Origin of the sequence: Kordiimonas sp. SCSIO 12603, from assembly GCF_024398035.1 — a bacterium.
Classification (GTDB): Bacteria; Pseudomonadota; Alphaproteobacteria; order Sphingomonadales; family Kordiimonadaceae; genus Kordiimonas.
In genome coordinates, this window is record NZ_CP073748.1 from 292,844 (window position 1) to 350,514 (window position 57,671).

Sequence of the window (57,671 nt, forward strand, 5' to 3'; positions counted from 1 at the left end):
TCATTGATAAATTGCGGGTCAACAACGGTACCAAAACCGCCAACCCAAATGATACCGTAAGCAACCAGCCCATATACAATTGGAATTAAGTAAGCTGTCCATGCCCAACGTGTAGGACCAAATCCCCATCCGAGAGAACGAATGTCAATGCCGCGAATTTTACATGTAGCAAAAGCCGCTAGCGCAGGAGACCACATAAAAGTAGCCATAAAGTGCCGTTTAATACCAAGCTCAATCAACATGTAATAACCGATTGAAGCAAACAACCCAGTTAACACCACAAACGTAAGCGCAGTTGAAATTACTTTATCATCAGATACTAATTCTTCATGCCTGATCAAAGACATACCAAATCCTTATCCCCCACAAAACCCAGCCCTGATTTTGCAAACATTAAGCGGCAAATCAATACAAACTAAAGACCGCCTTGAACCTTGGGGCCAAAATGCCCAAATATTTTATAAGACACCATAAAAATGCGACAACCCGCAGGACATTTGAGATGAGTACCGCCAGAACTGGCTTATTAATGGCCGTAATGACCGGCCTGTTTGTTACAATCGGCACTTTGCTTGGAGGCCAAACCGGGATGGTTATAGCCTTCATGATAGCAGTTGCCATGAATCTGTTCGCTTACTGGAATAGTGACAAGATGGTCCTCCGAATGCACGGCGCACAACAGGTTGACCGCAATAGTGCACCTGAACTTGTTAGCATGGTGGAAGAATTATCTATACGTGCAAACCTGCCAATGCCCGCTGTTTATATCATTGATAGCGCACAGCCGAATGCGTTTGCAACAGGACGAAATCCTGAAAATGCTGCTGTAGCCGCCACTACTGGGCTGCTTCGCATGCTTAACCGCCAGGAAATTGAAGGGGTAATGGCGCATGAACTGGCACATGTGAAAAACCGTGATACGCTTACAATGACCATTACGGCGACACTCGCTGGTGCTATTTCAATGTTAGCTCAATTCTCTATGTTCTTTGGGGACAACCGTAATAACCCACTTGGGTTCCTCGGCACCATTCTTATCATGTTTCTTGCACCACTTGCAGCCGGGATGGTCCAAATGGCAATTTCCCGAACCCGTGAATATGAAGCAGACAGAATAGGCAGCGAAATCAGTGGTAACCCTATCGCACTTGCCGACGCATTAAGGAAACTCCACCGCGGCGCACAAACAACAGCAAATCACCGAGCGGAAGAAAACCCTACAACAGCTCATATGTTCATTGTAAACCCACTGAAAGGGTCTTCAATCGATAGCCTGTTTTCCACCCACCCAAATATGGAAAACCGGATCACAAAGCTTGAAGCGCAAGCAAGGAACATGGGACACCGACCTGCCACTCAAGCTCGTTCTATGTCAAAGCCAAAACCTCAGAACACTTGGGCAGACACCATCAAAAAGAATGCCCCTCGCTCTAAAGCAAGAGGCAGTGTTCCTAATTCAGGAAACAGTTCTGGCCGCCCCAAAAACCCTTGGGGTTAAAGACCCAGCTTTTCTTGTGCGAGTTCCTTAAGTTCTACTTCAGGGCGCGCTCCCAAGTGAGAAATTACTTCCGCGGCTGCCAGACCTCCAAGGCGTGCACTTTCGGTTAGCGTTTTACCGCTTGTGTAACCATGAAGGAAGCCTGAAGCATACAAATCACCTGCACCTGTTGTATCTTCAACGGTTGTTGGCTCGGCAGGCACTTCAATAATTTCATCAGGGGTCACAACAACCGATCCCAAAGCACCGCGCGTAAGAGCAGCGACTTTCACATGAGGACGCACTTTGGCTACAGCTTCATCAAAATTGTCAACTTCATAAAGCGACATAATCTCTGCTTCATTAGCGAACAGGATATCTACTCTATTTTCTACAAGTTCAACAAATTCAGAGCGGAAACGGTCTACACAGAAGCTGTCTGAAAGAGAGAGCGAAATCTCAGTACCGTGCTTAGAGGCATATTCATATCCCTTTAGTACAGATGCTTTCATAGAAGGTGTATCCCAAAGATACCCTTCAACATAAATAACATCAGAAGAAGCTACATCTTCTTCTACCACATCTTCAGGGGTAAGCTGAGTACATGCCCCAAGATATGTGCTCATAGTACGCTGCGCATCTGGGGAAACAAGGATCATGCTGGTCGCGGTTGGTGCACCTTCTGTTGCAGGCTTGGTAGCGAAATCAACACCAATTGCTTTAATGTCATGAGCGAACACCTTGCCTAATTGGTCATCATGCACCTTGCCGACATAGGCCGCAGTACTGCCGAAGGACGCAATCCCCGCAGCTGTATTCCCCGCTGAACCACCAGAACGCTCCACCGCAGGCGGCATATCATCATAAATGCGTGCAGATGTTTCAGCATCAACAAGCATCATGGACCCTTTGATACGCTCATGCTTTTCCAGAAAAGTGTCTTCAACGCGCGCGATGATATCTACAATCGCATTACCCATGCAGATAACCTGATATTTAGAAGCCACAACATTCCCTTTCGGCTTTAATCACTATTTCCTGCACCATAGAAAACACAAGCGGGATTGCAAGAACTCTCTGTTCTTCCTATGTATAGGAAAACCGCGTCATAAGCGGACAAAAACCATATGCGAGGATATCAACCATGATCGGCACAGCGATAAACAGAACATGGCAACAGTTGCTGCACCCCAAATTCAGGAGTGTATTTTTAACCTCCGTAGCATCTGCCCTAATCACCCTTATTGGCCTGACCTTTGTACTTTCATACTATTGGCCTGAAACATTTGTTTTTGGCTGGGACTGGATCGATGAACTGGGCGAATCTATCGCAGCGGCAGGCTTTTGGGCTGTTGTATCAGTAGGATCATATCTCCTGTTCCCGGGGATTGTAACAATGGTGATGGGTGTATTGATTGATAAAATCGCCACTGCCGTCGAGGAAGAATACTACCCCAACAGAATAGGCACCCGAGAGGTACCAATAACAGATGTGGTGATCAGCGCAGGCAAACTTACATTGATTATGCTTGTAGTGAATTTACTTGCTCTTGTGCCTTACATTATCCTCTTTTTCATGACAGCTAGTGCTGGCGCATTTGCGCTTTTCATTGCCATCAACGGCTTCCTTCTGGGCAGAGAATATTATGAAATGGTTGCTATGCGTCATATGGACCGAAAAATGATGAACCGTTTCCGTATGGAATACGGCAGCAAAATCTTTATGGTTGGTGCGATGATGGCTGCTATGTTCGCGGTACCATTTTTGAATATTCTAGCACCTATCATTGGCGCTGCGGTAATGACCCACGTTTTCCATCATCTTATTGCACAGCGTCGTGCTGCATAAGGAATTAAGTATGCGTTCAGTTCTTTCTCTGTCTCTCCTTATACTACTGTCAGCGTGTATGGGCGGCACCGAAGAACCACCACAGGTACAAACACCTGTAGTGGCAGAACCTGAACCAACACCCGTAGAAAACATCGAAGTTGTTCTGCCCGATGCACAGCTAATTCAAGGACACACTCCAAGAGATGTTCAAGCAGCTCTTGGAGAACCAAGCCTCGTGCGCCGCGACGGCAATGTGCAAGTTATGCTGTTTGAACAACCTTCCTGCGTTCTTGAAGTTATCTTCTTTGAAAAAAACGCTGATGATCATTTCAGGGCAACAGATATTAATGCCCGTTCCCTACGTGGGGAAACACTGGAAGCAGACGCATGCCTTGCTAGTCTGCTCGGAGATGGTGTTTCACTTGATCTGCCAAGCCCATAAGGGTACATCTTCTGAAGTAAGGAGAGCATGATGGCCAATTTAAAACTGGATCTACCTACCATTATCAAACTAGCGGTATGGAGCCTTATTGTTGGTGGTATCCTCTATTGGCTTGAATGGAGCCCTGGCCAGATTTACGGCTTTATCATTGATAAGTTTGCAGGCATCTGGGACTGGATGGTTGATTCAGGCCTTCAGTATATGCTCTTGGGTGCAACAATTGTTGTTCCTGTTTTTATCATCAGCCGACTTCGCGCAGGCCGAAAGAATTAGAAAGTGGCATCGCTTTTTAATCCTGCAGAAGAAAACGATGTTCGGCTGCATGCGCCTGCAACTGCACGCAACCGCGATGTTATTTTAGATGTTCTTAAAGAACACCTTCCGGCAGAAGGTACCTTTTATGAAATCGCCGCGGGTTCTGGAGAGCACGCTCTTTATTTCTCAGACGCTTTTCCTGATGTGATCTGGCATCCAACAGATATTGATGAAAGCCACCTTAACAGCATTAACGCATGGCGGGCTCATTCAGGAACCCAGAACCTTCAAGAAGCCCTATATTTTAATGTGCTGGAAAACCAATTCCCTGACAAAACAGATGCTATTTTAGCCATCAATCTAATCCACATTGCACCGTGGCGCGTGGCTGAGATACTCATTGAAAAAGCGGGCAATGCTCTAAAGACTGGCGGTACGTTATTTCTCTATGGCCCTTACCAGCAAAATGGTGCCCATACTTCCGACAGTAACGCAGATTTTGATATCTCGCTTAAAAGCCGTAACCCTGAGTGGGGTATCAGGCATATGGAAGAGGTCACATCACTTGCTATAAAGAATGGCTTTGATGCTCCAGCCGTTATTCCAATGCCTGCCAATAATTTCTCACTGGTTTTCAAGCGCAAATAAAAAGCGCCACCAAAGGCAGCGCCTAAACTTAGATGAATGTATAAAGCTTACTCTTACTGAACGGCTGCTGTTGCTTTATCCGTATCGTTCGCTTCTTCCTTAAGGTCATAGTGCTTAGAGTAACGCTTGGCGATTTTTTCAACTGGTAACAGGATGAAAACATCTGTCGTACCAAACTGCTCGTCAACCACTGCGCCATCACCAATAAAGCAACCAATACGCAGGTAACCCTTCACAAGCGGCGGCAATGCACGGCGCGCACGGCGAACATCAAGTTCATCAGCAGAGATGTTGTTCATTTCAACATGCATGCTATCAAGCGCCTTCACCTTGAAATCTTCCGGCACAACATGGTTGTGGTAAAGATAAGAGAAAGCCTCTTTAAATTCAGCCGGATCAATACCTTCAAAGCTTGCACAGCCGAACATATATGCAATGTTATGGTCTTTAAGGTATTCGGCAATACCTTTCCAAAGCATGTTGATGGTGCTTGTGGCACGGTAATCTTTGTGAACACAGCTGCGGCCAAGCTCAAGAAGTTGGCGGCCTGCACCCATCTGCTCTTTGAAACTGTCCGTCATCAGTGGTGACAGATCGAATTCACCTGAAGAATAGAAACCACGGTGTGCTTCAGCTACTTCCTGACGTAGAAGACGGTATGTACCTACAATCTGTTTTGATTTTGGTTTGTCATGGTCAATCACCAGAAGGTGGTCACACACAACATCATAATCATCAATATCACGCTTGGTTACCCGCATCTTCCAATCAGGCTTGGCATGCATTTCTTCATAGAAGATTTTGTAACGCAGCTTCTGTGCAGCTTTAATTTCCTTGAAAGAACGAGCAAGGCGCACTTCAAGGCTCCCCTGACGAACATAAGAGGGAGCACCTGCCATAGCCTGGGCAGCAGCAACACTTGGGCGTATACGAGCGTATTTCTTCATAAGGCAATCCTATTAGCCGCGCTTCAAGTCAAACCTATTACATAGATTTGACCGGAATATTACATCACATGTCTTACTAAATGTTCACTTTTTCAAGATCATGTGTGTTTTTAATCCCCGCGATATCCTTTTTCATCAGGATATACAAGAGAATTAATCCCGGGATAGCAAGTACCGTTGCATAAACAAAAAACTCAACCCATCCTACAGATTCAGCCACAAAACCGCTAGGAGCCCCAAGAACTGTACGAGCTTGATTCGCAAGTGAGGACAAGAGCGCATATTGGGTTGCAGTGAAATTGGCATTACAGAGGCTCGCCATATAAGCAATGATTACAGTGGTACCGAGGCCTGTTGCAAAATTCTCCATACCAATCACCACAGCCAAGCGCCACTGCTCTGTTTCGCCAACAGAAAGCCAAGCAAAACCCAGGTTCGTAAGCATCATTAAAATACCTGATAGGAATAGCGCTTTATACATACCAATCTGTTTGTAAAGCGCAGCACCAAGGCCAACACCAACCATCAAAGTGATAAAGCCTACTGTTTTGTTGGCGTACGCAACAGCGGTAAGCGAAAACTCCATATCCCTGATCAGGGGCGCTGTCATAATACTCGCCACCGCATCACCCGCTTTAAAGAACAGAATAAACAACAGGACTAAAAGCCAGTTGTCTCGCTTTGAGAATTCCTTGAACGGAAGAATAACAGCTTCCCGGAAACGTGCGGCAAACAGAGACTTTGGAGCCCGCTGAGCTTCTTCTTCCATAAACTCATCATCTTCACGGCTATGGGTTGGCTCACCAAGCCAGAGGACTGCTAGTGTACCCGGCAGTAATAAGAGTGGCAGCAAGCTAATCGCCAGCCCCCAACCAATTTGATCTGCAATCAGCAGCACACCAACACCAGCTATGAAATTGGCTGTGCGGTACCCAAAAACATAAGAAGCTGCGCTATGCCCTTGGTCTTCATCACCCAAAATTTCAATCCGGTAAGCATCGATAACGATATCCTGACTGGCGGAAAGAAACGCAATTGCACAGGTAAACACCGCAACTTCAAAAAGCTGATCAGCAGGATTTAAAACTGAAATCGCAAGCAAACAGGCCGCCATAAGCCCTTGGATAAACAGCAGCCACCCCCGGCGCTGGCCAAATATCTTGGTAATTGGTCCCAGAGGCAACCGGTCAATAGCCGGAGACCAAAGGAATTTCCATGTGTAAAAACTAGTCGCAAGCGCGAACAAACCCACGTCAGCTTTGCTGACATCATTATAAGAAAGCCAGAAGCCCATAAGGGAAATTACAAATGTGAGCGGGAAACCACTGGCCATACCAAGCCCGAATGTGCCAACAACCCGTTTGTCACCGTAAGGCTTAAGGCCTCTTAATATACCGCCCACTTTTCCCATTAAACGCTCGCTTCCACTGCCTGAATATATTCCGCTGTTACTGTAATCCAAAGCCCTGCAGCTTTGGCAACAAGAGTTCCATCGACACTATAAACCGCAGTACCGCACATACGCTTCCTGCCTTTTGGTTTAGTTGGATCACCCATATCCCAACCAATGATCTTGGCCTGGCCTTCAGCTTTAAGCGGCGCAAGAATCTCAGCGTGCAAACGCCCTAAAAGCGCAGGTTCACCTGGTGCACAGCTATAGTATCCTGGGCAATCAAGCGCTGACCAAAGGTATTCTGGCTTTATAAAACCACTTTCGTCTGCAAGTTCATCACCCAAATCCCAACAAGCCCCAACCAGACCCGGTGTTTCATTAAGACGTTTGCTGTGAATACACATACCATCACCCTTGGTACGGTCTTCACCACACACAAAACACCGTCCAAATGGTTTGAACTCGCCCGGTGCGTCAGGTGCTTCATAAGGGTTGATACCCAGTTCAAATTTAGGTGGAAGCGCAGGCACATCAAGCTCAAGTGGTTTTTCTATCGCCGTGCCCAAAAGCTTGTCACCAAGTTTAAGCTCAGCTTTGCCTTCCACAGCGATCAGCTCAAGTTCTTTATCGAGAGGCGGCGGCGCATGGAGAGATGCTTCCACAGCACCCGTAAGCGCATTTGCCAGCATGCCACTTGCGTACCCGCCATTCGCGGATGATGGAGGGCCATTGAATCGAGACTTAATATAAATTGACTGCTGCACGTTATATTCTCCCCCGCGCATAATATTTCCCTTGTTTAAAGGGGATTTAGGCTATGATGCAAGTAACTGCTTTCAATCCACATCAGTTTATGGTCAAAGACCCGCATGACAAGCTCTGAGAATAAAAAACACAATAGAACCTTAAGCGCACGGGAAACTGCTGTGCGCACCTTTATGGCGGTTACGCTGAAAAAGCGGCCATTTGATGTTGCCCTTGATGATATGGCATCGAAGGCGAACCTTGATGCGCGTGATCGGGCTTTTGTGCTGAATCTGTTGATGTTGAGCTTAAGACGGTACGGCAGCCTAAAAGCGCTTCTTGGTTCACTCCTTTCGAGCAGTCTTCCAAAGAACGCCACATGGACAGAAGCCGCACTTATAACCGGCCTTACACAAATCCTTCTCATGCGTACTGCAGACCATGCGGCAGTGAATGAAACAGTTACATTGATCAAAAACCTGCCTGGTAAGGAAAAAGGCTTCTCAGGCCTTGTGAACGCAATCTTGAGGCGCGCCGTACGAGAGCAGGAAAAACTTCTGACAAAGTTGAACCGCACGCCTGAAAAAGACTTGCCTAAATGGCTTTTTGATAGCTGGAGCAAAGCTTACGGTAAAAAAACTGCTGTAGGTATCGCCGAAGCATTACGGGATACACCGCCACTGGATATTTCTCTGAAACCTGAGGAAGACAAACAAGCCTGGGCTGAAACGCTTGAGGCAGAAATTCTACCAACGGGCAGCTTACGGCGTACCATCAGCGATGTAACCGCCCTAGAGGGTTACGGTGCAGGCGTTTGGTGGGTGCAGGATATGGCAGCAGCCATCCCCGCAAAACTGCTTGGTGATATCAGCGGCAAGCACGTTCTTGATCTCTGTGCTGCACCGGGCGGCAAAACCATGCAGGTAGCGGCAGCTGGCGCACGAGTAACCAGTGTGGACCGTTCAAAGAATCGCCTTAAAAGACTCGATGCTAATTTGAGTCGTACCGGCCTTAAAGCTGAAGTACATGCCGCAGATGCCTCCACTTTCACGCCGGGCACACCTGTAGATCATATCCTTCTTGATGCCCCGTGCAGCGCCACCGGTACCCTGCGCCGTAATCCAGATGTGATCTGGACCAAAGCACCCGAAGATGTTGCCAAGCTGGCAGCACTCCAGAGCCGTATCCTTGATCATGCCTTCGAGATGCTACCTGTGGGCGGCACTATGGTTTACTGCGTATGTTCTATTGAAGACAGTGAAGGCAAAGGGCAGATTGCTCAATTCCTTGAACGAACCAAACAAGCTGAGCGTACGGCAATTACAAAAGATGAGCTTGGCGGTTTGGACGAGTTAATTACCCCTGATGGCGACCTTTTATGCTTCCCCTCAATTATGGCAGATAAAGGCGGTATGGATGGTTTTTATGCAGCACGTATAAGAAAGCTGAAATAACCGCTAAAATATTGATCTCTTGGCCGCTCAGTCCCTTGCGGGATGCGGCATGAACTGATATGGAAACCCCATGCAGAAACCAATCAGAATCGCACCGTCCATCCTGTCCGCTGATTTTGCGAAACTGGGTGAAGAAGTTAGAGCAATTGACGCCGCTGGCGCCGATTACATCCATATTGATGTTATGGATGGCCACTTTGTGCCGAACATTACTATCGGACCCGATGTTGTAAAAGCACTTCGCCCACATAGTGACAAAGTGTTTGATGTGCATCTGATGATCGAACCTGTTGACCCATATATTGAAGCTTTTGCAAAAGCTGGTGCTGATATTATCACCGCTCATGTAGAAGCGGGTGCTCATACCCACAGAACACTTCAGGCAATCAAAGCGCAAGGGGTGAAAGCGGGTATTTCGCTAAACCCTTCTACCCCAGAGACCACTATTGATTATCTCTATGAAGAGCTTGATCTGATCCTTGTTATGTCTGTGAACCCTGGCTTCGGCGGTCAGTCTTTCATTACAAGCCAACTACGTAAACTTGAAGCGATCCGCAAACGTATTGATCAGCTTGGTCTGGATATTGACCTACAGGTTGATGGCGGCGTAAACCGAGAAACAGCTCGTCAGGTTATAAGCGCTGGGGCCGATGTATTAGTTGCAGGGAGCGCTACCTTTAAAGGCGGGCCTGATATGTATGCAGAAAATATCCGCACTATCCGAGGCGAATAAGATTTAGGGGGAAGAGGTACCAATGAACGCGGCCGACAAAATCGCTGGTTTTGCCGCAAGCGCACCTCTTTCGCGCAGCACCTTAAGGCGTGCGCCATCCTCAGGGTTTTTATCAAAATCCTTCAAGAAAATGGGGCGCTCTATTCGTGAATGGGGTTACGGCAATAGCCTGTACGAACAGCGCCTTAAAGGTCGTCATCCCGTTCAACTCCTTGGCAGTCCTGATGATCCGGCACCGGGCAATGCTATGCTCGCATCCGCTATTTATGGTGGTGATCTTCTGCATGACGGTGAAAAGCACAAACTGCACGAAGCCTTCTGGCTACATATTGGAGACAAAGCCAGCAAAGCTTATCATAATTATGCCCACAGCTTTCACTGGCTACAGGATTTAGCGCAATCCGGCGATCAAGCCAAAGCCAGAGATGCCGCTGAAACCATTCTCGGATGGTGGATTCCGGTGGGCGAGCAGTGGCACAAAGATATCTGGGCCGCAGAAATTCTTGCACGCCGTCTTATCAACTGGCTGGCACACGCTCCCCTCATCATGTCATCTCTTGATCTGATTTACCGATCGAAGGTACTTCATTCCATGGCAAGGCAAACCCGCCATTTGATGCGTACATGCGGAGACGTAGAACCGGGCCTTCCAGAAATTTATACAGCCACCGCCTTAACACTTGCAGGGCTTCTCCTTCCAGGTGGAGAGAGCTGGCGTGCAAAAGGTGTGCGTACACTTGAAACCAAGATCAAAGCATTTGTACTACCTGATGGTGGCACAATAAGCCATAACCCGGCTGATGCGATCCGCTGCATGCAACTGCTTATCCTTGTTCGTGGCGCTTATATTGATACCGATAATGATCTGCCATCATGGGTTCAGATCACGCTCGACAGGCTAGCGCCTTATGTACGTGCCATGCGCCATGCAGATGGTAGTTTTGCTCAGATTGGTGGTGTTTCGGCGGAAGGAAGTTTTGGGGTAGATTCCATCCTCCTCGCCAGCGAAGCCAAAGGTAAGGCCATTGAAAACTCCACGCATTCAGGCATCCAACGTATCAGCATAGGGCAAAGCACACTTGTAATGGACTGCAGCCCACCACCCTCTCAACAGCTTTCAAAAAAGGCACACGCAAGCACTGGATCTTTTGAATTCTCTGTCGGGCAAGACCGTTTGGTTGTGAACATGGGTCCCGCTAAATTAGATGGGCCACTCTCGGAACTCGGCGCTATGGCGCGTTCAACCGCTGCTCATTCAGCACTTGTTATTTCAGATACAAACAGCAGCCGCATTCTGGATGACGGCACCATCGGCAAAGGTGTAAGTGAAACTCTTACGCTAAGAGAAAGCACAGAAGACAGTACCACCGCTAAACTAACCCATGATGGTTATTTAAAGCGCTTTGGGGTAAAGCACGAACGTTCAGTCACACTTTCAAACAGTGGTAAACAACTAAGCGGTACAGACAGACTTTTTGGCCCAAAACTTAAAAAATTAGGTGGCGCCTCAATAGCTATCAGGTTCCATTTGCACCCATCTGTTGAAGCGCTTAAGGCACCAGATGGCCGCATCACGCTTGAAAGCAAAAACGGCCGCGTCTGGATTTTTGATGTGGATGAAGGCACAGCTGAGATTGAGGAAAGCCTCTATCTCAAAAAGCCGGACAGCCCAGCAAATTCCCGGCAAATCGTTGTACGGGTTCCTGTTAAGGAAAAAACAACGCCCATCTGTAGATGGGTATTTAGTGAAATGGATACATAACTCGCAGCTTGGGAGCGGGTTCAGTGTCCAAACAATGTGAAGTAAGGCACAGTAAAAATGACTAAAGTCACTATCAAACGCGCTCTCCTCTCTGTTTCAGATAAAACGGGGCTTCTGGAACTTGGGCAGGCGCTAGCTGATATCGGCGCAGAAATCCTCTCCACCGGCGGCTCTGCCAAAGTTCTGCGTGATGCTGGTATTCCAGTTAAAGAAGTTGCAGACCATACGGGCTTTCCTGAAATGATGGATGGTCGTGTAAAAACACTACATCCTAAAATTCATGGTGGCCTTTTGGCGCTTAGAGATAATGATGATCATGTAGCCGCTATGGATACGCACGAAATTGGTGCGATTGATCTGGTTGCCATCAACCTTTATCCGTTTGAAGCCACAGTAGCTTCGGGCGCTGATTTCGCCACCTGCATTGAAAATATCGATATTGGTGGGCCTGCGATGGTACGTTCCGCGGCTAAGAACCACGGCTTTGTAACCATCATCACAGACCCTGTTGATTACACAGCGGTTATTGATGAAATCAAAGCTGAAGGCGGCACCACACTAGACACCCGCCGCAAATTGGCTGCTAAAGCCTACAGCCGTACGGGCTCTTATGACGCTGCGATTGCACAGTGGTTTGCTGAGCAGAACGGTGAAACATTCCCAGACCGTATGCCGTTTGCAGGCAGCAAGGTTCAGGAATGCCGCTACGGTGAAAACCCACACCAATCAGCGGCTTTCTATAAAAACGCTGAAGACCGGCCTGGCATTGCAACAGCAACCCAGCATCAAGGGAAAGAACTTTCCTATAATAACCTCAATGATACAGATGCGGCCTTTGAGCTGGTAAGCGAGTTTGATCCATCTGTTCCAACGGTTGCTATTATCAAACATGCGAACCCGTGCGGTGTTGCGATGGGTAATACGCTTAAGAGCGCCTACGAGAAAGCACTGAAGTGTGATCCGGTTTCTGCCTTTGGCGGTATTGTGGCCCTGAACGGCACGCTAGACGCTGAAACCGCAACAGAGATTGTGAAAGTATTCACTGAAGTGATTATCGCGCCTGACGTAACAGACGATGCCAAAGCCATTATTGCAGCGAAAAAGAACCTGCGCCTCCTTACAACGGGCGGTCTTGCAGACCCTGAGCAATCAGCCAAGATGGTTAAATCTGTCTCCGGTGGGTATCTGGTTCAGAACCGCGACACTGGCCGCATCTCTAAAGATGATCTGAAAGTGGTAACAAAACGCCAACCAACAGATGCTGAATTAACAGATATGCTGTTTGCTTTCCAGGTTGGCAAACACGTGAAATCAAATGCTATCGTTTATGTGCGTGACGGCATGACAGTAGGCATTGGTGCAGGGCAGATGAACCGCCGTGACAGCAGCCGTATTGCTGCGATCCGTGCGGGTGAAGCAGCTGAGATGGCCAGGGATGCTGAGAGCCTTGCCAAAGGTTCAGTGGTAGCATCTGATGCATTCTTCCCATTCGCTGACGGCCTTCTAGCCGCAGCTGAGGCTGGTGCAACAGCCGTAATCCAGCCGGGCGGTAGTATGCGCGACCAGGAAGTTATTGATGCTGCAGATGAAGCAGGCCTCGCTATGGTCTTCACCAGTATGCGCCATTTCCGCCACTAATATGGCGGTGCTCAATATCAGAAATGCGGATGAAGGTGATCTCGCCTTCATCCTGAAACTTGAAGCTTCGCCAAATGGTAACTTTGTACATGGCGATAACCTTGAAACACACCAACGGCAAATAGTTGATAAGGATTTCATCTATCTGATTGGTGAAGTTGGTGGCGATCGTGCCGGCTATGCCATTCTGGTAAAACACGCCGATAATATAGTTGAATGGCGCCGTATTATGGTTGCTAAAACCGGAGGCGGTATTGGCTCTCGCTTTATGCAGGAAACAATCACACATATATTCAGCACAGATACCAAAACCATCAAACTTGATGTTTATTCAGACAACGAGCGCGCACGTCATCTATATAGCAGACTTGGTTTTCAAGAAACCCATACATCACCCTGCCACCGGGATAAAAACCGAACACTGGTATTTATGGAATTATCTGCTTAAAGTGCCTCTAAAACAGGGCTATAAAAACGCTTTCGGAGTTACCTGCCAACATGAAACAATCGCTGATCATAATTGATGATTTTTTGCCAGATCCCTTCGTTCTGAGAAACGCAGCACTACAGCAAGAATACCCAACATATGATACTCCAACCATGTTTGCGGGGAGAAACTCTCAGTACCGCCAGAAGATTAATGGTTTTGACGAAAAAATAGCAGAAATTGTGGGCGAGCCTCTTGCCCTTGTACCCGGCAGTTCCTATCATAAATTCAGAATTGCCCTAGATGGGGAAAATGGTACCCACAGTGTACATATTGACCCCGCCCACTGGACCGTTATTCTCTATCTTACTCTACCCGAACACTGTGAAGACGGCACACACCTTTACCAACATAGACCTACAGGACTAGACCATACACCTTGGTCTAAAAAAGAGTGGCAAGAAAGCAAATGGGATACACAGGACCAGGTTTGGTCAGATATTATTGAGCCTGATACCAATGATATGGATAAATGGGAAAAAACCATGACGGTCCCCATGCGCTTTAACCGCTTGATGATTTTCCGTCCTCAGCAATTTCATGATGCCGGTCGTAGCTTCGGAACATCACTGGAAAATGGTCGCTTAATCTATCTTAGCAGCTATACCAGCGTAAATGGCTTCCCCGACAAGTAAGGGCCTCTAAACTGCAGCTTTACTTGAAATTTTCTTAATAAATCCCCACTTGTTATCCTTGCAGCATCATTCGGGAAGGGGAAATATAATGGAAAGAAAAAGTCTGCCGTTTAAAATAACCGGCGCTTATGAAGGCTTCGCAGAAACCGAAGGTTTGCTACGGTTAGATAATACAAACATTACCCTCCAATTTCAAACAGTAGACGCTGTTTTTGGAATGATGAAATCAGCCATCAAGAATATCTCGATCTCTATTGATGAATTAGAAACAATTGAATTTCGCAAACGTTTCTGGGGTAATCACATCTTCATGCATATCAGCAGGCTTGATTTGGCGCAGGCGCTACCCAGCCAATCCTCAAATCAGATCAAACTGAAAATCGCACGAGGCGACCGAACATTAGCTGAAGATATGGTTCGCGCTATCAGGCTTCAACAATCAGAATATGAATATGATCAGGCTTTGAAAGCTTCTTGAAGCTCTTCAACAAGTGTTTTCAATGTGTCTTCTTCATAAGGTTTTCGAGGGTTAGCACCCCATATCGGCGCGGGCCATGCGGCATCTCCTTCAAACCGAGCAACGATATGGATATGCATCTGCGGCACCATATTGCCAATATTGGCAATATTCAGCTTATGGGCGCTTGTCAGCTTTTCAAATCGCTCGGAAACAAAGGATATTTCCTTCAACAACTGCTGCTGTTGCTCCGCCGAAAGAGTATGTATTTCCCGAGCATTCTCCACCCGAGGCACAAGGTTAAGCCACGGATAATTAGCATCCTTCTGCAAGAGCAAATCACAAAGCTCAAGCTTCATAATAAAAATGGTATCTGCCGCAAGCTGCGGATGAAGCTCAAAATCTGTCATCGACATTCCTTCTGCAATATGGTGAGGGTTATGCCTCGCCATATTATCGCTTTCAAGAATTTACTGGGCCGACCTACGGATCAGATCTTCAAAATACACAACCTGTGAAACCATAGCTTCCGTGCTGATTGCTTCGTTGGTACCGTGAATTTGCTTTAAGCCGTCCGGTTCAAACACAAATGGCATAAAACGGTACACATTATCAGCCACACTATAGTAATGCCGCGCATCTGTACCTTGCACGGTTAAGGTAGGCGCAACCGGGATAGGACCAAACACTTCCCGAATAGAGGCAGAAAGATCGGCATACCCTTCGGAGGATACAGACGACATGCTCGTGGCTTCACGCCCACCAAGCTTAGTGATTTCAACACGGTCATCATTGATGATATCGCGCGCACGGTCTACCACACCATCAACGGTATCTCGCGGATGGATACGGTAATTCACATGCGCTTCACCATACTGAGGTAGTATATTGGTTTTGGTACCCGCCTGCATCATGGTGAAAGCCGTTGTTGTATGCATGAAGGCCGCAATTGTCGGGTTTTTCGAAAGTTCATTTTTCATAAGCGGCTTAGTTAGCCAAAGGTTCCCTATCACCAACCTATTCTGAAAATTCATCTGGGACGCCATAGCTGTAAACATACGCTCGAGCGTATCATCAAGCACCAACGGATATTGGTTTTCAGTAACCGCAACACCCGCAGCAGCAGCAATACTGGCAGCAGTATAATCCTTAGGTGCGCTTGAATGCCCGCCTTCTTCGGTGGCAGAGAACTTAAGAGTGACAGAACCTTTTTCACCAAGTGAGATAAGAGCGATTGGAGAGTTCACACCGGGGATAATACCGTCCACCATCGCAGACCCTTCATCCACCGCCCAATCAAGCTGAACACCACGTTCCTTAAGGCGCGCTGCCATCATGGCGGCACCTTTATCACCGCCCAGCTCTTCATCATGACCAAACATGAAATAGATATCTCGATCTGGCTCAAACCCCGCCTTCACAAGCCGCTCTGCCGCTTCAAGAAGCGCCATCAGCATACCTTTATCATCCACAGCCCCTCGGCCCCAAATAACACCTCTTTCATCAATTGTGCCAGCATATGGCGGGTGTACCCAATCCTTCAGGCCAAACTCCGGCACAGGCACAACATCCATATGACCAAGAAAGGCAATTGGTTTTTTAGAACCACCTGCTTTGCCAGGCCAACGGTACATAAGCGAATAATCGCTCACCAACTCCCGTTCCATCACACCGTGCGCCGCAGGGAAAGTTTCTTCAAGGAAAGCATGGAAGCCCGTAAAGGCTTCATGATCAGGTGCAACACTGAGACTTTGGCTAATGGTCTTAAACGTAATTGCTTTGGAAAGGTTTTCTGCGATCTGCGTGGTCTCCGCCTCACTAAGGGTCGGCAAAGTGATTTTTACGGGCTGTGCTGCAGGGAAAAATAGAAAGGTCCGGGAAACGGTAAAAATCATCAACCCGAGAATAATATAAAGTAGATATTTAAGCGCTTTCATCATGTCCTCCCCATAAGCGATGCCTATGGGGATATGAAATCGCTCAATTCAGTGAAATTGCAAGCTTTAGATGCGTGAAGCGCTATTTAACTGCCGCAATGCACTCAACTTCAACTCTCGCACCCGCTGGCACACCGCCAATACCAACCGCACTACGCGCTGGCCGGAAACCCGGTTCAAAATACTGAGTATAGACCTTATTAAAATCACCCCACTCGGCGACATCCTTTAGAAAAGCTGTACATTTCACCACATGTTTCATTGAAGAACCGTGGTTATCCACCAGCGTTTTTATACTCTTCATAATATTGTGGGTTTGGGCAGTAATACCTTCAGGCAGTTTGCGATTTTCATCATAACCCAGCTGGCCCGATAGATAGAGCGTATTACCGTGCTGCACCACTGGCGTGTAGGGTGCGTTGGGGTTCGCTGAAGAATGATGGATAACTTTATCACCTGCGTATGCTGTAGATGCTACACCTAAGCTAAGCGCCAGAATAAGTGCTTTATACATAATATTTGCCCCTCGATATCTATTATTGAGGGGACAATATCACACTCACTTCCGCATGCCTTTCACATTTAAGAGAATTAGATAGTTTTCTCTTTAAACAGGCAGATATCAGTGAGCTTACATTTTGCGCAGTCTGGTTTGCGCGCTTTACAGATGTAGCGGCCCTGAAGGATCAGCCAGTGGTGCGCGTGCAGCTTAAATGGCTCAGGGATCACCTTCATCAGCGCATCTTCCACACGGTCCACATTCTTGCCCGGCGCGAGACCTGTACGGTTTGAAACCCGGAAAATATGTGTATCCACCGCGCACGTTGGCTGCCCAAACGCAATATTCAGCACCACATTGGCTGTTTTCCGGCCCACACCTGCAAGCGCCTGCAGTTCCTCAAGTGTTTCAGGAACCTGACTACCGTGCTTATCAATCAAATCCCGGCAGAGCTTGATTACATTCTCCGCTTTCGAGTTATAAAGCCCAATAGTTTTGATATATTTCTTCAGACCATCCACCCCAAGCGCATACATTTTCTCCGGCGTGTCTGCCACAGGCCAAAGATCTTTGGTGGCTTTGTTCACACCCACATCTGTTGCTTGCGCAGAAAGCACCACAGCAACAAGAAGCGTGAATTCATTCACATAATCCAGTTCACCTTCAGGGTTAGGATTATCTTCAGCGAGACGATCAAAAAACTCAAAAATCTGCTTACGGTTCAGCTTTGAATATTTACCAGCCATCAGATTTCTGCCGCCAAACCATCAACAATACGGATAAGGCGCTTCAGATCCTGATCAGTGGAAAGCCTGTGGTCACCACCCGGCACCAAGATAATCTCCACATCATCTGATGTAAGTTTATCAGCAATCATCTGCGCTGTTTGCCACGGTACATCAGCGTCCTCTGTTCCTTGGATAAGCCGCACTGGCATATCCATTTTCAGAGGTCCGGCTATAACACGGTTATCCCAGCCGTCTTCAATCAAAGCTTTAGTAATGGTGTAAGGTTCATCCCCGTAATCGCACGGCCGCATAAATGCACCTTTCGCAAGGATTTCCTCGCGCTCCGCATCGCCAAAATCTTCATTCCACATACGCACAGTGAAATCAGGCGCTGCAGCGATACCCACAAATCCTTTAACACGGCCCGGACGCGCCTTTGAAACCAGCATGGAAATCCAGCCCCCCATTGAGGAACCAACAAGAATTTGAGGCCCTTCCGTGAGCGTATCCAGCACGGTCATCGCATCACGCGCCCAAATGCCAATTGTACCTTCCGCAAATTTACCGGATGATTGCCCATGACCCTGATAATCGAACCTTACGAAAGCACGCCCAACACGTTTACAGTAAGCTTCCAGCGCCAAGGCTTTCGAACCTTCCATATCACTCATAAAGCCACCAAGAAACACAACACCCGGCCCTTTGCCTTCATGCTTGTGATAAGCGATTTTAGCACCATAAGCGGTTTCTAAATACTGCGGCGAATTCATAAAGTTGCTCCCGTTGGCCCTAGGAATAATATCGGCGGCAAACCTATCAGGGGAAAAGGCTTACCACAACCTGCCATAACAAGATTTTGTGGGCTCATATTTACTCTGAACGACCACCCTAGATGCAGAGTTGCTGCACCTGCCCGTAATTTTTGATGTTTTTTCAGAAAAAGCCGCATGAAAGCTACGCTGTAGCTTGACTCAGGGCCTTACGAAGGCTACCTGCAAAGCTCCCTTGTATTTTAATTAATTAGGACCTTAAAAATGAGCGATCAAGTGAGTAGCAATAATCCGGTCAACCTGCGCCTGCCAGACGGCAGCGTGCGCACGTTTGATAAGCCGGTGACGGGCACGACCTTGGCCGCTGACATTGGTCCGGGTCTTCTTAAAGCTGCGCTTGCAATTAAAGTAAACGGCGATGTGTGGGATCTGTCCCGTGAGATTGAAGAAGACAGCGATGTAGCCATCGTTACTAAAAAAGACGAAGACGGCCTTGAGCTGCTGCGCCACGACGCAGCCCACATCATGGCTGAAGCTGTGCAGGAACTTTTCCCTGGCACACAGGTTACAATTGGCCCCGTTATCGAAAACGGTTTCTTCTATGATTTCGCACGCGACAAGCCATTCTCTGATGATGACCTTGAAGCGATCGAAAAACGCATGCATGAGATCGTGAAGCGCAATGAGGAAATTATCCGCGAAGTATGGGACCGTGATGAAGCTATTGCTTACTTCAAAAAAATTGGTGAGCACTATAAAGCTGAAATCATCACAGACCTGCCTGAAGGCGAAGTCGTAACTATTTACCGCCAAGGTGAATGGCTTGATCTTTGCCGTGGGCCGCACCTGCCATCAACAGGCAAGCTGGGTGATGCTTTCAAACTGATGAAAGTGGCTGGTGCTTACTGGCGCGGTGACAGCAAAAACGAAATGCTGACACGCATTTACGGCACATGCTGGACAGATAAGAAAGAACTGAAAGCTTACTTGCACCGTCTTGAAGAAGCAGAAAAGCGTGACCACAGAAAGCTTGGCCGCGAGATGGACCTGTTCCACCTTCAGGAAGAAGCGCAAGGTTCTGTTTTCTGGCATCCACAGGGCTATACAATCTGGCTACAGATGGAGAGTTACATCCGTCGTCGCCTTCAAGGTGCTGGCTATAACGAAATTAAAACACCGCAGATTCTGGATAGTAAATTCTGGGAACAGTCTGGTCACTGGGACAAATTCCGTGAGAATATGTTCGTTGTCCCTGACGAAACACCGTCCACTGAGGAAGGTGCTCCGGTTATTTCACCAGATGCGAAACTGATGGCGCTGAAACCGATGAACTGCCCTGCGCACGTTCAGGTTTTCAAACAAGGTATTAAAAGCTACCGCGACCTGCCAATTCGTTTTGCGGAGTTTGGTTGTTGTCACCGGAATGAAGCGCACGGTGCTCTGCACGGCCTGATGCGCGTTCGTCAGATGACGCAGGATGATGCACATATCTTCTGCCGTGAAGATCAGATCGCTGAAGAAAGCGTTGCCTTCTGCAGCCTGCTTGCCAGTGTTTACCGTGATCTTGGCTTCCCTGAGTTTAAAGTGTTGCTAGCAACACGCCCAGAAAAGCGCGCAGGCACAGACGAGACATGGGATAAAGCTGAAGGTGCACTTGAATCTGCACTGAAACAAGCTGGCCTTGAATATGATTACGCACCAGGTGAAGGTGCCTTCTACGGTCCTAAGCTTGAGTTCCACCTGTCAGATGCCATTGGCCGTACATGGCAGTGTGGTACATTGCAGCTTGATTTTGTTCTGCCGGAACGTCTCGACGCAACTTATATTGGTGAAGACGGCGGCAAACACCGCCCTGTGATGCTGCACCGTGCTATCCTTGGTACACTTGAACGCTTTATCGGCATTATGATTGAGCACTATGCAGGTAAACTACCAATGTGGCTTGCTCCAACCCAGGCTGTGATCGCACCGATCACATCAGATGCTGGTGGATACGCTGAAGAAATCTACGAAAAGATGAAAGCGGCAGGCATGCGCGTGAAACTTGATCTTAGAAATGAGAAGATCAACTATAAAGTTCGCGAACACAGCGTTGCTAAAGTACCAGCGATTGTTGTTGTAGGTAATCGAGAGGCTGAAAACGGTACAGTGAGCATTCGCCGTATTGGTTCCAAAGACCAAACGGTTATCCCGTTCACTGAAGCACTTGAAGCTTTCACTAAAGAAGCGACAATGCCAGACGGCACTGCATAAAGAGAATATCTCCGCTGTGTTTTCAGCATTTGCAACTGAAAATGCAGCGGTTATACTGGGCGTACGCGGATAGCGCCCAAATCCGGGGTTTCATCATCCGCATATAGATATTAACAGTCATAGGAGACTTGACATACGTAAGGGGAATTTTGCGGGACCACCTAAACAGAGCGGCCCGCGCGTTAACAGAGCGATCACTTCCAAAGAAGTTCGCTTGATTGGTGCTGAAGGCGAAAACCACGGCGTTGTAACGACAGCGAAGGCGATGGATATCGCGCGAGACAGCGGGCTAGATCTCGTTGAAATCTCGCCAAACGCAGAACCCCCTGTATGTAAGGTTCTCGATTTCGGTAAGTTCAAATACGAACAGCAGAAAAAAGCCAACCTTGCCCGTAAAAAGCAGAAAACGCAGGACGTTAAAGAAATTAAGATGCGTCCGGGCATTGATGTACACGACTATAATGTGAAACTTAAGAAAGTTCACCAGTTCATCGAAAACGGTGACAAAGTGAAACTTACTATCCGTTTCCGTGGTCGTGAGATGGCTCACCAGGATCTGGGTATGGATGTTCTTAGCCGCGTTGCAGACGAGATGGAAGAACATGCAAAAATCGAAGCACGTCCTAAACTTGAAGGCCGTCAGATGATTATGGTGATTGCACCGAAATAAAGACCCATTCCTTATAAAAGATATGAAAAAAGCCGCCCACAACAGTGAGCGGCTTTTCCTTTAGGTGCCAGTTTATGTGAGGAAACTATCCACCCCAAAGTGTATGGAACTCTTCATCAATTTTATTGAGCCACTTGGCTATCTCGCGCCACTCCGCCTGAGTAAGTTCTTTTTCCTTGCCATTTGCCGTCATCTCAATCCCTACAAGGGCTTCTCTGCCATCCAGAAGTTCCTGCTCTTCAAAAACAATCTGCGCTTCTCCGCCAAACGGATCATAGAATGAGAAAGTATATTCAGACCCGAAGAAACCTGGTTCTTCCCATTTCATAACCTTGAAATGTTTTGGGTTAATACGGCACATAAACTTATCCAGCGGGATGGGGCCTTTAGAACCTAGCACAATCATCTCAGCTGCATCTTCATCCAGTTCAAGCGTTGCTTTGGTTTCTTCGCATTCTTTATTCTTAATTCTGGCCTTCAATCGTTCTTTCTGATCATTGGCCGCAGCGAAAAACATAATGTAGTCTCGTGGCTTATCTCTGTCACGGCGCGGGAACATTTTACTCAGCTCGTTGTCAATTGCACGCACGCTATCACGTTCTGTCGGCAGGCTTTTAATATGCTCCTGATAGCTGGGCAAGCTCGCGGTCACATGCGCATTATAGGCAAGCTTAAATCCATCATCAAAGGCGCGCCATTTGCTGCTTTTGCGGCGATAATTAGCACTTTTGAATTCATCATACGATTTCTTCATCACTGCGATGTTGGTATATGTCTTCTCCAGACCATTAAATTCCTCAAGCTTTTTATCTAGAAGCTTATCCATAAGAGACACTTTAATTTCCGGCAGCTGGGCTTTTACTTCGCTTAAAAGGTTTGGGTCCAGATATTCAAAGTTTTCATGTTCCAGAATATAATCAATGCGTTCAATATTCTGGATAGATGGCTCCATCTCACCAATTTCAGCATTAATTGTTTTGAAGCGCGCCAATGTTTCATGGTGCTTGGTATAAACATCCTGCTGGTAAGCCAATATACTTTCAAATGTATTACCGTATGAATCCCGGCGTGCGGCGCTTAGCTTTCGGTTAACATATTGATCAAACACTCGGTGTTGATTACGCAATTCATTGTGGCGACTACGATCCCCGGTTTCTCGGGATTCTTGGAAAGCCTTTTTTAAGTCAGCTCCATTGGTATTTCTACATTCCTGAAACTTAGCTTTTAAGGCTGTGAAATCTTCAGCCTTCCACTGATCCAGCGTTTCTCCAAAATAAGGCTTTAGCTGCTCATCACGCAAACCCCAAAGCAGGAACTTGCCACTAAAAGGCTTAGGCTGAAAACTTCTTCGGCTAAAGTTCTTATCAACCTCCATAGAGATATTCGCCCATTCCACTAAGGAGGAGCACTCAGGAATAGCAACTTCAGCCTTAGCTGCTTGCCCAACCATAATTGAAGTGCTTACAGCCACCACCATCAAACTTGTTACATAATTTCTCATGAATGCTCCTCACATAGCTTCATCAATTGACGGCTGCATATTGACGAGCACTAGATTTTAAGTCTTCACGAAACTCTAACGATATTCTAACGTATTAAAAAATGATGGGGTTACACAGGCTTACCAATAGTTTGTGTGGATAATGAGTTACCAATTTATGGCTGATGTTGAGTATCTTTACCGCTTTGGTTCTGCTGAATTTGATGAAACTTCCTTCACCTTAAAAGTCGGTGGTGAAACAAAAAAGGTTGAAAGAAAACCGTTAGAACTGCTGGTGCTTCTTCTCCGACACACCAATGAAGTGATGACCAAAGAAGAACTCCTCAGCACCATATGGGCTGATCAAATCACTGTCGAGAATGTGCTCGCAAACGCTATCGCAAAACTCAGGAAGGCCTTGGGTAAAGAAAATGCTGCACAGCTCAAAACCCAGGCTCGAGTTGGATACCGTTTTACTGGTTCTGTGGAACGTATTGCCGCTGGCCGAAAGAAAGCCAGTGCTCTGAAACTTAAAGTCGGCGAGGCCTTATCCGGTCGCCCCCACTATATTCTCACAGAACAACTCTCTAACACACCGGGAAGAGAAGTATGGCTCGCGAGACACCAAAAAACGGGTGAGAAAAGGGTTTTCAAGTTTAGCTCTGATGGTCTTGGCCTCGCTTCTCTCAAAAGGGAAGTAACGTTATTTCGGATGCTCCAGAAAGAACTGGGAGACAACGGCAATTATGTAAAGCTTTATGATTGGAACTTTGAAACCACTCCTTTCTTTATCGAAAGCGAATATGCCGGTGTAAGTTTAAAAGACTGGGCAATCAAAACTGATCAACTGAAAGCTTTATCCGAAGATGAAAAGGTTTCACTCGTTGCAAAGATTGCACAATCCGTGGCAGACGCGCATGCCATTGGTATTCTCCACAAAGATCTAAAACCAGCCAATATCCTGATTGATGAAAAAGACGGAAAACCTTCCCCAAAATTAGTAGATTTTGGGAGTGGCGGATTAACAGACCGGGATAAAATATCAAACATTGATATTACGATGCTTGGGCTCACCATTGATGAAGCAACATCGAGTGATACAACATCTGGAACGCCTCTATATATCGCACCGGAAGTGCTCTCTGGTCAGTCACCCACCACGAAAAGTGATGTATATGCTCTCGGTGTACTTCTTTATCAGGTTTGGATTGGAAATCTTCGCAAACCTCTTGTCCCCGGCTGGGAAAAGGATATCTCTGACGAGCAGATAAAAGCCGATATCAGTACAGCAGCAAACGGTAACCCTACTGAACGACTTTCATCAGCAGCTACATTGGCAGAACGATTGCGCACCCTGCAAGATCGGCGGGAGCAAGCCATTGTTAACGCGGAAAAACTGAAAGAAGTTGAAACCGCAGAGCGTATAACCCGAAGAGCAAAAGCCCGGAGGCCGTGGCTCATTACCACGGCGGCAGCAATGCTCTTTGGCATTGCAGCCAGTATAATATTTGGCTTATCAGAGCAAAAAGCGCGGGAAAGCGAAAAACAGCAGCGGTTGCAAGCTCAGGCAACCAACGAATTTCTGGAAAACATACTGCTTACCGCAGACCCTCGTACACCAGGAGTAGGACCAGACGCCAGTATCGGCACTGCACTTAATAAAGCAGCAGAAAATATCGATATCACATTCTCCGAATCTCCAGAAGTACGCGCCAGCATTCATAAAACGATGGCCCGCATTTTTGATGGTCTCTCTTCACCAGAAAAAGCCACCGAGGAATGGACAAAAACTATTGAATTACTGCCAGAGGGAAGCGAAGAAAGGCTGGATGTACGCTTTATGCGCGTCAACTCCCTGATTGAAGCCAGCAAACTCTCTGAAGCGGAGGAAGAATTACTTGAGGTGGAAGCAGCGCTACTATCTTTCAAACAACCTTCCGCTGACATAAAGCTACAGGCTAGCTTCACACGTGCTCGGCTACACCTCATCAAAAATGAATTTGAAGCCGCAATCACAGCGTTTGAAAGAGCACGAGCTTTACACCCCAATACTACCCATAAAGACCCCGGGTTGTTACACACCATCAAAACAGATTTATCTCAGTGCTATACACGCCTTGGCCGCCATAAGGATGCAGTAGCACTCATGCGGAGCCTGATGACACCGCAGTATGTTTCATCCGGTAAAGTACCTGATTGGCGTATTGCCGAAGCCCAACATATTTTAGGATCTGCTATTCTCTATCAAGGGGATCATCAGGCTGCTGAAGGTGAACTTCAAAAAGCCATTGAGATGCTGGCGACGGTATATGGAAGTAACTCCATGGAGAAATCACAAGCGGAAGGAACGCTTGCGAACCTTTACGGCTCTTCAAATCGCTGGGAGGAAGCTTTACCGCTTCTGACCAATGTCCGGAAAGCTATTTGCGCTAAAAGCGGCGAAGAAAACATTGCATGCCTGATGAACCTTGCGAATGAAGCGCTTGCCATGTGGAACCTCGGGGATGCGGAAGGCGCCCTACCGGGTATTCAAAGGTCCCGTACAGCCTTCGTAAACCTGATGGGGAACACTTCACCCGCCGCTCAGGTTCTCGGCTATCACCAGATAATGGCGGAGCTAGACCTTGGAGCTTCATCATCTGCCGATGATATCGTTCCAAACTTAGATGCAGCAGCTTTAAGTGCCGCTTCCCCCGGAACAGCTTGGGAACCATTACTACAAGGGCTTGAAGCAAGGTTACTACTTCGTAACGGCGATAAAACAAGAGCAAAAGCAATGCTCAAAAGCGCCATTGAAGAACTAAAAAAACTACAATCACCAGCCACAAGTTATCGGTCATTTGAAAATGATTTAAAGGCAGATTAAAGTGCCACCTAACGGCAGAGGGAATAACAGCTAAACGAGACCTGCAGCGTGCAGATTGATACACAATATCTATTCTTTTTCTCAATGGTGGGGGCTTTCAACGGTTTCCTACTTGCTGCCTATTTTTGGTTTGCTGAACCAAAAGAAACTTCCAACAAGTTTCTCTCTTTGATGCTGTTGGCCCTAAGCCTGCGGATTTTTAAATCGGTTATTCTCTATTTTAACCCCGACGTTGCACGAGACTTCCTGCAGCTGGGATTAATGGCCTGTTTCAGCATCGGGCCATTTCTATATTTCCATGTACTCAGCAGGGTAGGAAAATACCGAGCTGATAACTGGTTTTATAGAGGCCAACTTATAGTTCTGGGAACACTTCTAATTGGTGTTGGGCTATTTCTACCCTACGACACATACCCAGAACTGTGGCGCGGCCCAATTTACCGTATTATTAACTGGGTATGGTTCGCCTATATCACCGCAAGTGCATTTGAACTAAGGCCTATCTGGAAACGAATGGCGAGTAAAGAGCGGCAACTTGCCTTCAGCGAAACAATTACACTGAGCGTTTTTGCAGGAAACCTCCTCATATGGGCTGCATTTTTCACAGCAAGCTACCTATCCTATATCCTTGGAGCCATTATCTTTAGCTTCATACTTTATCTCACTGTAATGCTGGTAATTTTCCGGAAAAAAGAGGTTCCCGTTAAATACGCTGATAAAAGTATCGCCCGCGATGAGGCTTCCACCCTTAAGGATAGGCTGGATACACTTATTGCCGAAGAACAGTTACACCTGTCATCTACCATCACGCTCCCAAAGCTCGCTGGTAGACTGAATACATCAGTTCCAAAACTGTCCCAGTTCTTGAACGATAACCTGCAAAAATCCTTCGCTGATTTCATAAACGAACACCGCATCAATAGTGCAAAACAACGCCTGACTATTGAAGGTAAATCCATCAAGATGGAACAATTGGCTGAAGAATGCGGCTATAATTCCATGTCCACCTTTTATAGTGCCTTCAAAAAAATAGCCGGTGAAACCCCGGCCAAATTCCGGGACCGTATTTCTACAGATTTATAATTTCGGACTACCAAATTATATCGCCAAATTGTGAATCACAGCACTTTTCCGTACTGCTTCTGCCGTTAACCTGAACACGACAGAAGGAACACCATATGACCATCCTTTCATCAATAAAGGGAGCCTGTATCTTGCTGGCTGCCACCGCAATTTCGTTCCCGGGCATAGCTACAGATGAAGAAGACATTAGAAAAACACTGAACCACTACATTGATGGCACATCTTTCAGCCGTCCGGCAGAAATAAATCAGGCTTTCCATGAAACCGCCAATCTTTACCTTACCAAAAAAGATGAACCTCACTGGATTGTACCGTCCAGCGAATACGCAGGTTGGTTTGGTCGCCGTACACCGGGTACAGATACGGGCCGTATTGGTGAAATCATCAGCATGGACATCGCCGGAGATACCGCAACAGCAAAAGTGGAAATCTTGGTTCCTGGTCGCAAGATGCGGTACGTAGACCAGTTTCTTGTGAAGAAACTTGATGGTGAATGGAAGATCATTGCCAAAACCGCTTCAAGCGCCCCAGCAAACAACCACGGCGGCCGTGTGCTTTTCATCTTATCAAGCCAAGCCTTTCATGGCTCATCTGATCTGCCAGCAGGGGCTAGTTTCTCAGAAATTGTCAACGCCTATGACGAATTTAAAAAGCATGGTTATACAGTAGATTTTGTAACTCCAGAAGGCGGCAGTCTCCCACTTTCCTATATTAATACATCCATCGATATGCACAGAAAATATATCTATGATTCAGATCTGATGTATGCCCTTGCTCACACTAAAAAACCTGAAGATATTAAGCCTGCCCGCTATAAGGCTGTACATTATGTGGGGGGTTCAAACGCTATGTACGGGGTTGCTGATAACAAGGCGCTACAGGACATTTCTATGGAGATATATGAGAAGCATGGCGGCATCATCTCTTCTGTTTGTCACGGTACCGCTGGTATCGTGAACCTGAAAACATCAAGCGGTACTTATCTCGTAGCTGGCAAAAAAGTTGTCGGATATCCGGAAGATTATGAACGTCAGACAGCTGAGTATTTCAAACAATTCCCACTTTTGATCGGACAATCCGTACAAGATCATGATGGTGATTTCCGTTTCGGGCCCAGAAATCAAGCCTTCGTTGAAGTGGATGGCCGCCTGATCACAGGACAGAATCATCTTTCTTCGAGGCTCGTAGTTCAGAAAATAGTTGAAGCACTCGATAAATAATCACGACAAACTAACCCACCTTAGAGGCAGAAAACCCCCTTCTGCCTCTCTTTTTTGCAAACACCTCCAATATTCACCGATTATTCCAGCATATTCATCTGGCATTCTGAGCATGAATTCCAAAGACTTGCCCTCGCTTTCAGGTACTTAGTCCTGTTTGCACATTTTGAATATAACGATAATATCATTCTGCAAAACTGGAGGCAGGCATGCGATTTGGTGAATATATAAGAATAAAACGTGAAGAAAATGGCTGGACCCAACCCGAGGCGGCAGCGAAAATTTCAGTAGAACAATCCTATCTTTCAAAACTGGAAACCGGGAAAAGCTATCCATCAGAAGACGTCTTCGCCAAAATCGTGTCTGCCTACTCTATTGATGTAACAAAAATGAATAGTGATCTTTTTTCAGCAGAAATAGACAAGCTTCGAGAAATAGGCGAGGTTCGAACAGCACTTCTTTCAAAAAAGAAAAGTCAGCAGAAATTCATGCGGGGTTGGTTGATCACCGGTCTTGTTATGCTGATGATAAGCGGCGCATCCTTTGGGCTGATAAACGTGGACCAACAACCTGTAATTACCTTCGTTTACAAATATAGCTCTCCCGGTATCATCAAAAAGGGAGAAGACCCTCGCAAGTATACCAAACTTGAGCAAATTAACAAACGTGGAGACCTTACTGAGATTAACGGCGTAATGGATTTTAAATTTAAAGAATTTTACGAGCGACGCGGCGACAGCTTTGTTGAAGCGGTAAAAGGTGGGCACCGTATATACAGTTTTGAAAATGCACGGCCTTACAAGCCTCAGTCTCCATTTTCTTGGCTGATGCCTCCGGCTGTTATGCTCCTTTTTGGAGCGTTTGGATGCTTCTATATAAGCCGTCGCTGGCAATAAAACTGTTGCGTCATTTAGAACAAAACCATAGCTTTTCTCCGAAATTGTTTCAAAAAATGGAAAAGCTATGGATTTCGTTTCCCTTCGCACCTTCTGCCGCGCCGTTGAAGAAGGTAACCTTTCAGCCGCCGCTAAAGCCGTTCACGTAACCAAATCTGTAGCCAGCCGCCGCATTCATATGCTTGAAGATGATCTTGGCACAAAGCTTCTTGTACGCACTACCAAAGGCGTATCAGCAACCGATGCAGGTGCCCTATTCTATGAACGAGCGATCAATATTCTTGCTGATATTGAAGACGCCAAGCAAACTGTTACATGCGCGAGTAAAAGACTGATTGGAAACCTGAGGGTTACCGCTCCTCGCAGCTTTACAGATATTTACCTTTCCGATGCCATTGCAGCCTTTATGAAAGAATATCCGGATCTTACGCTTGAACTTAACCTTACGGATGAACGTGTTGATATAGTGGGTGGCGGCTATGACGTAGGCTTAAGGATCTCAACTAACCTAGAAGACACCAGTCTAATTGCCAAAAAGCTTACCCACCTTAATAGCATGATAGCGGCGAGCCCGGAGTATCTGGAAAAGCACGGCACACCGAAAACGGTGGAAGATCTCAAAAACCATAACTTTGCCCTTTATTCCAATATTCCTGCTTCAAGGCTTTGGAAATTTATGTCTGGTGATCAATCTGCTCAAACAAGAGTAAATGGAAACTTGACCTCAAACTCCGGAGTTATGCAGCTTGCAGCGGCCAAGGCGGGCTTAGCCATTGTTAGTTTGCCGACTTTTTTCTATGAGGACGCCATTAAAAATAAGGAATTAATCCAAATTTTACCTGATTGGGCTCTTCCCGAACTTACTCTTTATGCCCTCTATCCAGACCGTCGCCTGTTACCGATGAAAGTACGCGCCTTCATGGACTTTATGGCAAACTGGTTTGCACATCCCGAATATTCGGCACATTTATAACATGATGTTTATGTATGAAGCATGGTTAGCTGTTTACTGAAAAAGAGTTTTTGTTATTCTCTTTTTTCGTGTTTTGGAAATATCTGTGGGGATTAAAATGAAGAAGTTTGCATTGATTACCGCCTTGACGAGCCTGCTCGCTACGGCGCCGCAACATGCTTCCGCAGACGGTATTTTAATATCCAACAGCGATTTTAACAACTATCTTAAAGACGCTAAAGCGGGCGACGTATTTACGGTATTTCCTGGAAATTATTTTCTTACAGGTACAGTGCAACTCAAAAGTAATGGTACACTCAGGAAACCTATCACCCTCAAACCGGTAAAACCTGGCACAGTTAAAATATTTGTACCAAGAACCGTTGGTTTTAAAGTTACCGGCAAAAACTGGATTATTGAAGGTTTTGACATCAGAGGGTTTTGTAAAACTGATGATGAATGTGAGCATGCATTCCATATTGTTGGTAATGCAGACGATGTTGTTATTCGTAACAATACACTAACCGAGTTTAATGCAGCTATTAAAGCAAATGGGGACGGCAAAGGAGCTGCAACACAGTTCCCGGATCGTGTCCGTATTGAAAACAATTCTATTTATAATTCTGCCCCCCGTAAAACTGGTAGATCAGTAACTCCTATTGATGTTGTAGGTGGTAAACATTGGCGGATTAAAAATAACTTCATTGCTGACTTTGCAAAAACAGACGGTAACCAAATTAGCTACGGTGCGTTCCTCAAAGGTAATTCGTCATCAGGTTTATTTGACCGTAACCTTATTATTTGTGAATGGCGCCATACAGGTGGTGTTCGCCTTGGATTATCCTTTGGAGGAGGAGGTACTGATCAGCAATTCTGTGAACGCCAAAACTGTGCAATGGAGCACTCGCGTGGGGTAATTCGCTCCAACATTATTCTAAACTGCCCAGCGGATGTTGGTGTTTATTTAAACAAGTCCGCCAATACCAAACTGATTAACAACACCATCCTAAACACTGCCGGTGTTGATGTACGCTTTCCAACCAGCTCAGCCAGCTTTGCTGGTAATATTATCGAAGGCCGGATCAAAGATCGCGACAACGGTACACATCAGGATTTCAGCAACCTTGTTGAGGCCGATTTAAGTACTCTATTCCCAGGTGCAGAAAATTTTGACTTAACAGCCAGTAGTTTAGCTGCTTTAAAATACCTACCCACCAAGTATGTTGGTCTTGATTATTGTACCGGCAGCAAACAAAACCGGTGGCATGGTGCCATGCAACAACCAATAACGTGTGATATCAGGCAAAAGCTACAGGCTATTATTAATAAAGAGAAACAGAGCCGTTAAAGCCGTTTTAGCTACGGGCAAATTCTTGCTTTGGAGCAATCTTACACTCTTCAACCGGTGTTGGTTCCGTATCAAAATTTGTCTCATAGCATTCATCAAGAAGCGAGCAATAACATGCTTCCGGCTGAAGCCTCCAACGCACAGTATTCAGTGTGTACCAAAGTGGTAAATTCTGTTCGTCTGGGAAAAGGCTAAACACTTTTAAAACATCACCTTGCGGCAGAATTTTTGGTGACACTGTATTGGTGAACAAACAGTTATTACTCTCACAGCTCAGGGTACCGCCTTCATCGAAAACCAATTCCACCAGATGGTAGGCATCATTCAAATACCTGTCTTGTAATTTAATACGGAAGCTTTTCACTTTTGCAGGTCCAACACCCACATTTTCCAGATGAAAATAAATTTCCTGATTTAAATCATCATTCACGTTGCCATGCTCTACCTGCAGATATGGCCAGGTTTCAGCCTTTACCTGATTTAAAGAGGCTTCCGATTGAATATAGGTGGCAATAAAACTGGCCGCGGAAATAAGAACCGCGCTCACCGCAATAACAAAATTGAGATGATCCTTTGAAGGTCGTTTCAAACGCTTCTTAGATTTCACTTCTTCTTCCGCAGCCATTTTTATAACTCTTTACCTTAGAATTGAACGAAGGTGTCGTGCAGCAAAGCTTAATTTAGCAACGCTGAGCGTACCAGCCTGAGCGAGATCTTCGATCAAACGCTCCGCACGGATAATACGTGTTGCTTGCGCAGTAGCCCAGTCTGCCGTGGCTGCATCAGCTGATTTATCGCCAGCCCGCTTACATACACGTTCCACATGGTTACGCTGTTGATCTGCCAAATCCTCAAGGATTGAGCGAATAGCAAGTACTTCCCAGTGATCATCCGGCGGAATACGGTCAGCACGCTGCTTGAGCCAATCAAAGCCCAACTTATCGCCAAGAGCAAAGTGAACAGATGCCACATAATCAACCGGCTTATCTGCTTGTTCAGCAACCGCAATAATATCAGGGCCACTGCTGAACACCTCAAACGCACCAATGAAGGTCGCCAGCTCGTGCCCAACACCTGTAGCTTTTAAAACATCTCTGCGGTTAAGGAAGGCTTCCTGAGCCGGTTCCGAAAGTGTTTCAAGCTTGATGGCAAACAGGCTCTTGAACGGTGCTTTAAAGCGTTCAATCAACTTGCTCACGTTAAACGGACGATCAATGTTCCGAAGCACCCACATAACCTGTGTTTTCAGGCTATTAGATACGCTCTGGTGCATATCATACTGGGTAGAAGCCACTACTTGATAATCCAGATCGTTAATATCGTTCCAGATTTTCTGTAGGCCGAATACTTCCCGAACAATCACGAACGCCGCCACAATATCCTCGACACCGAGACCTGTTTCTTCCTTCACTTCATAAACAAAGGTAAGGCCTGCCCAGTTCACCACTTCGTTTGCAAGAACCGTTGCAATAATTTCACGGCGCAGCCTGTGGTTTGCCAACTCTTCCGCATAAGTATCACGAAGTACACTTGGGAAACCCCATTCAAGCTCCGGCTGAAGAACAGGTTCATCAATCAAGTCTGAATCCACGATGATATCGAAGAGCGACATCTTGGCATAAGCTAGAAGCGTAGAAATTTCCGGGCGTGATAGGCCACGCTCATTTGCTGCCAGCTCCGCAAAGCCTTCGTCAGATGGGATATATTCAATTTCGCGGTTCAGGCCACCATCACGCTCAAGCGCTCTCACGAGGCCAAGGTGATACTCACGGTCCGATACCGCTTTTGCTTCCGCAAGTGAGATTGCCTGTGTCTGCAAATAGTTATCCGATAGAACGATATCAGAAACTTCATCAGTCATGCTTTCAAGAAGCGTATTACGCGCTTCCATATCAAGCTTACCTTTAGCAATCGCATCCGCAAGAAGGATCTTGATGTTCACCTCTTTATCGGAACAATCCACACCAGCGGAGTTGTCGATAAAATCAGTATTCAAACGGCCACCGCGGCGAGCAAATTCAATCCGGCTCTTCTGGGTCATGCCCAGATTACCGCCCTCACCAACAACCTTGAACTTCAGGTCATCTGCGATAACACGTAGGCCATCGTTGGCGCGGTCACCCACCTCTTGGTTGGTTTCATCAGATGCACGAACATAAGTACCGATACCGCCAAACCAAAGAAGATCAGCCTCAGCTTTCATGATCAGGTTGATCAGATCAGTTGGGGTAACTGCATCAGCATCCACACCCAACCATTCTTTAATTTCATCAGTAAGCGAGATGGATTTCTCTGCACGGGAGAAGATACCACCGCCCTGTGAAATCAATGATTTATCATAATCTTCCCAAGTAGAGCGAGGCAGATCAAACATGCGCTTACGCTCGTTCCATGCTGCTTCCGTATCACCCGGATTCGGATCAATGAAAATATGCATATGGTTGAAGGCAGCTTTCAGGCGAATGGTTTTACTTAGAAGCATACCATTACCGAATACGTCGCCAGACATATCGCCCACGCCCACAACAGTGAATTCATCTTCCTGTGTGTTTACACCCATTTCACGGAAATGGCGCTGAACACCAACCCAGGCACCCTTGGCTGTGATACCCATTTTCTTATGGTCATAACCCTGAGAACCACCAGATGCGAACGCATCACCGAGCCAGAAGCCATTGCCTTCAGAAATACTGTTAGAGATATCAGAGAAAGTCGCTGTGCCCTTATCAGCCGCTACTACAAGGTAAGGATCATCACCGTCGTGGCGCACAGTATCTTTCGGCGCAACCACATCACCATCAACCAGATTATCTGTGACAGACAAAAGACTCGAGATAAAGCTGCGGTATGAAGCAACACCTTCAGCCATAAAGGCATCCCTGTCACTCATAGGCGGTAGCTGTTTCGGGAAGAAACCACCTTTCGAACCTTGCGGCACGATTACGGCGTTTTTCACCTGCTGTGCTTTCACAAGGCCAAGAACTTCTGTACGGAAATCCTCACGGCGGTCAGACCAACGCAGGCCACCACGAGCAACAGGCCCACCACGAAGGTGAACACCCTCCACCTTCGGTGAGTAAACCCACATTTCGGCATGTGGGCGCGGCAGAGGTGCTTCCTCAACGTCACGTGTACGGATTTTAAACGCGAGCGCGCGTTCATCCACACCTTCAACAACACCAGGCTGATAGAAGTTTGTTCTGAGCGTAGCTTTAAGAACACTCGCGTACGCTCTCAAGATACGGTCGTGATCAAGGCTTTTAACTTCCTCGAACAAGTTCCTCAGATCTGTAGTGATATTCTTCGTAAGTTCTTCACGGTTTGCGTTTGCATATGCTGGATCAAACCGAACTTTGAAGAGAGCAACAAGCTGTGCGGAAATTTCATCATTTTCCACCATGCTGTCAGCAATATAATCAGGTGTATAACCCATGCCCAGCTGACGCAGGTATTTACCGTATGCCCGCAGGATCACAAGTTCCTGCCAGCTCATTGCAGATGTGAGAACAAGCTCATTAAAGCCATCATTTTCACATACGCCGTCCCATACTTTCTTGAAAAGCTCTTCAACAAGCGGCTTAAGACGCTCAATAGCAAAAGCCGTACCTTCAAGGCGTTCAAGCGTGAAGTCATGGATAAAGCTCGTTGATCCACCACCCATTTCGTAAGAATGCTCAGAAAGAACACGGAAACCCATGTTTTCAAGGATAGGCATACAGCTTGAAAGCGCGATAAGCTTGCTACCGTGATAAATCTTCAATCGGTAACGGTTTTCACCGTCCCCAAGGTGTTGATAGAAATCTACCTGCAGATCATCCGCACCTTGTAAGGCTTCCAGCTTGCAAACATCATATGCTGCTTGTGGTGGTGTAAAGCTTTCACGGTAAGCTGCTGTAAAGCGGCCTTTATAAGCGTGATTAAGGCCTGTACCTTCTTCTTCACCGACACGTTCAACAAGCGCTGTATGCAAACGGTCTTCCCAACCTTGGGTCGCTTCAGCAATTTTGCGGTTAATCTCGCGTACATTCACTTCAGGTACATCACCCGGGCGTGTACGGATAATGAAGTGCCAGCGAGCCAGCGCTTCTTCACTAAGTTTCGCATAATAAACCGAAACTTCACCGTTATAAGCTGTGCAGAGAATATCCGCGATCGCCTCACGAAGGCCTGAGTGATAGTTTTCACGCGGCACATAAACAAGAGCTGATACAAATCTGCCAAACTGGTCTGGGCGAATGAAAGCTTTCGGGCGTGGGCGTTCAGTAAGCTGCAAAACACCAAGCGCGGTATCATACATCCAATCTTCACTTACCTGGAACAATTCATCCCGCGGGAAAGTTTCCAGAATGTGAGACAGCGCTTTACCGGCGTAACTGCGACCACCAAAGCCGGCACTCTCTTTAATGTTAGCAACCTTGTTGCGCATCATTGGAACATCATGGGCAAATTGGCTGTAAGAAAGCGATGTGAAGAGGCCAACAAAACGGCGTTCGCCAATAGCGTTGCCTTCACTGTCAAAGATTTTCACACCGATATAATCCATATGAGAATTACGGTGCACTGTAGACTTTACGTTTGCTTTTGTAACAATCAGAGGCTCAGGCTGTGTCAGGAAGTGCCTGATTTCAGCCGACATAGGTGTAAGGCCATCTTTATCACGAAGAACATTCCGTTTTGCATCACGGAGAATACCAAGGCCTGAGCCCTCTACCTGCGTGAAATCAAACGTCTGTGGGTCACCTTCAAAACGGTATTCGCGGAAACCAAGGAACGTAAAGTGATCAGCACCCAACCAGCGTAGCAGGCGGATCAGTTCTTCAACTTCTTCATTATCAATTGGTGGCGGGTTAACAGTCAGGGACGCAACTGTCTCATCAATTTTCGCCAGCATTCCGCGCCAATCACTTACAGCGGCACGTACATCAGCCAGTGTGCTATTTACCGTTTCTTCGATTTCCTTGAGCGCATCCTTATTTGTCTGCGTATCAATCTCGATGAACATATAGCTTTCGCGTTTGGCTTCAGCACCATCCGTTTCAGAACGTACACCTTCACTATCGCGGGAAACTTCAAAAATAGGGTGGTGCATCATCTTAATGCGGTACTGCATCATCGTAGCAAGACAACCAGTTATCGAGTCCACAAGGAACGGCATATCATCATTGATAATCTGCACGACCGTGTTCTTCGTCTTCCAACCATTTTCCTGACCACGCGGGTTCAGAATTTTAACGATTGGCTGGTTTGGCGCACGCGTTACCGCCGCCTGCCACATGCTAAATGCAATCGCATAAAGCTCGGCAGTATCCCGTTCCAGAAGGTCATCAGGGGCTGCCGCGCCATAAAAACCATTCAGGAAGCCTTCAAAGGAAACCAACTGTCCTTTTTCAAGTTTTTCGGCAGCTATTTGGCCGATTTCAGAAAGAATTTTTTTAATTGTATTGTCCGTGGTCACTTTTAATGTCCCTTCGTAACCCGGCATGGAGCCTATTTTTTATCAGAGGATGCAAGCTGACGGATCGCTGAATCAAGCGCCGCCTTTCCAGTGTTTGCGCATCCCAACGCTTCAACACCACCACCGCTTTTGCGGCGAGCCAAAACTAAGCAGAATTCATCATCGGGGTTTATATCCTTAAGTGGTTTCGCTTTTTTCTGCCTTAAAACTTCAATCGCTTCTTGTTGGCGATTATGTGCTGGTGTTCCAGATTTTTGGCGTTTGTACTCACGTTCTTCCTGAACGCAACCCTTAATGCCGCCTGGTACACCTAAAAGATACTCAACAAACCCAGTGCTCGAAATTCCGCTACGGCTGGCACAAGATATTGCCGCTGCATATTCTGTTATACGGGTCTTATCATACCCTTTACCAAACACAAGCTTCAGCGCTGGGGTATAGGGGGCACGAGCTTGTTGTTTCAGTCCCGCTTCAGCAAGAACTGCAGCAAAAACATCAGAGTCAGCCACCGATTGTTCATAAAGCCGGTAGGCCTGCGCCAACACTTCATAAAGCCCAATTCGATTTTGCTGATCTTTATGGGAGATAGAACCAGCTTGCTCCGCATACTCTATAATCATCCCGTCAAAGGCGGATGTGTCCACAGCTTGCGGTATCTCTTCCGAAAGGACATCCTCCGCTAAAAAAGCAGGGTTTTGGTCTATAACTTCTTCCGCTGTCTTTTTACGGAAACTAGCTGTTACCATAATAAAGTTTGGTTGCAGTCCATCACTGGAGAAAGGTAGCATCATGCCGCGGCATTCAGTGTCTTCTTCGAGAAATTCGAATTCGGCTGCTTTTCGTCGGCCTTCTTCTTCTGCAAACTGTTCAATCATTGCAACAGAGAAACCGCAATCGGGGAAATCCTCTAAATATGCACCAACCTTGATAGGTGCTGCGATAAGGGATTGAATAACATCCCCAACAAAACGTACCACAACACCGCGATTATTAAATTCAAGCAGCAAACTGTTTGACTTAAAAGGTGCTAGATCTTCAGCGCGCAAATCAGAGAAAAGGGGGTAAGTGCGTTCACCCTTAAGGGAAAGCCAATAATCAAAAGACCTGAGATGTAAGCGCCGCTCAATTGAGACTTCTGCACCTGCTTCAAAGTTGTCTTGCACACCATCGATTGGCGTATCGGTAATATTATTATCAGCTTCTGAGGCTTCCATGGACCCAAACCATCTTGAACATGGACGTTTTAGTTTTTTTGTTTATCGCACCGTAACGTCATTGGAGCAAGCAAGATCGGTCAAATAAGACAACTTTTTTACTTTCAACGGAAAAAAGCTTCTATAACGCAATGAAACTGTAAAAAACCTACTTGCTCCCCCACTTTTTTTGCGCAAAATGACAGAAAGCTCAGGAAGGGCTCGGGAGGAAATTGTATGTCTTTTATACCGTGGGACAGCCTAACGGCGATGTTCTATGAACAATCAGCCAAACTTGGTGACAAGCCGCTACTCTTCAACAAGAAAGATGGGGAATGGCAATCCCTCTCGTGGAAAGAGGTTACAGATAGAGTAACTCAACTTGCCGCCGCCCTTGAAAAAATGGGTGTGGAAGCAGGCGATAGAGTTGTTCTTGTTAGTGAAAACCGGCCAGAATTTATGATTGCTGACTTTGCAATTATGTCAATCGGTGCGATCAGTGTTCCTACTTACACCACAAACACAGCCCGCGATCATTTACACATTCTCGAAAACAGTAAAGCCAAGGCATCTATTGTTTCAACAAAAGCACTTGCTCGCACTTTCCTGAAAGCTGCCCACCAGTCTGATGATATGCAGCACTGTATCCTGATGGAAGATTATCAGATTGAGCAGCGCCTGAATGTGAAGATTTATCACTGGGATACTGTTGTTGATGCAGAGGTGCCGAACACTGCAAAATATGCGGAAAAAGCACGTAGTGTATCCCGCGATGATGTGGCTTGCTTAATTTATACAAGCGGGACAGGCGGCGCACCAAAAGGGGTAATGCTTCATCACGGCGCTATTCTCACCAACAGTGAAGGGGCATCCAATGTTATTCACGAGCTTGGTTTAGAAAATAATGCATTCCTTTCGTTCCTGCCGCTTAGCCATGCTTATGAGCACACAGTGGGGCAGTGCTGGCCAATCGGTTTAGGAGCTGAAATCTGGTACGCTGAAAGCATTGAAAAGCTGGCAACAAATATGGCTGAGGCAAAACCCACAGTTATGGTGGTGGTGCCACGCCTCTTTGAAATGCTGCGCACACGCATTACCCGCACGATCCAGAAAGAAGGCGGCACCAAAGCAAAGCTGTTCGAACGCGCTCTAGAGCTGGGCATGAAAGTACAGCGTGATAAACAAAAACTTTCGATGTTTGAAAAGCTGGAAAACTGGTTCCTTACAAGAACAGTACGCAAGAAAATCAATCAACAGTTCGGCGGGCGCCTGAAAGCACTTGTAGCAGGCGGTGCACCGCTTTCGCCTGATGTTGGGTATTTCTTCTCAAGCCTTGGTTTGCCGCTTCTTCAAGGATACGGCCAAACAGAAGCAGGGCCTGTTATTTCAGTGAACCCACCAAGCGCGCCGCGCATGCATACAGTGGGCAAAATATTCAAAGATGTTGAGGTTAAAATCGCTTCTGACGGAGAAATCCTGGTGAAGGGTGATCTTGTTATGAAGGGATACTGGCGCGATGACGACGCCACTGCTAAAACAATTGTTGATGGCTGGCTTCACACAGGCGATATCGGCCAACTGGATGATGAAGGTTACCTTGAAATTACTGACCGGAAGAAAGATCTGATCGTAAACGATAAGGGCGATAACGTTTCACCACAGCGGATTGAAGGCATGTTAGCGCTCGAGGATGAGATATCTCAAGCCATGGTTTATGGTGACCGCCGCCCTCACCTTATTGGGCTTATTATGCCAGATGTTGAATGGATGGCAGATTGGGCGAAAAAACACAATAAACCGCGCAAGTATGAAGAATTGCAAGAAGATGCAGATTTCAAGAAAGCAATTGGCGAAGCTATTAACCGTGTAAATGGCCGACTTTCCAACATTGAAAAAGTACGGAAATTCAGCTTGGCAACAGAAGCCTTCTCAATTGAGAATGAACAAATGACCCCAACACTTAAACTGAGGCGTCATATTGTTTGTGAAATCTATAAAGATACGCTGGAAGGTATGTATTAAAATAAAAGGGCGCCTAGATATACCGTTTAGGCGCCTTCTCTATATTTGGGAGAAACTTTCTGCGGCATGGTTTCTCCAGCACTCTCACGGTCCGGCACCCCAAACCCCAAATCATAATAGCCCACCATATTGATAGACCTATGGGTTACCTGCGCTCTGTCTTCTACAGGCTCCGCGACCCATGAAGTGTTCGACAGGAACGTTGAAGAAATTCTAAATCTAGGCTTCCCTTCTTTACAAAGGAGTGGAAAACCAAGTGTAACAGCTTCAATTAAACGGCCATTATCCAAAACCAGTTCTTCATCTTGCCAGGTGGCACACCGTTTTTCAGAAACTTCCATAAAAAACCATGAAACAAGTTTATGCGATTCTTGAGGTAAAATTTCCAGAACATTTGTCCCTGTTGATCTCTCACCAAAAATCGCTTCTGCCGCGGTACCAACAAGCCGTAATTTCACATGATCTGCACTTAAGATTTCATAAAGCACAATAGAAGATAAAAACGGCTTCATATGATAGGGATGAATATCAGCCTTATAGGGTATACCTTGTGCAGAACCAGTGATTAGGCTTTCCATATAGTCGGCAAAGGCTTTCAGTGTAGGATATTGGGTATATCTGTCTCTCAGTTCATTTGGTAAAGACATAAACTATACTTCGCATTGCACTATCACTTATTTCTGCTTAACTGTTTTCAACTCTAGTATGCAAAACAACTAAACGCTAGTGAATTACACCAAATGATAACACCAAAGGGGACATCCATGCGGGGCAATAAAGTAAAAACTGCTTTAGGCGCGATCGCCATTCTGGCTTTAAGCGCCTGTGGTTCAGACGCCGCTGACACTACAGAGAACGGTGGAAAAAGTCAGATTTCAGAACGTTATGTGAAGGCTATACTGGGTATTGGCGAACATGAAGCGGGTTATATCGATGCATATTATGGCCCCGAAGCATGGGCAGATGATGTAAAAAACAACAAAAAAAGCCTCACCGAACTTAAAAAAGAAGTCGCCAGCCTTCAGAAACTTGTTGAGGAAACAGCACCAACAGCAAAATCTAAGATTGAGAAAAAGCGTTTCATCTTTTTAACGAAACAACTGATTGCCGCAGATGCTCGTATCCGCATGCTCGAAGGGGAGAAGTTTTCGTTTGATGAGGAAACACGCCTGCTTTTCGATGCTGTCGCTCCAAAGGTTACTAAGGAAGAACTTGAAGCCGCCCTCACAAAACTGGAAGATATAGTTGAAGGTGATGGCCCCTTAAGAGAACGCTATCTGGCCTTTACGCAGCAATATAATATCCCAGCAGATAAACTAGACGCTGTTTTTGATGCCGCCATTCAAGCCTGCAAAACTAAAACAGCTGAACATCTTGACCTGCCCCAGAACGAATCTTTCACAACCGAGTTTGTAACCGACAAACCATGGTCAGGTTATAACTGGTATCAGGGCGGCGCAAACAGCCTTATCCAGGTGAACACTGACCTGCCAAGCCCAATGAGTGCAGCAGTAAACCTGGGTTGCCATGAAGGCTATCCCGGGCACCATGTCTATAACGCCATGCTGGAACAAAAGCTGGTAAACGAACGCGGTTGGACCGAATATTCCGTTTACCCTCTTTATAGCCCACAAAGCTTTATTGCTGAGGGCACCGCAAGTTATGGTCGCTTCATGGCCTTTCCCGGTAATGAGCAAAATGAATTTGAAAAAGCGGTTCTCTATCCACTTGCAGGCCTTAACCCCGCAAAGGGAGACAAATACCGCGATACTCTGGCCGCCCTCAAAGGCTTAAGCTACGCCCGGATTGAAGGCGCTCGCCGTTACCTGGATGGTGATTTAACCCGTGAAGAAACCATCGAATGGCTTGCGCGCTATAACCTTATCAGCCGTGAGCGCGCTGAACAAAGCCTTGATTTCATTGAAACATACCGTGGGTACGTAATTAACTACACCTTAGGTGCGGATCTCTCAAAAGCGTACGTAGACAAGCATGGCGGCAATGATCATTCCGCCCGTTGGGACGCATATGAAAAACTGCTTTCAGAACCTTTCACGGCATCCATGATGAAAGACTAGAGAGACAAAAGAACACCGTGAGCAATAGTTTCAGAGAGGTACACTATTTGCTCACGGTGTTAGTTACTGCGAGGAACGCAGCAAATCTTAAAACCAATAAGAGGGGTAACGCCGCGCAGGCGAAATATTGTTAAAAATCACAGCACATCCCACCAGAATGGCCGTTGAAATCAATACCGGCACCCACAAAAACTCCCAATCTGCAGCTGTAATAATAACAATAATTGGATTTGCACCCGCTGGCGGATGAACTGTTCTGGTTAGCTGCATCATGGCAATCGCAGTTGCCACCGCGAGCGCAATAGAAAGCCATCCGCCCCCCATAAAGTGAAGAAACAGCAACCCCACAAGCGATGTTAAAAGATGCCCGCCAATGATGTTACGCGGCTGTGCAAGAGGGCTATCGGGAACCCCAAACGCAAGAACCGCACTGGCACCAAGTGGTGCCATCAATAACGGCTGGTCACAAAGTTCTGTAATAAGCGCAACAATACCAATTGCAATAGAGCCACCCAGCCAGGAAAGAAGCACATGAGTTTTCTTTGGCCGTGGTGGTAGTTCTCCCCCACCTTTCATTTTATGGAGATAACCAATCATTCCGTTAAACCTTATAAGTCAAGAAGTAAGCTTTCATCAGTCTCGTCTGAAACTGGCACTGCACAACAAAGCAGAATTTCGTCATTATCCACCGGATAAGCAGGCGGGGTCTCATATTGCACTCTCCCGTTCAAGCGGCGCACTGCGCAGCTCCCACACGACCCTGATCTGCAACTGAACGGCGCTTCTATTCCGTTATTTTCAGCTGCTTCAAGAAGGGTTTCCGTATTTGCATCCCAAACTATAGTTTTCTTGGAGGCAGAAAATTCCACTTTCTGCGCCCGGTAGTTTGCTGTCGGTTTGTGTTGTTGGCGCTTCAGGCTCGCGGGCCCAAACGCTTCGAAATGGATTTGCGCATCATCAATGCCTTCGGAAAGAAGAAAATCATATACTCCCTGCATAAAGCCCTGAGGGCCACACAGGTAATAATCTGCATTTTTTGGAAGGCGTTGCCGCTTCAACCAACGGCCATCCGCATATCCCGCTGATGCGCCTGGAATAGTTCTTAGATCTCTGTCCGCCGCCTCACTAAATCTTAGTGAGATTTCGGCACTTGGGTTTTCCTGTCTCCACCTGCGCATAAGCGGCAAAAATGGTGTAACTGAAGGGGTGCGAGATGCATGAATGAAGGCGATAGGAATGTCGGCGTTGGAGCCTTCAAACAGACTTTCTGCCATAGCCATCATCGGTGTGATGCCCACACCAGCTGAAAGCAATACCACAGGCGCATCTTCGCGAGCTAACGTGAAAGTCCCTGCAGGTTTGGCTGTTATAAGTGTGTCTCCGATACGGAGCTCATCATGGAGGAAACGCGAAACTGTTCCCTGTTCTTCCCGCTTAACAGTAATGCGGTACACATGTTCGTTTGGTGCGGCAGATAACGTATAAGTACGGCGCTCAAGCTTGCCGTCTACCATCAATGAAACAGGCAAGTGCTGCCCTGGCGCATAAGGCAGAGCATTACCCGCTTCCGGCTTCAGGTAAAAGCTTTTAATGCCATCCGCTTCTTCAACAATATCCATCACTTCGCTGTAGACCTGATCACCGCGGAGCGCAGGCAGTGCGCCGGTTCGGCTCCACCGTGCCTGATACGGCACAAAAGGAGACATCTGGGGGGTAGTGAATGTATAAGGCACAGCCTTTTTGTGTCTGATTACGCGGCGCGGGGTAATACGCACATATTTAAGCGCCTCATCATAGTGATACGGACTATCCTCAGGTAGTATCATCTCTGCATGCCCAGACAGCTGCAATATGTCTCTGCTCTCAAAATCAATGAACAACAGGCCAGCCTGCGGGTTTGCGTGGATGTTACCAAGTGTGTTGTAAATATTGTTACCGGAGAAATCAGGGAACAGGATGGAACCGTCTTTCAAAACCTTCACAAACCCGGCTTCACCACCACGGTGAGACATATCCACACCGTGCTTTTCATCCTGCCCTAAATCGCCCGAAGCTGACGCAATGAAGAAAGTATCAGCACGTTCAACCAGCGCTTTGTCACTCTCACTAAGTACATCACCTAGTTGAGAGACAACCTTATCCTGCACATATCCTTCAACAGGCCGTATTTCACGGCCCTGAATATACTGAGGGCAATTTCCGAAAGACTGTGTCACTTCAATAGAGAAATCACCGTCTCTCACAAGAGAAATTCGCCCGTTTACCCGGTTCCGGCGGCGGGTGTGAAACTGGATGCCAATCATGCCCACTTCAGAGCCTTCTGTGAGGGAGGAGAATAAGGGGTCTTTCTCCAAGGGACCAGCGCTGATAGTGAGCATGGTTGGCGAGGGGGACTGGACAAATCCAATTTCGCCCCAGAGAACAGAAGCCCAAGGAGCTCCATCTTTATCCACTGAGGCCATAAAAAAGTAAGGAAGGGCCGTATAGAAATCACGGTGTTGATCGGGCATAAAACGCCTGATCATGCGAGGAGCATACGCCTGCACCGCTTCTCGAACGCCAAACTGGTCCTGAACAGCAAGTTCACCAGCGTGAAATGGTGTTGAAGAATTCTGCATGGTAAGGCCCTCCCTCAAATATGCTTAAGCTGCGTTTGATACGTCTGTTTTCTGCATACCAACGAAGCCTTCCAGTGCTTCGATACGTGCAAGCCATGAGGTAACGTTCGAATAATCGGTAAGTTCCACAAGACCTTCAGGAGCGTGAGCTACGTAGCTATAAATCGCTACATCTGCGAAGGTCGGGCGACCTGCGACCAGAAATTCTTTGCCTTCGAGTTCTGCATTTAAATACGCAAGAAAAGCGTGGGCTTTTTCAATGGTTGCTGCTTGATCAAACTGAGCGCCAAAAAGGGTAATGAGGCGTGCAGAAGCCGGGCCATTTTGCAGTGGACCATTAGCCTTAGCGAACCATTTCTGAACTTCTGCCTGCCCGGCGGCATCCGCTGGCATGAAACTACCATCATCAAACTTCGCCGCTAGATAGGTTAAGATCGCTGTAGATTCTGTAACAACAGTCTCGCCGTCCACAAGAACAGGAACCTGGCTTGCTGGATTAAGCTTTTTAAACGCCTCACCACGGTGCTCACCTTCACCAAGCTTTACAGTGCGGTTTTCATATTCAACACCAAGAAGACCTAGGGCAAGTTCGGCCCGGTGCGCGTTACCCGAAAGCGGAAAACTGTAAAGAACCAAGGATGTATCAGACATTTTTCTCTCCCAACAAAAACTGATGAACATTTACTGATCGGTACACATAAGAAATGTACTGATCGGTACACCTTGTCAAGGCAGCATTTAGATGTTTTTTCTAAAAATGCTTCAAACATCTGTTTTTATTGGATTTATTAGTATGATTTTTTGTTACTTGTGCAGATATGTACAAACTGATACTGTACCGATCAGTAAATATTTTGAGTTAGGTTGAGTCGTATGAGCGCGTCGAAAAGAGATGAATTGGTCCAGAAAGCCCTGAAGGTTTTTTATCAGGAAGGCTTTCATGCAACTGGCATGGACAAACTGGTTGCCGAGACAAAAATCTCTAAAACTTCCATGTATAAACATTTCCGAACCAAGGAGGATTTGATTCTGGCGACCTTGCGCCTCAGGGATGAGCAATTCCGAAATTTCATGATCCGCCGTGCCCAAGAATTATCTTCCACACCAGAGGAAGAAATACTGGCGGTGTTTGATGCCCTATCCGAATGGTTCAAAGAAGACAAATTCAAAAGCTGCATGTTTATTAAAGCATCATCCGAGTATCAAAACCCTGAACATCCTATTCATGCAGTTTCCGCAGAACATAAACGCCTGATTAAAGTATATTTCAAAGAACTAGCTGATAAAGCAGGCTTGAAACACACAGAAGAGCTATCAAGAAAAATCCTGCTTCTTAAAGAAGGCGCGATCGTTATCGCACACCTTCATAGAGATATAGACCCATCTATTGATGCTAAAGAAGCCGTGAAAGCACTGATTGATACACACCGAACCTAGAGTACAGGCTTGATCAAAACAGGCACGTACCTCAGTGAAAATATGAAAAACCCTCTATATCCTTTGCAAAAATAAAAGCCCTTTATTCTTATAGGTATTTCACTATTATAAGCTACTAACGGGAAACAATATCGTGCTTTTTTGCAAAATAATGCAACGAGGGAGAGGGCATGTCAGACAACGAAGAAGAAAGCCTGTATAGGCTAGAAGACTTGGCAGAACTTGCTGGTGTTTCCATCTCTACAGTATCGCGTGCACTGAATGATAGCTCTCTGGTATCTGAGCGTACCAAGAAGAAAATATTGGCCCTCGCACAAAGCAATAACTATTCCGGCAAACTGAAAGAAAAGGTCTATACAGAAGAGGCCGAGAAAACAATCTCCATTATCATCCCGCCACCACAAGGCAGGGATACCCGGCTTTCCGACCCGTTCATTCTAGATTTAATAGGCGGCATTGGAGATGCGCTTAAAGAACGAAACTGTGACCTTCTGATATCACACCTGACACTGACAGATTATCATAGCGCTGCAAATCTGGTTGCAAGCGGCCGCTGTGATGGCCTGATTGTAATCGGCCAAAGTACGCTTCATAAACAACTGAACCAGTTAGCCGATATTAGAGTGCCATTTGTAGCCTGGGGTGCGCAGCTCCCAGACCAAAGCTACTGTTCCGTAGGCAGTGATAACCAACAGGGCGGCAGACGCGCGACAAGACACCTTATTCGCATGGGCCGAAAGCGCATTGCCTTTGTAGGGGAAACAGATGCGCCAGAAGTAGCTCTCCGCTTCAAAGGTTATCAGGAAGCCCTTGAAGAAGCAGGTATTGAACTGGATCAACGCCTAATCAGGCCCACTAATTTCTACCCGGAATCCGCCATGGAAGCGGTAGAGGAAATGCGAGAGTTGGGCATAGAATTTGACGGTGTCGTTGCAGCAAGTGATATGATCGCTATCGGCGCCATGCGCGGCTTGATCCGTTCTGGTGTGAGAGTACCTGAAGACGTTTCGGTAATTGGGTATGATGATATTCTCGCAGCAGGCTTTTCAAGCCCTGCTCTTAGTACAATCAAACAGGATGTGACCAAGGCAGGCAGGCTTATGGTAAGCAAGCTGCTTCGACTTCTTGAAGGTGAAACAGTGCAGCCATCTATTCTTCCAACGGATTTAATTATCCGCGAATCCTGCGGTTCTTAAACTCGCAGGCAAAGAAAAAGGGCCCTTTCAGGCCCTTAAACTTCTATAGCTTCATGATGTAACCACCGCAGACTGGAAGAGGCTTATCTGGTCCAGCCCCCATCAAAGGTAGAAGTATCTCACCCTCATAAGCCTCAGCGCACCAATCAGCTTCGGCTTCACCCAGATTAAATACACACAGTAGCTTTTCCTCCGCATCCTCACGGATAAAAGCAAGCACGGGCTCGTCGCTTTCAAGGAAAGTAATTGATCCCGCCTTAAGCGCTGAATGCTGTTTGCGGAACGCTATTAAATCACGCGTGAACTTTAGGTTTGAAATCTGCGTATTTTCCTGCTGACAAACGGCCAAATCATAGTGCCGCTCATCAATAGGCAACCATGTATAGCTTGGCCAACCGCCAGATTCCGCCGCATTATGCCACGGCATCGGTGTTCGGCACCCATCGCGCCCCAATGTATCAGGCCAGTTTTTAATGGCTTCTGGATCAACAAGACGTTCAAATGGAACATCTGCGTGCTGAAGACCAAGTTCCTCACCCTGATACATGAAAATAGTTCCGCGCAGAGCAAGCAAAAGTGCGTTCATTGCATTCGCGAAATCCTGCCTGTTCTGTCCCCGCATCCAACGAGATACCACTCGCTTACGGTCATGGTTAGAGAAGGTCCACGAAGGCCAGCTATCCGTTTGGCCTTCCCAATCGATCAGTGCTTTTCTGATAGCGCCTGCGCTTAGATTATCTTCTTCAAGGAAGATAAAACTGTAGGCGGTATGAAGCAGATCATCACCTTCTGTATATTCAGCCATTTCCTGCAAGGAGCGACGTCCGCCAACCTCAGCCACAGTGAACGCATCATACTCATCCATCAAGGCACGCAGGCGCTTGAGGAATTTGGTGATATCCGGGTGAGACTGGTTATAGATTTGGTCCTGCATATCAAAAGGCTTGTTACTTTCAGCCCCTTCATAAGCGGGATTATCTCTGAGCTCAGGATCGTGCATATAGTGGTTAGTAGCATCGAGACGGAAGCCATCCACCCCACGCTCAAGCCAGAAACGGGCAACAGCTAGCATTTCTTCCTGAACATCTGGGTTATGAAGGTTCAGGTCAGGCTGTTCGGGCAGAAAGTTATGCATATAATATTGCTTACGGTGGGTACACCAAGTCCAGGCCGGACCAGCAAAAACTGCTTGCCAGTTGTTGGGTGGACCACCATCTGCCTTAGCATCCGCCCAAACGAACCAATCGGCTTTATCCCCCTCCGGGCCCTTCCGGCTTTCTTTAAACCAATCGCATTCTATAGATGCATGGGAATAAACCTGATCAATAATAACCTTCAGACCAAGCGCATGCGCTTTTGCCAGCAATTTATCAAAGTCTTCAAGCGTTCCAAAGATAGAATCCACCTGCCTGAAATCAGAAACATCATAGCCAAAATCATGCATGGGTGATTTGAAGAAAGGTGATATCCAGATACCGTCCACACCAAGGCCCGCAACATAATCAAGCTTGCTTGTAATACCCTTCAAATCGCCAATACCATCCCCGTTGCTGTCGCAAAAACTACGCGGGTAGATTTGGTAAATTACTGCGCCTTGCCACCAGTTTAGCACTCTTAAATCCTTATTATTCTTATTATTTACAGTTTTTAGCATCAAAAACAGCCCAGCTCAGCGGTGCCACTTCAAGCTCACCATCTTTGCTCACAGGCTTACTACCACTGATAAAACACATAGTGTCCGCAGATGCCTCAAACGGGCGCTGTTCTTCCGCTGTATTCAAAACCACTATGAGCTTCTCACCAGATGTTTGATCTTCACGGCTAAAGGCAAAAATTCCCGCCTGATCTTCTGTTTTCAGAACAGTTTGCACACCACTTCTAAGCGCAACATGCGCACGCTTCAGGGCAGCAAATTCCTGAATAGTTTTATAAAGCGGGTGGTCCTGATTAAAGTTATCGACCTCAGGAGAGACATCACTACCGATGTTGTGGTTGTCGTTATATGACGCTACCTGACTTTCAAACATATCTTCGCGGGCATCCTGATCATGCCCATCACCCGTAAAACCCTGCTCGTCACCATAATAAATAACCGGCACACCACGCGTGAAGAACATAAGGGCATGTGCGAGCTTCGATCGCTTCAGCGCTTCTTCATCACTGATGCCTTCATTCTTTTCCATGATGAAACGGCCGATACGGCCCATATCATGGTTGCCGAGGAAGGTTGGCAGGATAGACGCATCATATTTCTCAGTTTTATAAAAACGGTCCTGCGCATAAAAATCTGCAAGCTTTGCTGTTGGCTGGCTTTCGCTGATCACGGCATTCGCAGTGCCCTGGAAACCAAAATCAAGAACCGCCGGAAGACCGGATACTGTTGTATAGTGGCTCAGCTTCTCTGGATTAAACTCATAAACCTCACCGAACATATAAAATTCCGGCACACCAACACCATCAGCCGCTTTTTTAATAGCCGGCGCAAATTCCTGCCAGAAGCTATCGTTTACATGTTTCACAGTATCGATACGAAAGCCATCGATCTTAAATTCTTCCACCCAGAATTTGTAAATATCGATGAAACCTTTTTTCACGTCCGGATGCTCAGTGAACACATCATCAAGGCCAGCGAAATCACCGTAAAGAGAGCTTTCGCCTTTCCATTCACTATCACCGCGGTTGTGATAATACCGGATATCATTAAGCCACGCGGGCACTTTCACATTCTTCTCAGTTTCTGGTACGTATGGTGTGTAAGCAAAATTATTGTTGGTGAGTTTCGCGAAGTTTTCTGCTGTTTGATGCCCAACATCATCTCCCAGAAAACCTTCATTGATAGCGGTTCCATCCCCTTTACCAACTGTCGTATATGGGTAATCTGCTTTGCTGCGATAATCGCAGAGCGGTACATTCAGTGAGTTTTGCCCACTCGGATAACACTCTTCATACTTAATAACGTCAGCTGTATGATTGGTGATGATATCGAAGATCACCTTCATATTGCGCTTGTGCGCCTCTTTCACCAAATCCTTCAGGTCATCATTCGTACCAATATGCGGATCAATCTGCGTAAAGTCCGTCACCCAGTAGCCATGATAACCGGCAGTTACATTCACCGTGTTACCTTGCGTTGGCTTGTTTTTGAAAATAGGCGTGAGCCAAACAGCACTAATCCCCATATCCGCCAGGTAATCTAGTTTAGCGGTGAGGCCTTTTAAATCGCCACCATGGAACATGCCTTTATGGGTTGGATCAAAACCGTGATCGTTTAAACTGCCTTCAATACCGCCGTGATCATTCGATACATCACCATTATTGAAACGATCAGGCATTACAAAATACATTACGTCATCTGTAATAGGACGACTTTGATAAGGTGCCATATGCTCAGGGCGAATTGATGTACTCGTAACCGAAGGCTCAGTTTTAATTTCAGAAGCCTGTTCCTGCCCACAAGCAGTTAAGGCTGTTGCTGCAAGGCAGAGAGCAAGTGTTTTTAACGCATATTTTTTCATGATCTAAGCCTTTGGTTTTTCAATTATTAAAGTAACAAGCGCTGCAATCACCATGGAGGCGCCAGCAAAAATAAGCCCGTAAATAGCCTGCCCATCGAACAGCTCTGTAACGAGAAGACCAAGTGTGGTGGAAGCCACGATCTGCGGAATAACAATAAAGAAATTAAAGACCCCCATATAGATACCCATCTTGTGGTGCGCGACTGCACTTGAAAGAAGCGAATAGGGGATGGAAAGAATGGAAGCCCAGGCAAAACCAACAAGCCCCATGGAAACGAGAAGCCATACCGGATCTGTCACTACATAGAAGGAAGCAAGGCCGATACCGCCAAGAAGTAGGTTCAGCATGTGAATACGGCGACGGCCGATTTTATTAGACAACCCTGCAATAAAGATAGCTGCCCCAATGGTTACCAGATTACGAACCATATTAAGGACACCAGCCCAATCAGCACCATCATTATATAGTGTAGTTGTTGGATCGCTGGAGCCAAAATGATAAGCAGTTACCGCCGGGATAGTGAAAGACCACATAGCAAACATGGCAAACCATGAGAAAAACTGTACCACAGCCAGCTGCTTCATAATTTTTGGCATCAACATTAAATCATCTGTAATCTCAACCAGTGCACCTTCAGTTTTACCGGCACTTTTTTGCTTCGCCACCAAAAGGCGCAACAAGCCAAAAACCGCAACGCCACCTGAAAGAATATGCAGACGATAAGACCAGCCAAGGAAATAAATAGCGGCAGACGCTGCAAGACCAACAACAAGCCAAAGCAAACCACCTTGTTGATGCTGCTCTGAGGTAACCACACCATCTTCACGCATAACCGTGATATCAAGGCCATCATTCAGCTTTTCCACTTCCTCATTTGCCTTATTGAAAGCTTCAAGCTCCTCAGGGCTATATTCTTTAGTTGTGAAAACCGTCCAGAACACGCAAATGAGAAGAATGATTCCGCCCGTATAAAATGCGTAGGAAACAGAATCTGGGATTATGCCTGCAGCCGCAGTATTTGAAACATCAAAAATATTAGTCATAATCCACGGCAACGCCGCCGCCACAGAAGCGCCAATGCCGATAAAGAAGGTTTGCATAGCGTATCCGAGTGAACGCTGACGTTCAGGCAACATATCACCAACAAAAGCCCTGAATGGCTCCATCGCCACATTGAAAGAAGCATCCATCACCCAAAGCATACCAGCCGCAATCCAAAGGGTTGGAGAGCTAGGCATAAAAAACAGTGCAATGGTGGATAGAATAGCGCCATAAAAGAAGTAAGGACGCCGTCGGCCCATACGGGTCCAGGTTTTATCGCTCATATAGCCAATAATTGGCTGAACAATTAATCCGGTAAGAGGAGCAGCAACCCATAAAATAGCGATTTCATCAATGTCGGCACCAAGGGTTTGGAAAATACGACTTACATTACCAACTTGTAACTCGAATCCGAACTGGATCCCCATAAATCCGAAACACATGTTCCAGATTTGCCAGAAACCTAGCTGTGGTTTTTGCTTCATACCTCAAGCCTTCTCGTGAATCAGGCTGCCCTCCCCAGGTCAGCAACATATATATCTGGTCATACCAGTCATTGCAAAAAAATGCAAAAATTATTTTTATATTGCAAGAACTACATAACTATAGTGTATGAAAAATTCAGCTAAGTTAATAGATACACAGGAAAAACCAGTAAAAATCTCGATTTTTTGGCATGTTGCTTCTAAATCACAATTTGCTCTATTTATGCAATTTGACGCAAAAAAATGAAAATATCTCTTGAGTTTTGCAAAATATTCCGCAATTTTGCCATTAACAAAAAACTGTAACAAAAGACTTTGCTTTGGAAGGGCGCTATAAGTCACCCGTTACAGGAGGGTATGCACACAAAGGGGAGGATGCATGAAGACCTCTAGTCTTAAAACGCAACTATTATCGTTTGCGTCTCTATCAGCACTTACATTTGCAGCAACACCTGCACTGGCTCAAGAAACCGGTGAAGAGGAAGAGCTGGAAGAAATCGTTGTAACAGGCTTCAAAGGAAGCTTGGCAAGCGCTGTTGCCGTAAAGCGCCGCGCCGACACAGTGGTAGAAGCCATCTCCGCGGAAGATATTGGCCGCCTGCCAGATGTTTCAATTGCGGAAGCACTTGCACGCCTACCTGGTATCACATCCCAGCGCACAAGCGGTCAATCAAGTGCCATTAACGTACGCGGCTTGCCTCAAAATCTAGTTTTCACCACCCTTAACGGCAGAGAACAGGTAACACCAAACGGCGCACGGGCCATTGAATTTGAACAGTTCCCATCAGAACTGATTTCTGGTGTTGAAGTATATAAATCCCCAAAGGCAGAACTACTTGAAGGTGGTGTGGCTGGCTCTGTGAATTTCAATACAATCAGACCACTTTCCCGTGACGAGACAATTATAAACGTGAATGCGCGGGCAAGCTACAATGATCGCGCAGGTCAAATTTTTGATGCGAGCGAATTTGGTTACCGTGTATCTGCAGCATACGTTGATCAATTTGCCGATGGCAAAGTAGGTGTATCCCTTGGTTATGCACGCCTTAGACAGCCAAATGTTGCCGTAAGATTTGCTCAATTTGATTTCACTGGCGGCGCTCAGGATTTTAACGGTGACGGCACTAACGATTCTCCAAGCTTTGGCTTTGAAACAACAGAAGATGGCGGCAACGAAACACGCGACGGCGTAATTGCCACTCTTGAGCTAAAGCCAACTGATAACTTCTCTGTAGAGATTGACGGTTATTATTCTCGCTTTGAAACCAAACGTTTCCGCCGTGGTATCAGAGTTATTGGCCCACAGGAAGTGAATGGCGGCAATACTCAAATCACGAATCCAATCATTGCTGATAACGCTATTATTGGTGGTACTTTCTCAAGAAACGTAGGCGCACCAACAGTTGATGGCGGCGGATTTGGCCTCACAGCCCAAGGCATCAACGATGATCTTGGCGATACAGATGAGCTGATTTCCATCGGCTCGAAAGCAGAATGGACAAATGACCGCTGGACGGTAACAGGTGACTTTACATACTCACGCGCAGACAGCCAGTTTGCAAACGAAGTAAGCGCCACTTTGCCACTATCAAGCCTTGATGGCGGGGTTGCAGGTGTTTCCAACTCATCACCAAACACACCTGTATTGAATGATAACCTAAGCATTCTTTTGAACACTAACGGCACAAGCCTGCCAACAGTAGACTTTTCACAAGATTTCACGAACACGAATGAAGTATTCCTGTCTCGCTTTGGCGTATTCCCAACAGATAATGAAGACGAACTGTTCGCCTTCGCAGGTGCTGTAGAATATGAAGCCGATTGGGGTATTGTTAAATCGATCAAGGTTGGTGCACGTTATTCTGAACGTGAAGCAAGCCAGTTCCGCGAATCTGTAGATTTCGGTAATGACGCCGGTTTCTTCCAGTTTGCAAGTAATCTGTTCACGCCAATCAGCCTTGCTGGTGGTGCAGCCTCAACAGAATGTTTCTCAGGCAGCTTTGCTGACAACGGCTTCCCTTGCTTCCTGGCAATTGAGGATCCAAGAGCCCTTGTTGAAGCACAAGTAGGACCAGTAACAGCGGACCAAAGCCAAGGCTTTACTCAAGACCAAAGCTTTACCGTGAACGAAGATGTATTCTCTGCCTTTGCGCAAGTGAACCTTGACGGTACAATCGGTGACACACCATTCTCAGGTAATATTGGCCTACGTGTTGTTCACACAGATCAGTCTTCCCTATCGCAGTCAGCGGTCATTAACGGTGACCCAGCTTCTGGCATCTCATTTACCGAGTTCTTGCCTTCTGCAAACTTGGTGTTTGAACTTACGGAAAACGATTACATTCGTATCGGTGCTTCCCGCGCGTTCTCACGCCCACCAATCTTCGAACTTGGTGCAGGGTTTAGCGTTGGATTTGATAGCGTTACAAATCTTCTCTCGGTTAGCGGTTCTGGTAACCCTGCACTGTTGCCAACAATTGCAAATCAACTTGATTTCTCTTACGAACACTATTTCGAAAATGGCGGCATTCTCTCTGCAGCGTTCTTCTACAAGGATCTCGAGACATTTGTTGCAAACGACGGTGCACAAGGCGTTGACTTTGCAGGTCTTGATTTTGAGAGCCTTCTATCAGCAGAGCAATTTGATGCCTTTACGGCAGCTGGTTCACCAACAATTGGTAATGCTAACGGCGTAGCGAACGGTGATGGCGGTAATGTTTGGGGTATCGAGCTTGGTACATCCATTCCGTTTGATATCTTCTCTGACACTCTGAAAGATTTCGGCTTCACAGGCAGCTATGCTTACACTGAAAGTAGCGTATCCTTTACGTCTAACCTAAGCGGGGCATCACTTACTGCTGATCTGCCAGGTCTTTCCAACAGCGTTCTGAACTCAACTTTCTACTATGAAAACGAAGCTGGTTTTGGCGCTCGCGTTTCGGGTAGATACCGCTCAAGCTTTATCTCGCCACAGCTTGGTATTGATACACTTCTACCAAACACAACAAGCGAACTGGTTATTGATTTCCAAGCATCTTATGCTTTCCCGGAAGACAGCAACCTATCGGGTCTAACACTGTTGTTCCAGGCAACTAACATTACAGATGAACCGACAACAACCTTCTTTGGTACTGAAAGCCGCACAGGTACAATTCAGAACTTTGGTCGTCAGTTCTTTATGGGTGCCAGCTATAGCTTCTAATCCATAAATATAACGATTGAAGAGCGGCTCTATAACAGTAGCCGCTCTTTTTTTGCGTAAAACTGCAATATTTTGCAAATAAATGAAAATATACATTGAATTTTGCAAAAAGATGGCAGACTATATTCATCAATAATCTATGGCATTGCCGCTGGGCAGCACCATACTACGGAAGGTGCTGCCCAGTGTTTCATTCGTGATCGGGAGGGAAACGAAATGAATAAATTTATGGGCACACTTTTGGGCACTACAGCCTTTTTTGCCCTTTCCGCATGCGCTGAAAGCGAAACCACTGCCCAAAATAGTGACCAAAACCATGCCCTCACGGAGGTAACATCCCCTGATGGCCGCACGGTGGTGAAACTGGTGGCAGGTAATGGCCAAACCACATACAGCGTGAGCCGCGACGGTGAAGAAATTGTTGCCCCATCCCCACTTGGTTTTGCCTTCAAAAACATGGCGCCACTAGGTGGCGATATGAAAGTAGTGGAAGCCAATATTGCAGCCAGCGATACCACATGGGAACAGCCTTGGGGCGAACGCCAATTTGTGCGTGATAACCACAAAGAACTATTCGTGAAGCTTGCGGAAAAAGATGGCAAGCACCGCGAACTGAACATCCGTTTCCGCGTTTTTGATGATGGTGTTGGTTTCCGCTATGAATTCCCAAAACAGCAGGGAATTGACAGCGCTATCATCACAAATGAAATCACGGGTTTCCAGTTTGATGATGCTTCAACCGCATGGTGGATTCCGGGCCGGGAGTGGAACCGGTATGAATATCTTTATAACGAGAGCCCCCTTAAGGATGTGAAAGAGGCCCACACGCCAATCACCCTTAAAACCACTGGGGGCAAATATGTAAGCCTTCATGAAGCAGCGCTGGTGAATTATTCCGGCATGACCATGCTGAAGAACCCTGATGGCAGCTTTGAAGCCAATCTGGCCCCTTGGCCAAACGGTGATAAAGTGCGCACAGAAGGCGAGTTCACCACTCCGTGGCGCACAATCCAGATTTCAGATACCGCATACGACCTGATGAAATCGGATATTATTCTAAACCTGAATGAACCAAATAAACTGGGCGATGTAAGCTGGGTTGAGCCAAGCAAATATGTGGGCATCTGGTGGGAAATGCATCTGGCAGCCTCCACATGGGGATCAGACGGCAAGCATGGCGCTACCACAGAAAACACCAAACGCTATATCGATTTCGCGGCAGAAAACGGCTTCAAAGGCGTGCTTGTTGAAGGCTGGAACATCGGCTGGGATGGTAACTGGTATGAAAACGGAGATGTCTTCTCTTTCACCCAGTCCTACCCGGATTATAACCTTCCAGAACTGGCGAAATACGCAAAAGAGCGCGGTGTGCAGATTGTGGGCCACCATGAAACATCAGGCGGCATTTCAAACTATGAAGCCCAGATGGATGATGGCTTTGATCTGTTTGAAAAAATGAATATTTCACAGGTAAAAACAGGCTATGTGGCTGATGCAGGGAAAACCCACCATACTGAAGCTGATGGCACCAAACACTATGAATATCATGATGGCCAATATGTAGTTGATCACCATGTACGGGTGCTGGAAAGCGCTGCGAAACGCAAAATTTCCATCAACAGCCACGAACCCGTGAAAGATACCGGCCTGCGCCGTACATATCCGAACTGGATTTCCCGCGAAGGCGCGCGCGGCCAAGAATACAACGCCTGGGGTGATCCGGGCAACCCACCCTCCCACACGGCGATCCTTCCCTACACCCGAATGCTTTCGGGGCCGATGGATTTCACCCCGGGCATCTTCGATCTCTTGTTCGAGGAAGC

At 46.6% G+C, this 57,671-nt stretch carries 47 protein-coding genes (2 of these 47 running past the window's edge); 26 read left to right on the forward strand and 21 right to left on the reverse strand.

Annotated features, from left to right (window positions below):
- Window positions 1-347, reverse strand: partial view of a CPBP family intramembrane glutamic endopeptidase gene (locus KFE96_RS01270; protein WP_255834211.1) — the start only. 526 nt of this gene lie to the left of the window's left edge; only the first 347 of its 873 coding nucleotides appear in the window; its start codon is at window positions 345-347; its stop codon lies off the left edge, out of view.
- A gap of 155 nt (window positions 348-502) precedes the next feature.
- Between KFE96_RS01270 and htpX the strand changes: the two genes are divergently transcribed.
- Window positions 503-1,498, forward strand: coding sequence for a zinc metalloprotease HtpX (gene htpX, locus KFE96_RS01275; RefSeq protein WP_255834212.1), 996 nt, complete (start codon window positions 503-505; stop codon window positions 1,496-1,498).
- On the opposite strand, the gene KFE96_RS01280 is transcribed toward htpX, so the two are convergent.
- A complete protein-coding gene (locus KFE96_RS01280) occupies window positions 1,495-2,484 on the reverse strand; it encodes an adenosine kinase (RefSeq protein WP_255834213.1) in 990 nt (329 codons plus the stop codon). The two genes, htpX and KFE96_RS01280, sit on opposite strands and share 4 nt — an antisense overlap.
- A gap of 137 nt (window positions 2,485-2,621) precedes the next feature.
- Here KFE96_RS01280 and KFE96_RS01285 point away from each other — a divergent pair, with 137 nt between their 5' ends.
- The 4 genes from KFE96_RS01285 to KFE96_RS01300 are packed head-to-tail and all read left to right on the forward strand — an operon-like array spanning window position 2,622 to window position 4,653.
- The gene (locus KFE96_RS01285; protein ID WP_255834215.1) at window positions 2,622-3,326 is read left to right on the forward strand and encodes an EI24 domain-containing protein; all 705 of its coding nucleotides are present in this window, start codon (window positions 2,622-2,624) and stop codon (window positions 3,324-3,326) included.
- Window positions 3,327-3,336: 10 nt separating this feature from the next.
- Window positions 3,337-3,750: a hypothetical protein gene (locus tag KFE96_RS01290; RefSeq protein ID WP_247019899.1), complete on the forward strand. Its 414-nt coding sequence runs from the start codon at window positions 3,337-3,339 to the stop codon at window positions 3,748-3,750.
- Between the two features lie 30 nt (window positions 3,751-3,780).
- Window positions 3,781-4,023 (forward strand): DUF6460 domain-containing protein, encoded by a 243-nt coding sequence (locus KFE96_RS01295; RefSeq protein ID WP_255834216.1) that lies wholly within the window; start codon window positions 3,781-3,783, stop codon window positions 4,021-4,023.
- Between the two features lie 3 nt (window positions 4,024-4,026).
- Window positions 4,027-4,653 carry a DUF938 domain-containing protein gene (locus tag KFE96_RS01300; protein ID WP_255834217.1) on the forward strand — a complete coding sequence of 209 codons (627 nt, stop codon included), beginning with the start codon at window positions 4,027-4,029 and terminating at the stop codon, window positions 4,651-4,653.
- A 53-nt stretch (window positions 4,654-4,706) separates the two neighbouring features.
- On the opposite strand, the gene KFE96_RS01305 is transcribed toward KFE96_RS01300, so the two are convergent.
- The 3 genes from KFE96_RS01305 to KFE96_RS01315 all read right to left on the reverse strand — a co-directional run bounded on the left by KFE96_RS01305 (window position 4,707) and on the right by KFE96_RS01315 (window position 7,757).
- Window positions 4,707-5,600, reverse strand: a complete 894-nt coding sequence (locus KFE96_RS01305) for a GNAT family N-acetyltransferase (protein ID WP_255834218.1) — start codon at window positions 5,598-5,600, stop codon at window positions 4,707-4,709.
- A 76-nt stretch (window positions 5,601-5,676) separates the two neighbouring features.
- Window positions 5,677-7,011, reverse strand: a complete 1,335-nt coding sequence (locus KFE96_RS01310; protein WP_255834219.1) for an MFS transporter — start codon at window positions 7,009-7,011, stop codon at window positions 5,677-5,679.
- Window positions 7,011-7,757 carry a hypothetical protein gene (locus tag KFE96_RS01315; protein ID WP_255834220.1) on the reverse strand — a complete coding sequence of 249 codons (747 nt, stop codon included), beginning with the start codon at window positions 7,755-7,757 and terminating at the stop codon, window positions 7,011-7,013. The genes KFE96_RS01310 and KFE96_RS01315 overlap by 1 nt, the downstream gene beginning before the upstream one ends.
- 105 nt (window positions 7,758-7,862) lie before the next feature.
- Here KFE96_RS01315 and KFE96_RS01320 point away from each other — a divergent pair, with 105 nt between their 5' ends.
- The 7 genes from KFE96_RS01320 to KFE96_RS01350 all read left to right on the forward strand — a co-directional run bounded on the left by KFE96_RS01320 (window position 7,863) and on the right by KFE96_RS01350 (window position 14,924).
- Complete coding sequence (locus KFE96_RS01320) at window positions 7,863-9,191, forward strand: RsmB/NOP family class I SAM-dependent RNA methyltransferase (protein ID WP_255834221.1); 1,329 nt, start codon at window positions 7,863-7,865, stop codon at window positions 9,189-9,191.
- 70 nt (window positions 9,192-9,261) lie between these two features.
- Window positions 9,262-9,924 (forward strand): ribulose-phosphate 3-epimerase, encoded by a 663-nt coding sequence (rpe, locus tag KFE96_RS01325; RefSeq protein WP_247019885.1) that lies wholly within the window; start codon window positions 9,262-9,264, stop codon window positions 9,922-9,924.
- A 22-nt stretch (window positions 9,925-9,946) separates the two neighbouring features.
- Entirely contained in the window at window positions 9,947-11,686 is a 1,740-nt protein-coding gene (locus KFE96_RS01330; protein WP_255834222.1) for a heparinase II/III family protein, read from the forward strand.
- A gap of 57 nt (window positions 11,687-11,743) precedes the next feature.
- Window positions 11,744-13,324, forward strand: a complete 1,581-nt coding sequence (gene purH / locus KFE96_RS01335; RefSeq protein WP_255834223.1) for a bifunctional phosphoribosylaminoimidazolecarboxamide formyltransferase/IMP cyclohydrolase — start codon at window positions 11,744-11,746, stop codon at window positions 13,322-13,324.
- Window positions 13,263-13,772, forward strand: coding sequence for a GNAT family N-acetyltransferase (locus tag KFE96_RS01340; protein WP_255834224.1), 510 nt, complete (start codon window positions 13,263-13,265; stop codon window positions 13,770-13,772). The genes purH and KFE96_RS01340 overlap by 62 nt, the downstream gene beginning before the upstream one ends.
- Window positions 13,773-13,822: 50 nt before the next feature.
- On the forward strand, window positions 13,823-14,446 hold the full coding sequence (locus KFE96_RS01345) for a DUF6445 family protein (protein ID WP_247019878.1): 624 nt from the start codon (window positions 13,823-13,825) through the stop codon (window positions 14,444-14,446).
- An 88-nt stretch (window positions 14,447-14,534) separates the two neighbouring features.
- Window positions 14,535-14,924, forward strand: coding sequence for a hypothetical protein (locus KFE96_RS01350; RefSeq protein ID WP_247019876.1), 390 nt, complete (start codon window positions 14,535-14,537; stop codon window positions 14,922-14,924).
- On the opposite strand, the gene KFE96_RS01355 is transcribed toward KFE96_RS01350, so the two are convergent.
- The 5 genes from KFE96_RS01355 to KFE96_RS01375 form a co-directional block, all read right to left on the reverse strand.
- Window positions 14,903-15,313, reverse strand: coding sequence for an HIT domain-containing protein (locus KFE96_RS01355; protein WP_255834225.1), 411 nt, complete (start codon window positions 15,311-15,313; stop codon window positions 14,903-14,905). The two genes, KFE96_RS01350 and KFE96_RS01355, sit on opposite strands and share 22 nt — an antisense overlap.
- A gap of 60 nt (window positions 15,314-15,373) precedes the next feature.
- Complete coding sequence (locus tag KFE96_RS01360) at window positions 15,374-16,843, reverse strand: M20/M25/M40 family metallo-hydrolase (RefSeq protein ID WP_255834226.1); 1,470 nt, start codon at window positions 16,841-16,843, stop codon at window positions 15,374-15,376.
- Between the two features lie 79 nt (window positions 16,844-16,922).
- The gene (locus KFE96_RS01365) at window positions 16,923-17,354 is read right to left on the reverse strand and encodes a RidA family protein (protein ID WP_255834227.1); all 432 of its coding nucleotides are present in this window, start codon (window positions 17,352-17,354) and stop codon (window positions 16,923-16,925) included.
- 77 nt (window positions 17,355-17,431) lie between these two features.
- Complete coding sequence (gene nth / locus KFE96_RS01370; protein WP_247019867.1) at window positions 17,432-18,085, reverse strand: endonuclease III; 654 nt, start codon at window positions 18,083-18,085, stop codon at window positions 17,432-17,434.
- Complete coding sequence (locus KFE96_RS01375; RefSeq protein ID WP_255834228.1) at window positions 18,085-18,837, reverse strand: alpha/beta fold hydrolase; 753 nt, start codon at window positions 18,835-18,837, stop codon at window positions 18,085-18,087. Before KFE96_RS01375 ends, nth begins: the two co-directional genes overlap by 1 nt.
- A 264-nt stretch (window positions 18,838-19,101) precedes the next feature.
- On the opposite strand from KFE96_RS01375, the gene thrS reads away from it, so the two are divergent.
- Window positions 19,102-21,090: a threonine--tRNA ligase gene (gene thrS, locus KFE96_RS01380; RefSeq protein ID WP_255834229.1), complete on the forward strand. Its 1,989-nt coding sequence runs from the start codon at window positions 19,102-19,104 to the stop codon at window positions 21,088-21,090.
- A 133-nt stretch (window positions 21,091-21,223) separates the two neighbouring features.
- Window positions 21,224-21,760: a translation initiation factor IF-3 gene (gene infC / locus KFE96_RS01385; protein ID WP_255835586.1), complete on the forward strand. Its 537-nt coding sequence runs from the start codon at window positions 21,224-21,226 to the stop codon at window positions 21,758-21,760.
- An 85-nt stretch (window positions 21,761-21,845) separates the two neighbouring features.
- Here infC and KFE96_RS01390 read toward each other — a convergent pair whose 3' ends face one another.
- Entirely contained in the window at window positions 21,846-23,261 is a 1,416-nt protein-coding gene (locus tag KFE96_RS01390; RefSeq protein ID WP_255834230.1) for a hypothetical protein, read from the reverse strand.
- Window positions 23,262-23,418: 157 nt separating this feature from the next.
- On the opposite strand from KFE96_RS01390, the gene KFE96_RS01395 reads away from it, so the two are divergent.
- From KFE96_RS01395 to KFE96_RS01420, 6 genes are all read left to right on the forward strand, one after another.
- A complete protein-coding gene (locus KFE96_RS01395; RefSeq protein ID WP_255834231.1) occupies window positions 23,419-26,106 on the forward strand; it encodes a winged helix-turn-helix domain-containing protein in 2,688 nt (895 codons plus the stop codon).
- 48 nt (window positions 26,107-26,154) lie between these two features.
- Window positions 26,155-27,189, forward strand: a complete 1,035-nt coding sequence (locus KFE96_RS01400; RefSeq protein WP_255834232.1) for a helix-turn-helix domain-containing protein — start codon at window positions 26,155-26,157, stop codon at window positions 27,187-27,189.
- 95 nt (window positions 27,190-27,284) lie between these two features.
- The gene (locus KFE96_RS01405) at window positions 27,285-28,409 is read left to right on the forward strand and encodes a nuclear transport factor 2 family protein (protein WP_255834233.1); all 1,125 of its coding nucleotides are present in this window, start codon (window positions 27,285-27,287) and stop codon (window positions 28,407-28,409) included.
- Window positions 28,410-28,618: 209 nt separating this feature from the next.
- Entirely contained in the window at window positions 28,619-29,305 is a 687-nt protein-coding gene (locus KFE96_RS01410; RefSeq protein ID WP_255834234.1) for a helix-turn-helix domain-containing protein, read from the forward strand.
- Window positions 29,306-29,372: 67 nt separating this feature from the next.
- On the forward strand, window positions 29,373-30,278 hold the full coding sequence (locus KFE96_RS01415; RefSeq protein ID WP_255834235.1) for a LysR family transcriptional regulator: 906 nt from the start codon (window positions 29,373-29,375) through the stop codon (window positions 30,276-30,278).
- Between the two features lie 97 nt (window positions 30,279-30,375).
- A complete protein-coding gene (locus tag KFE96_RS01420; RefSeq protein ID WP_255834237.1) occupies window positions 30,376-31,605 on the forward strand; it encodes a right-handed parallel beta-helix repeat-containing protein in 1,230 nt (409 codons plus the stop codon).
- Window positions 31,606-31,612: 7 nt separating this feature from the next.
- Here KFE96_RS01420 and KFE96_RS01425 read toward each other — a convergent pair whose 3' ends face one another.
- Genes KFE96_RS01425 through KFE96_RS01435 form a run of 3 tightly spaced genes read right to left on the reverse strand, consistent with a single transcriptional unit; the run spans window position 31,613 to window position 38,274 of the window.
- Window positions 31,613-32,230: a hypothetical protein gene (locus KFE96_RS01425; RefSeq protein WP_255834239.1), complete on the reverse strand. Its 618-nt coding sequence runs from the start codon at window positions 32,228-32,230 to the stop codon at window positions 31,613-31,615.
- A 12-nt stretch (window positions 32,231-32,242) separates the two neighbouring features.
- Window positions 32,243-37,060 (reverse strand): NAD-glutamate dehydrogenase, encoded by a 4,818-nt coding sequence (locus tag KFE96_RS01430; protein ID WP_255834241.1) that lies wholly within the window; start codon window positions 37,058-37,060, stop codon window positions 32,243-32,245.
- A 32-nt stretch (window positions 37,061-37,092) separates the two neighbouring features.
- Window positions 37,093-38,274: a hypothetical protein gene (locus tag KFE96_RS01435; RefSeq protein WP_255834243.1), complete on the reverse strand. Its 1,182-nt coding sequence runs from the start codon at window positions 38,272-38,274 to the stop codon at window positions 37,093-37,095.
- Window positions 38,275-38,490: 216 nt separating this feature from the next.
- Between KFE96_RS01435 and KFE96_RS01440 the strand changes: the two genes are divergently transcribed.
- Window positions 38,491-40,275, forward strand: coding sequence for a long-chain fatty acid--CoA ligase (locus KFE96_RS01440; protein WP_255834245.1), 1,785 nt, complete (start codon window positions 38,491-38,493; stop codon window positions 40,273-40,275).
- A gap of 26 nt (window positions 40,276-40,301) precedes the next feature.
- Here the strand turns inward: KFE96_RS01440 and KFE96_RS01445 are convergent, their stop codons facing one another.
- On the reverse strand, window positions 40,302-40,922 hold the full coding sequence (locus KFE96_RS01445) for a hypothetical protein (RefSeq protein ID WP_255834246.1): 621 nt from the start codon (window positions 40,920-40,922) through the stop codon (window positions 40,302-40,304).
- 117 nt (window positions 40,923-41,039) lie between these two features.
- On the opposite strand from KFE96_RS01445, the gene KFE96_RS01450 reads away from it, so the two are divergent.
- Complete coding sequence (locus KFE96_RS01450) at window positions 41,040-42,353, forward strand: hypothetical protein (RefSeq protein WP_255834247.1); 1,314 nt, start codon at window positions 41,040-41,042, stop codon at window positions 42,351-42,353.
- Between the two features lie 87 nt (window positions 42,354-42,440).
- On the opposite strand, the gene KFE96_RS01455 is transcribed toward KFE96_RS01450, so the two are convergent.
- From KFE96_RS01455 to KFE96_RS01465, 3 genes are read right to left on the reverse strand one after another with little or no spacing between them, the layout of a single operon-like run.
- Window positions 42,441-42,950, reverse strand: coding sequence for an HPP family protein (locus KFE96_RS01455; RefSeq protein ID WP_247019826.1), 510 nt, complete (start codon window positions 42,948-42,950; stop codon window positions 42,441-42,443).
- A gap of 11 nt (window positions 42,951-42,961) precedes the next feature.
- Entirely contained in the window at window positions 42,962-44,971 is a 2,010-nt protein-coding gene (locus KFE96_RS01460; RefSeq protein WP_255834248.1) for a pyridoxamine 5'-phosphate oxidase family protein, read from the reverse strand.
- Window positions 44,972-44,995: 24 nt separating this feature from the next.
- Window positions 44,996-45,622, reverse strand: coding sequence for a glutathione S-transferase family protein (locus tag KFE96_RS01465; RefSeq protein ID WP_247019822.1), 627 nt, complete (start codon window positions 45,620-45,622; stop codon window positions 44,996-44,998).
- Window positions 45,623-45,844: 222 nt separating this feature from the next.
- Here KFE96_RS01465 and KFE96_RS01470 point away from each other — a divergent pair, with 222 nt between their 5' ends.
- A complete protein-coding gene (locus KFE96_RS01470; RefSeq protein ID WP_255834249.1) occupies window positions 45,845-46,408 on the forward strand; it encodes a TetR/AcrR family transcriptional regulator in 564 nt (187 codons plus the stop codon).
- A 170-nt stretch (window positions 46,409-46,578) separates the two neighbouring features.
- Window positions 46,579-47,604 (forward strand): LacI family DNA-binding transcriptional regulator, encoded by a 1,026-nt coding sequence (locus KFE96_RS01475; RefSeq protein ID WP_255834250.1) that lies wholly within the window; start codon window positions 46,579-46,581, stop codon window positions 47,602-47,604.
- 43 nt (window positions 47,605-47,647) lie between these two features.
- Here the strand turns inward: KFE96_RS01475 and KFE96_RS01480 are convergent, their stop codons facing one another.
- The 3 genes from KFE96_RS01480 to KFE96_RS01490 are packed head-to-tail and all read right to left on the reverse strand — an operon-like array spanning window position 47,648 to window position 52,646.
- Window positions 47,648-49,216 (reverse strand): alpha-glucosidase family protein, encoded by a 1,569-nt coding sequence (locus KFE96_RS01480; protein ID WP_255834251.1) that lies wholly within the window; start codon window positions 49,214-49,216, stop codon window positions 47,648-47,650.
- A gap of 22 nt (window positions 49,217-49,238) precedes the next feature.
- On the reverse strand, window positions 49,239-51,119 hold the full coding sequence (locus tag KFE96_RS01485) for an alpha-amylase family glycosyl hydrolase (RefSeq protein WP_255834252.1): 1,881 nt from the start codon (window positions 51,117-51,119) through the stop codon (window positions 49,239-49,241).
- A 3-nt stretch (window positions 51,120-51,122) separates the two neighbouring features.
- Window positions 51,123-52,646, reverse strand: coding sequence for an MFS transporter (locus KFE96_RS01490; protein WP_255834253.1), 1,524 nt, complete (start codon window positions 52,644-52,646; stop codon window positions 51,123-51,125).
- Window positions 52,647-53,025: 379 nt separating this feature from the next.
- On the opposite strand from KFE96_RS01490, the gene KFE96_RS01495 reads away from it, so the two are divergent.
- Window positions 53,026-55,848 carry a TonB-dependent receptor gene (locus KFE96_RS01495; RefSeq protein WP_255834254.1) on the forward strand — a complete coding sequence of 941 codons (2,823 nt, stop codon included), beginning with the start codon at window positions 53,026-53,028 and terminating at the stop codon, window positions 55,846-55,848.
- A gap of 216 nt (window positions 55,849-56,064) precedes the next feature.
- Window positions 56,065-57,671: the 5' portion of a glycoside hydrolase family 97 protein gene (locus KFE96_RS01500; protein WP_255834255.1), read on the forward strand. Its footprint extends 466 nt past the window's final position; only the first 1,607 of its 2,073 coding nucleotides appear in the window; it begins with the start codon at window positions 56,065-56,067; its stop codon lies beyond the right edge, outside the window.

Bases quoted from the DNA above. Each gene is read 5' to 3' on its own strand.
- htpX (WP_255834212.1), top strand. From the start codon at position 503: ATGAGTACCGCCAGAACTGGCTTATTAATGGCCGTAATGACCGGCCTG.
- KFE96_RS01285 (WP_255834215.1), top strand. From the start codon at position 2,622: ATGATCGGCACAGCGATAAACAGAACATGGCAACAGTTGCTGCACCCC.
- KFE96_RS01290 (WP_247019899.1), top strand. From the start codon at position 3,337: ATGCGTTCAGTTCTTTCTCTGTCTCTCCTTATACTACTGTCAGCGTGT.
- KFE96_RS01295 (WP_255834216.1), top strand. From the start codon at position 3,781: ATGGCCAATTTAAAACTGGATCTACCTACCATTATCAAACTAGCGGTA.
- KFE96_RS01305 (WP_255834218.1), bottom strand. From the start codon at position 5,600: ATGAAGAAATACGCTCGTATACGCCCAAGTGTTGCTGCTGCCCAGGCT.
- KFE96_RS01310 (WP_255834219.1), bottom strand. From the start codon at position 7,011: ATGGGAAAAGTGGGCGGTATATTAAGAGGCCTTAAGCCTTACGGTGAC.
- KFE96_RS01320 (WP_255834221.1), top strand. From the start codon at position 7,863: ATGACAAGCTCTGAGAATAAAAAACACAATAGAACCTTAAGCGCACGG.
- rpe (WP_247019885.1), top strand. From the start codon at position 9,262: ATGCAGAAACCAATCAGAATCGCACCGTCCATCCTGTCCGCTGATTTT.
- KFE96_RS01330 (WP_255834222.1), top strand. From the start codon at position 9,947: ATGAACGCGGCCGACAAAATCGCTGGTTTTGCCGCAAGCGCACCTCTT.
- purH (WP_255834223.1), top strand. From the start codon at position 11,744: ATGACTAAAGTCACTATCAAACGCGCTCTCCTCTCTGTTTCAGATAAA.
- KFE96_RS01340 (WP_255834224.1), top strand. From the start codon at position 13,263: ATGCTGCAGATGAAGCAGGCCTCGCTATGGTCTTCACCAGTATGCGCC.
- KFE96_RS01345 (WP_247019878.1), top strand. From the start codon at position 13,823: ATGAAACAATCGCTGATCATAATTGATGATTTTTTGCCAGATCCCTTC.
- KFE96_RS01350 (WP_247019876.1), top strand. From the start codon at position 14,535: ATGGAAAGAAAAAGTCTGCCGTTTAAAATAACCGGCGCTTATGAAGGC.
- KFE96_RS01355 (WP_255834225.1), bottom strand. From the start codon at position 15,313: ATGACAGATTTTGAGCTTCATCCGCAGCTTGCGGCAGATACCATTTTT.
- KFE96_RS01360 (WP_255834226.1), bottom strand. From the start codon at position 16,843: ATGATGAAAGCGCTTAAATATCTACTTTATATTATTCTCGGGTTGATG.
- KFE96_RS01365 (WP_255834227.1), bottom strand. From the start codon at position 17,354: ATGTATAAAGCACTTATTCTGGCGCTTAGCTTAGGTGTAGCATCTACA.
- nth (WP_247019867.1), bottom strand. From the start codon at position 18,085: ATGGCTGGTAAATATTCAAAGCTGAACCGTAAGCAGATTTTTGAGTTT.
- KFE96_RS01375 (WP_255834228.1), bottom strand. From the start codon at position 18,837: ATGAATTCGCCGCAGTATTTAGAAACCGCTTATGGTGCTAAAATCGCT.
- thrS (WP_255834229.1), top strand. From the start codon at position 19,102: ATGAGCGATCAAGTGAGTAGCAATAATCCGGTCAACCTGCGCCTGCCA.
- KFE96_RS01390 (WP_255834230.1), bottom strand. From the start codon at position 23,261: ATGAGAAATTATGTAACAAGTTTGATGGTGGTGGCTGTAAGCACTTCA.
- KFE96_RS01395 (WP_255834231.1), top strand. From the start codon at position 23,419: ATGGCTGATGTTGAGTATCTTTACCGCTTTGGTTCTGCTGAATTTGAT.
- KFE96_RS01405 (WP_255834233.1), top strand. From the start codon at position 27,285: ATGACCATCCTTTCATCAATAAAGGGAGCCTGTATCTTGCTGGCTGCC.
- KFE96_RS01410 (WP_255834234.1), top strand. From the start codon at position 28,619: ATGCGATTTGGTGAATATATAAGAATAAAACGTGAAGAAAATGGCTGG.
- KFE96_RS01415 (WP_255834235.1), top strand. From the start codon at position 29,373: ATGGATTTCGTTTCCCTTCGCACCTTCTGCCGCGCCGTTGAAGAAGGT.
- KFE96_RS01420 (WP_255834237.1), top strand. From the start codon at position 30,376: ATGAAGAAGTTTGCATTGATTACCGCCTTGACGAGCCTGCTCGCTACG.
- KFE96_RS01425 (WP_255834239.1), bottom strand. From the start codon at position 32,230: ATGGCTGCGGAAGAAGAAGTGAAATCTAAGAAGCGTTTGAAACGACCT.
- KFE96_RS01435 (WP_255834243.1), bottom strand. From the start codon at position 38,274: ATGGAAGCCTCAGAAGCTGATAATAATATTACCGATACGCCAATCGAT.
- KFE96_RS01440 (WP_255834245.1), top strand. From the start codon at position 38,491: ATGTCTTTTATACCGTGGGACAGCCTAACGGCGATGTTCTATGAACAA.
- KFE96_RS01445 (WP_255834246.1), bottom strand. From the start codon at position 40,922: ATGTCTTTACCAAATGAACTGAGAGACAGATATACCCAATATCCTACA.
- KFE96_RS01450 (WP_255834247.1), top strand. From the start codon at position 41,040: ATGCGGGGCAATAAAGTAAAAACTGCTTTAGGCGCGATCGCCATTCTG.
- KFE96_RS01455 (WP_247019826.1), bottom strand. From the start codon at position 42,950: ATGATTGGTTATCTCCATAAAATGAAAGGTGGGGGAGAACTACCACCA.
- KFE96_RS01460 (WP_255834248.1), bottom strand. From the start codon at position 44,971: ATGCAGAATTCTTCAACACCATTTCACGCTGGTGAACTTGCTGTTCAG.
- KFE96_RS01465 (WP_247019822.1), bottom strand. From the start codon at position 45,622: ATGTCTGATACATCCTTGGTTCTTTACAGTTTTCCGCTTTCGGGTAAC.
- KFE96_RS01470 (WP_255834249.1), top strand. From the start codon at position 45,845: ATGAGCGCGTCGAAAAGAGATGAATTGGTCCAGAAAGCCCTGAAGGTT.
- KFE96_RS01475 (WP_255834250.1), top strand. From the start codon at position 46,579: ATGTCAGACAACGAAGAAGAAAGCCTGTATAGGCTAGAAGACTTGGCA.
- KFE96_RS01485 (WP_255834252.1), bottom strand. From the start codon at position 51,119: ATGAAAAAATATGCGTTAAAAACACTTGCTCTCTGCCTTGCAGCAACA.
- KFE96_RS01490 (WP_255834253.1), bottom strand. From the start codon at position 52,646: ATGAAGCAAAAACCACAGCTAGGTTTCTGGCAAATCTGGAACATGTGT.
- KFE96_RS01495 (WP_255834254.1), top strand. From the start codon at position 53,026: ATGAAGACCTCTAGTCTTAAAACGCAACTATTATCGTTTGCGTCTCTA.